Source organism: Celeribacter sp. ULVN23_4 (assembly GCF_054788345.1).
Genome location: NZ_JBTVYO010000007.1, coordinates 112,321 through 167,749, shown reverse-complemented (window position 1 = coordinate 167,749; position 55,429 = coordinate 112,321). Strand labels below are relative to the sequence as shown.

The 55,429-nt window shown below is 59.5% G+C and carries 57 protein-coding genes and 1 other RNA gene (2 of these 58 running past the window's edge); 26 read left to right on the top strand and 32 right to left on the bottom strand.

Annotated elements, in window-relative coordinates:
• On the bottom strand, positions 1-137 hold the 5' portion of the coding sequence (locus tag ACYBHZ_RS15350; protein WP_460275156.1) for a YfdX family protein. 529 nt of this gene lie to the left of the window's left edge; 137 of the gene's 666 nt are visible here — the first part of the coding sequence; it begins with the start codon at positions 135-137; its stop codon lies off the left edge, out of view.
• A gap of 324 nt (positions 138-461) precedes the next feature.
• Positions 462-1,355 carry an oxygen-dependent coproporphyrinogen oxidase gene (hemF, locus tag ACYBHZ_RS15345; RefSeq protein ID WP_460275155.1) on the bottom strand — a complete coding sequence of 298 codons (894 nt, stop codon included), beginning with the start codon at positions 1,353-1,355 and terminating at the stop codon, positions 462-464.
• A 119-nt stretch (positions 1,356-1,474) separates the two neighbouring features.
• Here hemF and ACYBHZ_RS15340 point away from each other — a divergent pair, with 119 nt between their 5' ends.
• On the top strand, positions 1,475-1,849 hold the full coding sequence (locus ACYBHZ_RS15340; protein WP_460275154.1) for a hypothetical protein: 375 nt from the start codon (positions 1,475-1,477) through the stop codon (positions 1,847-1,849).
• 8 nt (positions 1,850-1,857) lie between these two features.
• On the opposite strand, the gene ACYBHZ_RS15335 is transcribed toward ACYBHZ_RS15340, so the two are convergent.
• From ACYBHZ_RS15335 to clpS, 3 genes are read right to left on the bottom strand one after another with little or no spacing between them, the layout of a single operon-like run.
• Positions 1,858-2,670: an SDR family NAD(P)-dependent oxidoreductase gene (locus ACYBHZ_RS15335; protein WP_460275153.1), complete on the bottom strand. Its 813-nt coding sequence runs from the start codon at positions 2,668-2,670 to the stop codon at positions 1,858-1,860.
• A gap of 37 nt (positions 2,671-2,707) precedes the next feature.
• Entirely contained in the window at positions 2,708-3,700 is a 993-nt protein-coding gene (locus tag ACYBHZ_RS15330) for a methyltransferase (protein ID WP_460275152.1), read from the bottom strand.
• A 24-nt stretch (positions 3,701-3,724) separates the two neighbouring features.
• Entirely contained in the window at positions 3,725-4,051 is a 327-nt protein-coding gene (gene clpS / locus ACYBHZ_RS15325) for an ATP-dependent Clp protease adapter ClpS (protein WP_460275227.1), read from the bottom strand.
• A 140-nt stretch (positions 4,052-4,191) separates the two neighbouring features.
• Between clpS and ACYBHZ_RS15320 the strand changes: the two genes are divergently transcribed.
• Both ACYBHZ_RS15320 and ACYBHZ_RS15315 read left to right on the top strand, forming a co-directional pair.
• Positions 4,192-4,890 carry an HAD family hydrolase gene (locus ACYBHZ_RS15320; protein ID WP_460275151.1) on the top strand — a complete coding sequence of 233 codons (699 nt, stop codon included), beginning with the start codon at positions 4,192-4,194 and terminating at the stop codon, positions 4,888-4,890.
• Between the two features lie 186 nt (positions 4,891-5,076).
• Positions 5,077-6,660, top strand: coding sequence for a D-alanyl-D-alanine carboxypeptidase family protein (locus tag ACYBHZ_RS15315; RefSeq protein WP_460275150.1), 1,584 nt, complete (start codon positions 5,077-5,079; stop codon positions 6,658-6,660).
• Between the two features lie 79 nt (positions 6,661-6,739).
• Here the strand turns inward: ACYBHZ_RS15315 and ACYBHZ_RS15310 are convergent, their stop codons facing one another.
• The 5 genes from ACYBHZ_RS15310 to ACYBHZ_RS15290 all read right to left on the bottom strand — a co-directional run bounded on the left by ACYBHZ_RS15310 (position 6,740) and on the right by ACYBHZ_RS15290 (position 13,144).
• On the bottom strand, positions 6,740-8,347 hold the full coding sequence (locus tag ACYBHZ_RS15310; RefSeq protein WP_460275149.1) for an ABC transporter ATP-binding protein: 1,608 nt from the start codon (positions 8,345-8,347) through the stop codon (positions 6,740-6,742).
• The gene (locus ACYBHZ_RS15305; RefSeq protein WP_460275148.1) at positions 8,344-9,450 is read right to left on the bottom strand and encodes an ABC transporter permease; all 1,107 of its coding nucleotides are present in this window, start codon (positions 9,448-9,450) and stop codon (positions 8,344-8,346) included. The genes ACYBHZ_RS15310 and ACYBHZ_RS15305 overlap by 4 nt, the downstream gene beginning before the upstream one ends.
• Positions 9,447-10,541: a microcin C ABC transporter permease YejB gene (locus ACYBHZ_RS15300; protein ID WP_460275147.1), complete on the bottom strand. Its 1,095-nt coding sequence runs from the start codon at positions 10,539-10,541 to the stop codon at positions 9,447-9,449. Before ACYBHZ_RS15300 ends, ACYBHZ_RS15305 begins: the two co-directional genes overlap by 4 nt.
• 23 nt (positions 10,542-10,564) lie before the next feature.
• Complete coding sequence (locus tag ACYBHZ_RS15295; protein ID WP_460275145.1) at positions 10,565-12,427, bottom strand: extracellular solute-binding protein; 1,863 nt, start codon at positions 12,425-12,427, stop codon at positions 10,565-10,567.
• A 198-nt stretch (positions 12,428-12,625) separates the two neighbouring features.
• A complete protein-coding gene (locus ACYBHZ_RS15290; RefSeq protein WP_460275144.1) occupies positions 12,626-13,144 on the bottom strand; it encodes a c-type cytochrome in 519 nt (172 codons plus the stop codon).
• 123 nt (positions 13,145-13,267) lie between these two features.
• Between ACYBHZ_RS15290 and ACYBHZ_RS15285 the strand changes: the two genes are divergently transcribed.
• Entirely contained in the window at positions 13,268-14,098 is an 831-nt protein-coding gene (locus ACYBHZ_RS15285; RefSeq protein ID WP_460275143.1) for a prephenate dehydratase, read from the top strand.
• Between the two features lie 52 nt (positions 14,099-14,150).
• Here the strand turns inward: ACYBHZ_RS15285 and ACYBHZ_RS15280 are convergent, their stop codons facing one another.
• Both ACYBHZ_RS15280 and nudC read right to left on the bottom strand, forming a co-directional pair.
• On the bottom strand, positions 14,151-14,624 hold the full coding sequence (locus ACYBHZ_RS15280; RefSeq protein ID WP_460275142.1) for an SRPBCC family protein: 474 nt from the start codon (positions 14,622-14,624) through the stop codon (positions 14,151-14,153).
• 50 nt (positions 14,625-14,674) lie between these two features.
• Positions 14,675-15,598 carry an NAD(+) diphosphatase gene (nudC, locus tag ACYBHZ_RS15275; RefSeq protein WP_460275140.1) on the bottom strand — a complete coding sequence of 308 codons (924 nt, stop codon included), beginning with the start codon at positions 15,596-15,598 and terminating at the stop codon, positions 14,675-14,677.
• A 286-nt stretch (positions 15,599-15,884) separates the two neighbouring features.
• Here nudC and ACYBHZ_RS15270 point away from each other — a divergent pair, with 286 nt between their 5' ends.
• The 4 genes from ACYBHZ_RS15270 (at position 15,885) to ACYBHZ_RS15255 (ending at position 20,817) form a co-directional block, all read left to right on the top strand.
• A complete protein-coding gene (locus tag ACYBHZ_RS15270) occupies positions 15,885-17,861 on the top strand; it encodes a bifunctional 2',3'-cyclic-nucleotide 2'-phosphodiesterase/3'-nucleotidase (RefSeq protein WP_460275138.1) in 1,977 nt (658 codons plus the stop codon).
• A 305-nt stretch (positions 17,862-18,166) separates the two neighbouring features.
• Complete coding sequence (locus ACYBHZ_RS15265) at positions 18,167-19,174, top strand: ABC transporter substrate-binding protein (RefSeq protein ID WP_460275136.1); 1,008 nt, start codon at positions 18,167-18,169, stop codon at positions 19,172-19,174.
• 84 nt (positions 19,175-19,258) lie between these two features.
• Positions 19,259-20,053 (top strand): ABC transporter ATP-binding protein, encoded by a 795-nt coding sequence (locus ACYBHZ_RS15260; RefSeq protein ID WP_460275134.1) that lies wholly within the window; start codon positions 19,259-19,261, stop codon positions 20,051-20,053.
• Positions 20,053-20,817: an ABC transporter permease gene (locus ACYBHZ_RS15255; RefSeq protein ID WP_460275133.1), complete on the top strand. Its 765-nt coding sequence runs from the start codon at positions 20,053-20,055 to the stop codon at positions 20,815-20,817. Before ACYBHZ_RS15260 ends, ACYBHZ_RS15255 begins: the two co-directional genes overlap by 1 nt.
• A 97-nt stretch (positions 20,818-20,914) precedes the next feature.
• Here the strand turns inward: ACYBHZ_RS15255 and ACYBHZ_RS15250 are convergent, their stop codons facing one another.
• Entirely contained in the window at positions 20,915-21,571 is a 657-nt protein-coding gene (locus ACYBHZ_RS15250; protein ID WP_460275132.1) for a peroxiredoxin, read from the bottom strand.
• Between the two features lie 144 nt (positions 21,572-21,715).
• Between ACYBHZ_RS15250 and ACYBHZ_RS15245 the strand changes: the two genes are divergently transcribed.
• The 6 genes from ACYBHZ_RS15245 to recR all read left to right on the top strand — a co-directional run bounded on the left by ACYBHZ_RS15245 (position 21,716) and on the right by recR (position 26,923).
• Entirely contained in the window at positions 21,716-22,621 is a 906-nt protein-coding gene (locus ACYBHZ_RS15245) for a LysR substrate-binding domain-containing protein (protein WP_460275131.1), read from the top strand.
• A 47-nt stretch (positions 22,622-22,668) separates the two neighbouring features.
• Positions 22,669-22,765, top strand: an RNA gene (gene ffs / locus ACYBHZ_RS15240) — signal recognition particle sRNA small type.
• A gap of 105 nt (positions 22,766-22,870) precedes the next feature.
• The gene (gene rsgA / locus ACYBHZ_RS15235; protein WP_460275130.1) at positions 22,871-23,914 is read left to right on the top strand and encodes a ribosome small subunit-dependent GTPase A; all 1,044 of its coding nucleotides are present in this window, start codon (positions 22,871-22,873) and stop codon (positions 23,912-23,914) included.
• Positions 23,915-24,180: 266 nt separating this feature from the next.
• Positions 24,181-25,944, top strand: coding sequence for a DNA polymerase III subunit gamma/tau (locus ACYBHZ_RS15230; RefSeq protein WP_460275129.1), 1,764 nt, complete (start codon positions 24,181-24,183; stop codon positions 25,942-25,944).
• Positions 25,945-25,976: 32 nt separating this feature from the next.
• Positions 25,977-26,321: a YbaB/EbfC family nucleoid-associated protein gene (locus ACYBHZ_RS15225; RefSeq protein WP_460275128.1), complete on the top strand. Its 345-nt coding sequence runs from the start codon at positions 25,977-25,979 to the stop codon at positions 26,319-26,321.
• Positions 26,322-26,329: 8 nt separating this feature from the next.
• A complete protein-coding gene (gene recR, locus ACYBHZ_RS15220) occupies positions 26,330-26,923 on the top strand; it encodes a recombination mediator RecR (RefSeq protein ID WP_460275127.1) in 594 nt (197 codons plus the stop codon).
• 75 nt (positions 26,924-26,998) lie between these two features.
• On the opposite strand, the gene ACYBHZ_RS15215 is transcribed toward recR, so the two are convergent.
• Positions 26,999-27,733, bottom strand: a complete 735-nt coding sequence (locus tag ACYBHZ_RS15215) for a DUF1013 domain-containing protein (protein ID WP_460275126.1) — start codon at positions 27,731-27,733, stop codon at positions 26,999-27,001.
• 141 nt (positions 27,734-27,874) lie between these two features.
• Between ACYBHZ_RS15215 and ACYBHZ_RS15210 the strand changes: the two genes are divergently transcribed.
• Positions 27,875-28,516, top strand: a complete 642-nt coding sequence (locus ACYBHZ_RS15210) for a ribonuclease T2 family protein (RefSeq protein ID WP_460275125.1) — start codon at positions 27,875-27,877, stop codon at positions 28,514-28,516.
• A gap of 53 nt (positions 28,517-28,569) precedes the next feature.
• On the opposite strand, the gene ACYBHZ_RS15205 is transcribed toward ACYBHZ_RS15210, so the two are convergent.
• Positions 28,570-29,550 carry an NAD(P)H-quinone oxidoreductase gene (locus ACYBHZ_RS15205; RefSeq protein WP_460275226.1) on the bottom strand — a complete coding sequence of 327 codons (981 nt, stop codon included), beginning with the start codon at positions 29,548-29,550 and terminating at the stop codon, positions 28,570-28,572.
• A 14-nt stretch (positions 29,551-29,564) separates the two neighbouring features.
• On the bottom strand, positions 29,565-30,299 hold the full coding sequence (locus ACYBHZ_RS15200) for a COQ9 family protein (protein WP_460275124.1): 735 nt from the start codon (positions 30,297-30,299) through the stop codon (positions 29,565-29,567).
• Positions 30,300-30,421: 122 nt separating this feature from the next.
• Between ACYBHZ_RS15200 and rpsU the strand changes: the two genes are divergently transcribed.
• A complete protein-coding gene (rpsU, locus tag ACYBHZ_RS15195) occupies positions 30,422-30,628 on the top strand; it encodes a 30S ribosomal protein S21 (protein ID WP_066602373.1) in 207 nt (68 codons plus the stop codon).
• A 167-nt stretch (positions 30,629-30,795) separates the two neighbouring features.
• Here the strand turns inward: rpsU and ACYBHZ_RS15190 are convergent, their stop codons facing one another.
• From ACYBHZ_RS15190 to mscL, 6 genes are all read right to left on the bottom strand, one after another.
• Positions 30,796-32,886 carry a DEAD/DEAH box helicase gene (locus tag ACYBHZ_RS15190; RefSeq protein WP_460275123.1) on the bottom strand — a complete coding sequence of 697 codons (2,091 nt, stop codon included), beginning with the start codon at positions 32,884-32,886 and terminating at the stop codon, positions 30,796-30,798.
• A 233-nt stretch (positions 32,887-33,119) separates the two neighbouring features.
• The gene (locus tag ACYBHZ_RS15185) at positions 33,120-33,488 is read right to left on the bottom strand and encodes a DUF779 domain-containing protein (protein WP_460275122.1); all 369 of its coding nucleotides are present in this window, start codon (positions 33,486-33,488) and stop codon (positions 33,120-33,122) included.
• 160 nt (positions 33,489-33,648) lie between these two features.
• On the bottom strand, positions 33,649-35,169 hold the full coding sequence (adh, locus tag ACYBHZ_RS15180; protein WP_460275121.1) for an aldehyde dehydrogenase: 1,521 nt from the start codon (positions 35,167-35,169) through the stop codon (positions 33,649-33,651).
• 138 nt (positions 35,170-35,307) lie between these two features.
• A complete protein-coding gene (locus ACYBHZ_RS15175) occupies positions 35,308-36,264 on the bottom strand; it encodes a GAF domain-containing protein (RefSeq protein WP_460275120.1) in 957 nt (318 codons plus the stop codon).
• 84 nt (positions 36,265-36,348) lie between these two features.
• On the bottom strand, positions 36,349-36,804 hold the full coding sequence (locus ACYBHZ_RS15170; protein ID WP_460275224.1) for an Lrp/AsnC family transcriptional regulator: 456 nt from the start codon (positions 36,802-36,804) through the stop codon (positions 36,349-36,351).
• A gap of 181 nt (positions 36,805-36,985) precedes the next feature.
• Positions 36,986-37,420, bottom strand: coding sequence for a large conductance mechanosensitive channel protein MscL (gene mscL / locus ACYBHZ_RS15165; protein WP_460275119.1), 435 nt, complete (start codon positions 37,418-37,420; stop codon positions 36,986-36,988).
• A 155-nt stretch (positions 37,421-37,575) separates the two neighbouring features.
• On the opposite strand from mscL, the gene ACYBHZ_RS15160 reads away from it, so the two are divergent.
• The 3 genes from ACYBHZ_RS15160 (at position 37,576) to ACYBHZ_RS15150 (ending at position 41,309) form a co-directional block, all read left to right on the top strand.
• On the top strand, positions 37,576-38,274 hold the full coding sequence (locus tag ACYBHZ_RS15160; RefSeq protein WP_460275118.1) for a glutathione S-transferase N-terminal domain-containing protein: 699 nt from the start codon (positions 37,576-37,578) through the stop codon (positions 38,272-38,274).
• 66 nt (positions 38,275-38,340) lie between these two features.
• Positions 38,341-39,819, top strand: coding sequence for an ArnT family glycosyltransferase (locus tag ACYBHZ_RS15155; RefSeq protein WP_460275117.1), 1,479 nt, complete (start codon positions 38,341-38,343; stop codon positions 39,817-39,819).
• The gene (locus tag ACYBHZ_RS15150) at positions 39,816-41,309 is read left to right on the top strand and encodes an ArnT family glycosyltransferase (RefSeq protein ID WP_460275116.1); all 1,494 of its coding nucleotides are present in this window, start codon (positions 39,816-39,818) and stop codon (positions 41,307-41,309) included. Before ACYBHZ_RS15155 ends, ACYBHZ_RS15150 begins: the two co-directional genes overlap by 4 nt.
• Before the next feature lie 33 nt (positions 41,310-41,342).
• On the opposite strand, the gene pheT is transcribed toward ACYBHZ_RS15150, so the two are convergent.
• The 3 genes from pheT to pheS all read right to left on the bottom strand — a co-directional run bounded on the left by pheT (position 41,343) and on the right by pheS (position 45,613).
• Complete coding sequence (gene pheT / locus ACYBHZ_RS15145; protein WP_460275115.1) at positions 41,343-43,736, bottom strand: phenylalanine--tRNA ligase subunit beta; 2,394 nt, start codon at positions 43,734-43,736, stop codon at positions 41,343-41,345.
• 80 nt (positions 43,737-43,816) lie between these two features.
• Entirely contained in the window at positions 43,817-44,344 is a 528-nt protein-coding gene (locus ACYBHZ_RS15140) for a DUF4760 domain-containing protein (RefSeq protein WP_460275114.1), read from the bottom strand.
• Between the two features lie 198 nt (positions 44,345-44,542).
• Positions 44,543-45,613 (bottom strand): phenylalanine--tRNA ligase subunit alpha, encoded by a 1,071-nt coding sequence (pheS, locus tag ACYBHZ_RS15135; protein ID WP_460275113.1) that lies wholly within the window; start codon positions 45,611-45,613, stop codon positions 44,543-44,545.
• A gap of 163 nt (positions 45,614-45,776) precedes the next feature.
• Here pheS and ACYBHZ_RS15130 point away from each other — a divergent pair, with 163 nt between their 5' ends.
• A complete protein-coding gene (locus ACYBHZ_RS15130) occupies positions 45,777-46,844 on the top strand; it encodes a calcium-binding protein (protein ID WP_460275112.1) in 1,068 nt (355 codons plus the stop codon).
• A 90-nt stretch (positions 46,845-46,934) separates the two neighbouring features.
• Here ACYBHZ_RS15130 and rplT read toward each other — a convergent pair whose 3' ends face one another.
• From rplT to pyk, 4 genes are all read right to left on the bottom strand, one after another.
• On the bottom strand, positions 46,935-47,297 hold the full coding sequence (gene rplT / locus ACYBHZ_RS15125) for a 50S ribosomal protein L20 (protein ID WP_460275111.1): 363 nt from the start codon (positions 47,295-47,297) through the stop codon (positions 46,935-46,937).
• 16 nt (positions 47,298-47,313) lie between these two features.
• Positions 47,314-47,514, bottom strand: a complete 201-nt coding sequence (gene rpmI / locus ACYBHZ_RS15120) for a 50S ribosomal protein L35 (protein WP_009572394.1) — start codon at positions 47,512-47,514, stop codon at positions 47,314-47,316.
• A 125-nt stretch (positions 47,515-47,639) separates the two neighbouring features.
• Positions 47,640-47,864, bottom strand: coding sequence for a hypothetical protein (locus tag ACYBHZ_RS15115; RefSeq protein WP_460275110.1), 225 nt, complete (start codon positions 47,862-47,864; stop codon positions 47,640-47,642).
• Positions 47,865-47,882: 18 nt separating this feature from the next.
• A complete protein-coding gene (gene pyk / locus ACYBHZ_RS15110; protein ID WP_460275109.1) occupies positions 47,883-49,331 on the bottom strand; it encodes a pyruvate kinase in 1,449 nt (482 codons plus the stop codon).
• A 138-nt stretch (positions 49,332-49,469) separates the two neighbouring features.
• Between pyk and ACYBHZ_RS15105 the strand changes: the two genes are divergently transcribed.
• From ACYBHZ_RS15105 to ACYBHZ_RS15085, 5 genes are read left to right on the top strand one after another with little or no spacing between them, the layout of a single operon-like run.
• Positions 49,470-50,243, top strand: coding sequence for an N-formylglutamate amidohydrolase (locus ACYBHZ_RS15105; RefSeq protein WP_460275108.1), 774 nt, complete (start codon positions 49,470-49,472; stop codon positions 50,241-50,243).
• Between the two features lie 3 nt (positions 50,244-50,246).
• Entirely contained in the window at positions 50,247-50,591 is a 345-nt protein-coding gene (locus ACYBHZ_RS15100; protein ID WP_460275107.1) for a 5-carboxymethyl-2-hydroxymuconate Delta-isomerase, read from the top strand.
• Between the two features lie 3 nt (positions 50,592-50,594).
• Entirely contained in the window at positions 50,595-50,924 is a 330-nt protein-coding gene (locus ACYBHZ_RS15095; protein WP_460275106.1) for a DUF1244 domain-containing protein, read from the top strand.
• Entirely contained in the window at positions 50,921-51,550 is a 630-nt protein-coding gene (locus ACYBHZ_RS15090; RefSeq protein WP_460275105.1) for a DUF5671 domain-containing protein, read from the top strand. Before ACYBHZ_RS15095 ends, ACYBHZ_RS15090 begins: the two co-directional genes overlap by 4 nt.
• A complete protein-coding gene (locus tag ACYBHZ_RS15085) occupies positions 51,540-51,935 on the top strand; it encodes a hypothetical protein (protein WP_460275104.1) in 396 nt (131 codons plus the stop codon). The genes ACYBHZ_RS15090 and ACYBHZ_RS15085 overlap by 11 nt, the downstream gene beginning before the upstream one ends.
• Positions 51,936-52,007: 72 nt before the next feature.
• Here the strand turns inward: ACYBHZ_RS15085 and ACYBHZ_RS15080 are convergent, their stop codons facing one another.
• The 3 genes from ACYBHZ_RS15080 to dgcN are packed head-to-tail and all read right to left on the bottom strand — an operon-like array spanning position 52,008 to position 54,887.
• Entirely contained in the window at positions 52,008-52,868 is an 861-nt protein-coding gene (locus ACYBHZ_RS15080) for a D-amino-acid transaminase (RefSeq protein ID WP_460275103.1), read from the bottom strand.
• Positions 52,869-52,888: 20 nt separating this feature from the next.
• On the bottom strand, positions 52,889-53,857 hold the full coding sequence (gene dgcA, locus ACYBHZ_RS15075; RefSeq protein WP_460275102.1) for an N-acetyl-D-Glu racemase DgcA: 969 nt from the start codon (positions 53,855-53,857) through the stop codon (positions 52,889-52,891).
• Positions 53,858-53,885: 28 nt separating this feature from the next.
• Complete coding sequence (gene dgcN, locus ACYBHZ_RS15070) at positions 53,886-54,887, bottom strand: N-acetyltransferase DgcN (protein ID WP_460275101.1); 1,002 nt, start codon at positions 54,885-54,887, stop codon at positions 53,886-53,888.
• 282 nt (positions 54,888-55,169) lie between these two features.
• On the opposite strand from dgcN, the gene ACYBHZ_RS15065 reads away from it, so the two are divergent.
• Positions 55,170-55,429 carry the 5' end (the start) of an L-malyl-CoA/beta-methylmalyl-CoA lyase gene (locus tag ACYBHZ_RS15065; protein WP_460275100.1) on the top strand. The gene runs 700 nt beyond the window's last position, so 260 of the gene's 960 nt are visible here — the first part of the coding sequence; it begins with the start codon at positions 55,170-55,172; its stop codon lies off the right edge, out of view.

Here is a 55,429-nt window from a genome sequence, read left to right as displayed (position 1 = left end):
TTGTCCTGCGTTGCCGTGTCGGTTGCATTTGCGGCCGCAGGCGTCGAGGCGCTCTGCTCTGCAAAGGCCGCAACGGCGGGAGAAAGGGCCAGCATGCTGACAAGACCAAGTCCAACGAGTTTCGTTTGAGTTTTCATGACGCGGTTCCTTTTGATGTCATAATCTCAGGCGTTTTCCGTCTGATGAACATCACGTGGGCACCGCATCCACAGGGGACAACCACATCAACCGTTTGAATAGTATCAAAAAAATCTAACGCTCAAGAACTCAATTGTGAGCCTGCGTGTTCTCATTCCCACCCAGAGCGCCCGGCATGCGGGGAAAGCCCTACACAGGAAGGGACACGAGAGCTTCAGGCCAACGTGAGGCAAAAATACAAACGCCGCGCCATGGCGAAACACATGGCGCGGCGATAGCAGCCGAAATTTTCGTGAATCCGAGCGAAGCGATTGCTCTCGGCGTCACACCCATTTCGCCATGGGCGGCAGCGACATCAGAACCGCATCCGGATTGTGGCCCGTCTCCAACCCGAATTTCGTGCCCCGGTCATAGACCAGATTGTATTCGGCATAGAGACCGCGATGGACGAGCTGGGCGTCTTTATCTGCCTCATCCCACGGCGTAGTGCGCCGCTTTTCCGTCACGCCGAGGAAGGCCGGAAGGAACGCGCGCCCCACGTCCTGCGTGAAGGCGAAATCCTTTTCCCAGTCGCCAGTGTTGAGATCATCGTAGAAAATCCCGCCGACACCGCGCGCCCGGCCCCGGTGCGGAATAAAGAAATACTCATCCGCCCAAGCTTTGAAGCGCGGATAATATCCCGGATCATGGCGATCACAGTGCTCTTTCTGCACCGCATGGAAGGCCGCCGTGTCCTCGTCATATTCGATACAGGGATTCAGATCGGAACCGCCGCCGAACCACCAGCCATGCGGGGTCCAGAACATGCGCGTGTTCATATGAACGGCGGGCGTATGCGGGTTCTGCATATGCGCGACCAGAGAAATGCCGGAGGCCCAGAAACGCGGATCGTCCTTCATCTCCGGGAAACCCTTGCGCGCCGCCATGGCGTTTTGCGCCCGCTCACCCAGCGTCCCGTACACCGTGGAAATGTTGACGCCGATTTTCTCAAACACCCGGCCACCCCGCATCACGGACATGAGACCGCCGCCCGCATCCGATCCGTCCTCGGAACTGCGCGAGGTTTCTGTTACCTCGAAACGCCCCGCAGGCTGGCTGGCGAAGGGGCCGGTCTCCTGCGTGTCTTCCAGAGCCTCGAAAGCTGAGACGATCTGATTGCGCAGTTCGCGGAACCACGCGCTCGCCCGAGCTTTCTCATCTGTCATGTTCTCGCGCATCGGCATCCTCCTGATCACGGTCCGCAGAGGTAACAGCATGAGCGCACCGGGGGCAAGCGCCCTTCCCCTGCGACGGAAAAAGGCTATGCTGTCGTGTATATGGGGAAAGGAGATTTCCGATGCGTTGGCTTATTGCTTTGGCGGTTCTGCCGCTACTTGCCGCCTGTTCCGAACAACAAATGTGCATCTCCCGTGCGACCAAGGATTTGCGTCAGGTTCAGAGCTTTATCAAAGAGGCCGAAGGCAATCTCGACCGCGGCTATGCTTTGGTCGAAAAAGAATACATCGATTATGACATCAAGCGGTGCGGCGAGAATAAAGACGGAAAGCCGATTTTCTGCCGGGTGCCGGATGTCCAGACGCGGAAGGTTCCGAAGGCGATCGATTTGGATGCCGAAGCCGCAAAACTGGCCGCTCTTCAAAAGAAAGAAGCCCAGCTTCAGATCGAGGCCGATGCGGCCATTGATGCCTGCAAGGTCCAATACCCGGAATAAGCACCTGATCAGTGGGTGGGCGCCAGCACCGGATCGACCAGAGTGCGCCCCCCATCGACGGTCAGGATTTGACCGGTCATGAAGCCCGAGCCCTCAGAAACGAGGTATTGCACGGTTTCGGCAACATCCGTTGCCGGAGCAACCCGTCCCATCGGCGTCTTCGCGATGATCTCGCCGCGATAGTCGGGGTTATCAGAGAGCATATCCTTGAGGCTTGAACTCATGACGGAGCCAAAAGCCACCGCATTCACGCGGATGCGGTGTGGTGCCAGAGCCACCGCCATCGCCCGCGTCATCTGATCCACCGCGCCCGAGGAAATCGAAAACGCCAGAAGCTCCGGCTGACAGCGCCGCGCCGCAATCGAGGACAGGTTCACGATGGAACCAACGGGCGCTGTGTCATCTTCGTTTTTCTCGGCATTCTTGATCATCCATTTCGCGACCTGCTGGATCAGGCGCAGCGAGGTCATGAGGTTCTGCTCCAGAAGCTGAGACACATTATCGCCTTCGACCAGAAGCGGATCGCTGATCGCCACCTGACGCGAGGCGTTCACAAGAATATCCACGCCGTCAAAGGCATCAATCGTCGCCGACAGAAGATTGGCGATGGTCAGCTTTTCCCGGAGATCCCCGGCGAAATAGGCAATTTGCGGATCATCTCCGCCCGCCAGATCGCCATATTCGGCAACAAGACTGGCCTCGTCCATATCGGCACACATCACCCGAGCGCCTTGCGACACGAAATGGCGTGCAATCGCGAGACCAACCCCATTGGCCGCCCCGGTGACGATGGCGGTCTTGCCTTCGATAGAAAAGCTCATGCTGGCTCCTGTCTATTTGGTCAGCCCCTAAACGGGTTTAGGCGGTCCGCGCCGCTTTGCGAAGAGGTTTCGCGGCATGAAGCAATTTGAAACCGCCCGTGACGCCAATCTCGGCATAGCTGCTGAAACAGGCGGCAAGCGTCGCCTCGTAAGGCAATTGCCGGTTCGCGACAAGCCATAGCTCGCCATGAGGTGCGAGCATCCTTGCGGCCGCTTCGATGAACGCCTGCCCCAGCGCAGGATCAGCGGCGCGGGAAGTATGAAACGGCGGGTTCATGATCACCGCATCCAGCGGCGATGGTGGCACAAAGCGTGTCGCGTCTTGCCAATGGAAATGCGCGCGCGGATCATCAAGGTTATCCTTAGCACAGGCGAGCGAGGCCGCTTCGGCTTCGACCACATGCAGGTCTTTCACCCCCTCGCGGGACAGGATCGCACGAGACAGATAACCCCACCCCGCCCCGAGATCGGCAATACGAGCCGGAAGTTTTTCCGGCAGCGCCTCGGCCAGTGCGGCGGAGGCCTTGTCGATCCGGTCCACGGAAAACACGCCCAGACGCGTGGTGAAACCGTCGATCACATGCAGCGGGCCGGGGTCGGCCCAGTCGGAGAAGGTCTCCGCCAGATCGCCCGAGGAAAACGCCACGGCCTTGCCATGCGCCTTGGAGACGACCTGCTCCACGCCCACACGCTTTTTCAAATCTTTCAAAATGCTGTCGATACCGTCGGTCTTTTGGCCATCGACGATCACCCGTTTCGCCCGGCTCACCGCATCCGCGACCAGCGCCCGTGCCTCGGCTTTCGAGCGAGGCACCATGACCACGGCAAGATCGAACGGGCCTTCGGCTTTCGGTGTGACCTTGAAGCCCCGCGCCTCAAGCGCATCGGCGGCAGGTTTGAAGCCCTGAACGATCTCAACCCGCGCCGCCCCCAAAGCGGACAGATCGACATCCGCGGCCGGTCGATAGACGACAACGGCGTCAACCGGCTCAAGCCCGGCGAGGATCAGAGGAAGGCGTGCGGACAGCATGGCGCGCAAGAACAGGCGAAGCGCCTATTCCTTTTCCATCGTGCATTGCAGCGGGTGTTGATGACGGCGGGCGAATTCCATCACCTGCTGCACCTTGGTCTCCGCGATCTCGAAAGGAAACACGCCAACAACGGCCAATCCCTTCTTGTGTACGGTCAACATGATCTCCGTCGCTTGCGAATGACCGATGCCGAAAAAGCGTTCGAGCACCAGAACGACGAATTCCATCGGCGTATAATCGTCGTTCAACAACAAGACTTTATAGAGCGGCGGACGTTTGGTTTTCGGCTTGGTTTTGAGCGCAAGTCCGACATCGCCGTCGTCATCCGAACGGTCGTCATTGTCTGCCATCATCTGAGGCGCGAGGATCACTCTGTCGTCTCCGCTTTATCTTAGGTCTGCATCTTCACGGGATCTGTCGCCGATATATAGCCTCTTTTACGCATGAATAAAGGGGGTTATGCCGGAACGGGTAAAGGAGCGTCGTTCATATGCCCGAAAAAATCGCCACCATCGCCTTCGATGCCGACGACACGCTGTGGGAAAACGAACAGTTTTTCCGCATCACCCAGGACAGATTCGCAGAGCTTCTGGCTGACTTCACAGACCCGGATCACCTCGCCGAGCGGCTCCTTGACGCCGAACGCAAGAACCTTGGTCACTACGGGTTTGGCATCAAGGGCTTTGTCCTGACGATGATCGAAACCGCGATTGAAGTGACCGAAGAACGCGTCCCCGCCTCCGTGATTTCCGAATTGATCGCGGCGGGGCAGGACATGTTGCGCCACCCGATTCATCTGCTCGATGGGGTTGAGGAAACGGTCGGCACGCTTGCCGAAGACTACGAAATTCTACTGGTGACCAAAGGCGATCTGCTCGATCAGGAACGCAAGCTGGCGCAGTCAGGGCTGGGCGATCTGTTCGACGGGGTCGAGGTCGTTTCAGCGAAAACGCCTGCGGTCTACAGTAGCATTTTTGCCCGTCACGACATCACCCCCGAACGCGCCATGATGGTCGGGAACTCCATGAAATCAGATGTTTTGCCCCCGATTGAGGCCGGTGCTTGGGGTGTCTATGTGCCGCACAACATCACATGGGCAATCGAACATGCGGAAGCTCCTGAGGGCCATCCCCGCTATCGCACGCTGGAAACGCTTAAAAACTTACCAGCGCTCATCACGTCTCTCTGAACCACAGCTCAACCATATTGCTGATTTGGTGGATTGAACCATACGGGACACCAAATCTGGCGTTGTATCTCTGCACGCCTTGAAAACCCTTGAAAATTGGTTGTTTTCTAGACGCAAAGCCTGTGTTACCGTCTTCATCAAAGACAAGTCGGGCGACATGATCCGGCAGAACGAGGCAGATTTATCATGAAGAGCAACGTGCAGGCACGGGGTATATCTCGTGTCGTTTCAGGACGCATTATCCCCCTCCTTCTGATCGTCTTCGCGATGATGATCGCGATGTCGACCCGCGCCATGGCCGCCGAATATGCCGCCCTGGTGATGGATGCCCGCAACGGCAAGGTGCTTCACGCCACCAACGCCGACACGCGGCTGCACCCGGCCTCTCTCACCAAGATGATGACGCTCTACATCGCCTTCCAGGCGATTGAGCATGGCGAGATTTCCCTCGATGATGAGGTGACGATCTCCCGCAACGCCGCCGCTGAGCCGCCGTCGAAACTGGGCCTTCACCCCGGTCAGAAAATCAAACTGCGCTACCTGATCCGCGCCGCCGCCGTCAAATCTGCCAATGACGCCGCGACCGCCATCGGTGAAGCCATCGAAGGCTCCGAGGCCTCCTTTGCCCGGCGCATGAACCGCACCGCCAAGCAACTTGGCATGTCGCGCACCACGTTCAAGAACGCCAACGGTCTCACCGAATCCGGACACCTCTCGACCGCGCGGGACATGACCGTCCTCGGGCGACACCTGTTTTATGACTATCCGGAATATTACAACCTGTTCTCCCGCCTGACGGCAGATGCCGGGGTTCGCACGGTCGCGCACAGCAACCGGCGCTTCCTGACATCCTATGAAGGCGCCGACGGGATCAAAACCGGGTATACCTCGGCTTCCGGCTTTAACCTCGTCGCCTCCGCGCGTCACGGCAATGAACGCATCATCACGACCGTTTTCGGTGGCCGCAGTTCCGCCTCTCGGAACGAGAAAGTGTCTGAGCTGATGGATCTGGGTTTCAAACGCGCCCCAAGCAATGTCGCCGTGAACAAACCCCAAAAACCGCCTTACCTTGGCAAGGTCGGTGGCGACACCGTCATGGTCGCAGCCAATCAGGAAGCACCTGCGACGGCTTCGAAAATCATTCGTGTCAGCACGAATATGAAATCAAGCCTCATTCCGAAGCCGCGCCCGATGAAATCCCTGCCGCCGGAAACCGAAGAGCTTCTGGTGGCCGCATCTGATGACGTGATGGACGCGCTCGCTCAGGCCGAGCAAGACGCCGCTCTCTTGGCTGCAGCTCAGGACGCGACCGCCGAAGCGAGCACCATCCTGACGGAAACAGCGCGCGCTCAAACCAATACCACCCTCGTGCCCTCGATTGCGCCGCTGCCGCGTCCAGCAACGCTTCAGCTGGCCTCAATCGAGCAAACCTCTGCTGTATCGGCGACAACTGCGGTTGCGACCGCAACGGCCGTCTCTGCAGAACCGGCGGTGAGCGCACCCGAAGTGGTCACGCGCCTGTCGACCTCCGGCAACCGGTACTGGGGGATCAACATCGGCACCTATGGCTCCGAATATGAGGCCCGCAAGAGCCTGCTCAGAACCGCTCTGACCGAAGTGGAAATGCTCGACGGCGCGCTGCGCAAAGTTGTGCGCAGCAAACGGGGCTATGATGCGAATTTCCTTGGGATGACCGAAGAGATGGCCGCGATGACCTGCCGCCGCCTCGAAGCGCGTGGCACGGATTGCAATACGATCGGGCCGTCCTGAGGCCTTGGCCCACCCCCAGACATCAAAAAAGGCGACCTTCACCGGTCGCCTTTTTCTTTGAGCTTTTGGCAGGGGAGGATCAGACTCCCGCCCCCTCCTCGACCTTGAGATCGAGCGCCGCGCGCACAAGCGCGCGGGTGTAGGCCTCTTTCGGCGTCTCAAAAATCTCTTCCGCCGTGCCCATCTCGACCACATCGCCGCGCTTCATCACCAGCACCTGATGCGAGAGCGCGCGCACCACGCGCAGGTCATGCGAGATGAACAGGTACGCCAGCTTATGCGTCGATTGCAGCTTGCGCAGAAGCTCCACGATCTGCACCTGCACCGTCATGTCCAGCGCCGATGTCGGTTCGTCCAGCACCACCAGACGCGGCTTGAGGATCATTGCGCGGGCGATGGCGATCCGCTGACGCTGACCGCCGGAGAATTCATGCGGGTAGCGATGGCGGGTGTCGGGATCGAGCCCGACCTCGCGCATGATGTCGATCACCGCCTGCTCTTTCGAGGCGTAGCCTTCGACATGGTGCACGCCAAGCCCTTCGGCGATGATCTGCTCCACGGTCATACGCGGCGACAAAGACCCGTAAGGATCTTGAAACACAATCTGCATATCGGCCCGCAGCGGTTGAAGTCGTTTGTTCGACCAGCCCTGCACATCCTGCCCGAGCACGACCACCGGCCCCTCGGAGGAGATCAGCCGCATCATAGCGAGCGCCAGCGTGGTTTTCCCGGACCCGGATTCGCCGACAATGCCCACCGTCTCGCCCTCGCGCACGGTAAAGCTTGCGGCATTCACCGCTTTCACATGGCCCACCGTCTTGCGCAGAAAACCGCGCTGGATCGGGAACCAGATGCGCAGGTCTTTGGTCTCGGCGACGACCTCCGCCCCTTCCGGCACCGGAACGGGATGCCCGGTCGCCTCGGCAGCCAAAAGCATCTGCGTGTAGGGATGTTGCGGATTGGCGAAAATCTCATCGGCCCGACCGGCCTCAACGATCTCGCCATTCTTCATGACACAGACCCGATCTGCGATCTTGCGCACGATGTTCAGATCATGGGTTATAAAGAGCATCGACATGCCGAGGCTTTGTTTCAGCTCCGCCAGAAGCTCCAAAATCTGCGCCTGAATCGTCACATCGAGCGCCGTGGTCGGCTCGTCCGCGACCAAAAGCTCCGGCTTGTTGGCCAGCGCCATCGCAATCATCACCCGTTGCCGCTGCCCGCCCGACAATTGGTGCGGATAGTCTTTCAAACGGGTTTCCGGGTCATGAATACCGACCTGATCCAACAGCTCAATCACCCGCGCCCGTGCAGGCTCTCCGGTCATCCCGTGGTGGATCAGCAGCACTTCGGCGAGCTGTTTCTCCAGCGTGTGAAGCGGGTTCAGCGATGTCATCGGTTCTTGGAAAATGAAACTGATGTCATTGCCGCGCAACTTGCGCAGCTCTTTCTCCGACGCGCCGACAAGCTCCTGCCCCTGATAGGTGATCGAGCCTTGTGTGACGGCCGTATCGGGCAACAGGTCCACGCAAGACAGCGCCGTCACCGATTTGCCGGAACCGGATTCTCCCACAAGCGCGACCGTCTCGCCCTTCTCAATGGCGAAGCTGACGCCTTTGACCGCCTCCACCGTCTTGCCGTCCTGACGGAACCCGACGCGCAGGTCTTTGTACTCCAAAAGGCTCATCGGAAGGTCTTCCTCGGGTCAAACGCATCGCGCACGCCTTCGAAAATGAAGACCAGCAGCGACAGCATGATGGCATAGGTGAAAAACGCGGTGAAACCGAGCCACGGCGCCTGAAGGTTCTGTTTCGCCTGAAGCGTCATCTCGCCCAGAGACGGGTAAGAGGACGGCAGACCGAAGCCCAGAAAATCAAGCGAAGCCAACGTGCCGATATTGCCGGTCACGATGAAGGGCAACATGGTCAACGTCGCGACCATCGCATTCGGCAGCATGTGGCGGAACATGATCGTCCAGTTGCCAACCCCGAGCGCCCGCGCCGCACGGATATATTCAAAGTTCCGCGCCCGCAGGAATTCGGCTCGCACCACACCGACAAGCGCGGTCCAGCCAAAGAGGATCGTCACCGCGACCAAAAGCCAGAAACTTCGCCCCAGAATGGCGAACAGAATGATGATCACATAGAGCGAAGGCATGGCGCCCCAAATCTCCAGCACACGCTGGAAAATAAGGTCGGTGCGCCCGCCGAAATAACCTTGGATCGCGCCCGCGATGATGCCGACGATGGAAGAAGCGATCGACACGATCAGCGTGAAGAACACCGACAGGCGGAAGCCGTAGATCACCCGCGCGACGACATCGCGTTTGGTGTCATCCGTGCCGAGCCAGTTCTGCGAAGTCGGCGGAGAAGGCGCGGCCCCCGGCCCTTCGACCTGCGTGTTGAACGAGTAGCGGATCGGCGGCCAGATCATCCAGCCCTTCTCGATCTTCTCGCCGTTGATTTCGCCGTCTTTCGCGTCCTCGATGTAGGCTTCGGGATCGTCAAAACAGTCCACAAGACCGCCCGTCTCGATCAGACATTGCACTTCCGGATAGCGATAAACCGCCTCGGTGCGGAAATCGCCGCCGAACTCGGTCTCCGGGTAGAACTTGAAAATCGGCATGTAATAGCTGCCGCGATACTGCACGAGGATCGGTTTGTCGTTCGCCAGAAACTCCGCGAACAGCGACAGGCCGAAGAGGATCGAAAATAGGATCAGCGACCAATAGGCACGACGGTTGGCGCGGAAGTTGCGCCAGCGCCGCCGGTTGAGTTCGGACATCTTCATGTGTCCCTCCGCTCGAAGTCGATGCGCGGATCGACGAAGACATACATCAGATCCGACAGGATGCCGATGATGAGGCCGATGAGGCCAAAGAAGAACAGCGTGCCGAAGATCACCGGATAATCGCGCGCCAAGGCGGCCTCATAGCCCATGCGCCCAAGCCCATCGAGGGAGAACAAGGTCTCGATGATCACCGAGCCACCGAAGAACACACCAAGAAACAGCCCCGGAAAGCCTGCAATCACGATCATCATGGCGTTGCGGAAGACATGGCCGTAGAGCACGCGGTGCTCCGGCAGCCCCTTGGCCTTGGCGGTCACCACGTATTGCTTGCGGATTTCATCAAGGAAGGAGTTCTTGGTCAAAAGCGTCAGCGTCGCGAAGGAGGAGATCACCGAAGCCAGAACCGGCAGGGCGATGTGCCAGAAGTAATCCGCAATCTTGCCCGGAATGGACATTTGCGACCAATCCGGCGAGGTCAGGCCTCTGAGCGGGAAAATCTGGAAATAGGAGCCACCCGCGAACAGCACCAAAAGCATGATCGCGAAGAGAAAGCCGGGGATCGCATAGGCGGCGATGATGATGCCGGAGGTCCAAGTGTCAAAGCGCGAGCCGTCTTTCACGGCCTTACGGATGCCAAGCGGGATCGAGATCAGATAGGAGATCAGCGTCGCCCAAAGCCCGAGAGAGATCGACACCGGGAGCTTGTCCCAGACCATATCGAGCACCTTCTCGGATTTGAAATAGCTCTCGCCGAAATCAAAGCGGACATAGTTCCACATCATGCTGAGAAAGCGCTGCAGCGGCGGTTTGTCGAGACCGAACTGGCGTTCCAGATCAGCAATGAATTCGGGCGGCAGCCCGCGCGCGCCGACATAATCGGAGGTGTTCCCGATACTGTCGTCCAGCACGACATCGACGTCACCGCCCGCGCCGCTGATGTTGGAGAAGACATCGCCCTCCCCCTGAATTTGCGCCAGCACCTGCTCCACAGGACCACCGGGCACAAATTGCGTCAGGGCGAAGTTCACGATCATGATGCCGATCAGCGTCGGCACGATCAGCAGCAGACGCCTGAGAATATAGGCTCCCATCGGATGTCAGTCCTTTTCCCGGATCACTTGATCGCCCCGGCGTCGCGTAGCGCGGCCGCCTTGTCGGCGTTGTACCACCAGAAATCAAGATACCCGAGGTCATAGGGCGGCATCTGATCGACGGGCGGGTGCTCATACATGTCGTAGTAAGCCACCCAATGCTTGTCGAGATACCATGCCGGAACGATGAAATAGTCGTGACGCATCACCCGGTCGATCGCCCGCACCCCGGCGGCCATCTCTTCGTAGGTTTTCGCACCGATCACCATGTCGATCAGCTTGTCCGCCGCCTCGGAGGAATAGCCCGCCGGGTTGAAAATATCATTCACCCCGTCGGACCCGTAGCGTTGGCCAAGGCCCTGCCCCTCTTCGAGACCGTTGTTATAGCCATCATAGATGATGTCATAATCAAAGCTCTGGGTCCGGGCCTGATACTGGCTCGGATCGACCCGGTTGTAGGTCGCCGTCACGCCCAGCGCGGTGAGGTTTTCCACATAGGGGATCAGAATACGGTCGAAGGTCGGGGTGGAGCTGAGGAATTCGATCTCAAGCGCCTTGCCATCCTTGTCGCGCAGCTTGCCGTCATCGCCGGGCGTGTAACCCGCCTCAGCCATCAGCGCGAGCGCCTTGCGCATGTTGCGGCGGTCGAGGGATTTTTCGCCGGAGGTGTGCGGCAGAACCGCCTCTTCGGTGAAAATCTCCGGAGGCAACAGATCGCGCACCTCGTCGAGCATCTCAAGCTCGCGCCCTTCGGGCAGCCCCGTGGCCTTGAGCTGGTCATTTTCCCAGAAGCTCTCGCGCTGCGCGAACAGCCCGTATTGCAGCGTCTCGTTGGTCCAGGTGAAGTTGTACATCAGCCCGAGCGCCTTGCGCAGATTGACGTCCTGCAACTTCTCACGCCGCAGGTTGAACACGAACCCGGTCGCCGCAGGCAGAGACCCGTCGGGAAGTTCCGCCTTCACGACATAGCCCTTGTCGAGCGCCGGGAAATCATAGCCTGTCGCCCAGTTCAGCGAAGAGTTCTCCAGACGGAAGGTGATCTCGCCGGATTTGAACGCCTCGAACGCGGCAATCGTATCGCCGAAATAGAGCACCTTGATCTTATCAAAGTTCTCCGTTCCCACCTTGATAGGAAGATCCTTGCCCCAATAGTCGGGATTGCGAGAGTATTCGACCCATTCCCCCGCCTTATAGGCCGAGAACACGTAGGGCCCGGTGCCCGGCGAAATCTCATAGCGCTTTTCATCAAGACGCGCGCCCGTCTCGTCGTACCATTTCTTCTGGAACGCGGGGACCGAGCCGGCCTGCGCGATCATGCCTTTCTTCGGCATATCCGGGTTGAAGGTGAACTTGATCGTGTAATCGTCGATCACCTCCACCTCGGGGATCATCATCTTCACCGCCGTGCGGTACGAAGGCGTGCCCTGCTCCAGCAGCAGATTGAAGGAGAAGGCGATATCCTCCGCCGTCATGGGCGAACCGTCGGAGAAGGTCACGTCATGGCGCAGGTGAAAGATCACCCAATCCTGAGACCCCGGGTATTCCAGCGTCTCACACAACAGACAATAAGACCCGAGCGGATCGTCCGACGTGCTCGTCATGATGCGCTCATAGCCGATGGAGGAAAACGCCGCCGGGGTTCCCGAGAGCGTGGCATAGGGGTTCATGCTGTCGAAAGTGCCGACCCCGCCCAGAACGATCTCTCCGCCTTTCGGCGCATCCGGATTGACGTAATCAAGATGATCGAAGGGTTTCTCATATTTGACTTCGCCCCAATCGGAGAACCATGACGAAGTCGTCGTGTCCTCCGCCGAAGCCCCGCTGCTTCCCAAGGCAAGAATGGCCAGAACGGGAAGGGATTTCAAAAAGGCGGGGCGTGCTGTCATGGTCGTCCTCCGGGTGCGTTGCGCGTCGGGCTTGTATGCTCTCCGTGACGGTAATGTGCGGGGGCGCTGACATGCAAGTTACATACGCTCGAAATTGCGTGATCTCCGGGCGAGGCCATAAGAAAACCCCCAGCGGCAAGACCGATGGGGGCTCATTTGCATCGCATGCAGGCGATGCGCCAAAATATCGCAGGCGGATCAGCCGGAAATCGACTGGAGATAGGCGATGATATTGGCGCGGTCCGTGTCTTTCTTCAGACCGGCGAAGGACATCTTGTTGCCCGGAATCGCGTCTTTCGGGCTGGTCAGATAGACGTTGAGCGCCTCGGCGTCCCAGACACCGCCATGTGCGCCCATCGCATCGGAATAGGAGAAATCACCAACGGCAGCCACATCACGCCCGAACACACCGTCGAGGTGCGGGCCGGTGCTGTTGGAACCATCCACTTTGTGGCAGGCCTTACACTTGGCGAACACTTTTTCACCCTTGGCCGGGTCAGCAGACGCCAGCAGATCGTCGAAGCTCACTTCAACCACCTCTTCTGCGGCAGCGTCGTCCTCTCCGGTCGAGATGACATAAGCCTGAACGACTTCGCCATCATGGCTTTCGGATTTCATGGTGTAGATAGACGTCGCGGCCCAGTTTCCGAGAAGGAAGATCAGGAAGGTGCCAAGGACACCACCGGCGGTCTTAACAAGGGTCATAGTGTTGAACATAATGCGTCCCGTTCATAGAGGTTCGTCGCGCGATATCTAGCCGCTTCCCCTGATTCATTTCAAGGTATAAGACCGAAACCGACAGATGTTAGCGCGAATGAGACGCAGGAAAAGGGATAAAGTATGACCGGCAAGATCGCATTTCAGGGAGAACTCGGTTCTTATTCCCATCAGGCCTGTGTCGATGCCCGACCGGAATACGAGCCCCTACCCTGCCCGACATTCGAGGACGCAATGGAAGCCGTCCGCTCCGGCGTTGCCGATCTCGGCATGATCGCCATTGAGAACTCGACCTATGGCCGGGTTCAGGACGTCTACCACCTGTTGCCGGAGTCCGGCCTGCACATCATCGGTGAGACCTTTGTCCGGGTGCACGTGAACCTGCTTGGCCTGCCCGGCACCAAAACCGAAGACATCAAACAAGCCCGTGCCATGTCCGTGCTTTTGGGTCAGGTGCGCGGATTCGTCCGTGATCACGATCTGAAAACCGTGAGCTGGTCCGACAACGCCGCCGCCGCGCGCTCCGTCAAAGAGGAAAACGATCCGAGCATTGGGGCGTTCGCCTCCGAGCTTGCGGGCGAAATTCTCGGCCTCGACGTGCTTGAGCGTCACATCGAAGACCACAAGCTCAACACGACCCGCTTCCTCATCATGGCGCGCCAGCCCGATTACACCCGCCGCTCGGACAAGATGGTCACCGCTTTCATGTTCCGCGTCCGCAACATCCCCGCCGCGCTGTACAAAGCTCTCGGCGGCTTTGCGACCAACGGCGTGAACATGACCAAACTGGAAAGCTACATGGTCGATGGCGTCTTCACCGCGACGCAGTTCTACGCCGATATCGAAGGCCATCCGGAAGACCGCAATGTGCAACTGGCACTCGACGAGCTGGGCTATTTCACAGAGATGGTGAAAATTCTCGGCGTCTACCCCGCCGACCCGCGCCGATCCTGACAAACTCTCGCGCGGGGATGTTCCCGCGCAGGCAACACAACAGGCGCTCCGGTCAGAATTTCGGGGCGCCCTGATACTGTTCTGACAGGTTCTCGCAATAACCGGTGATCCGCTTCTCGAACCGCTTTTGAAGCGTCCCTTTGGCGAATTTCACCGATTGCACCAAAATCCGCGCCGACAGGGTTTTCGGACGCACATCATAGCCAAACGTAAGACGCGTGCGCTGCTGCGACAGCGGCACCAGATCAACGGTCAACAGCATGTGCAACCCGCCCGAGACGGCATGCGCACCAAGGGAATTCGGGCTGTCAAAATCGGAAATCTCGGCTTCGAGATCACGCAGTTTCCCCCGAAACGGCACTTTGAGCGTCCATGCCGCACCCAGTCCACGCGGCTGTTCCTCACGTCGGCGCGCGACTTGAATGCCGCGGCGCATCGCTTGCCGTTCCATACCTTGGAAATCCGTGATCCGGTCGAAAACAAAAGCCGCTGGGGCTTCTATATCCTGACGGGTCGAAAATTTCATGCCTGCTTACCTGCTACTTACCCGATGAGCCCTCGGGAAATGTTATTTCGTCATTCCCAAGCGTCTGCAAGCCACTTGCTGAGCAGATCATGCGCCACCGCGCCTTTTCTGGCTGCCGTGATCTCGGGGTGACGCCCCGCCATCGCCAAAGCCACCTCTTCACGCCGGAACCAACGCGCGTCTTCGATCTCGACCGGATCAATGGTGATCTCCGTGCTCAGCGCCGTCGCCCGACAACCGAACATCAAAGACGCCGGGAAGGGCCAAGGCTGGCTTGTGACATAGCTCACCTCGCCGACCCGCACGCCCGCTTCCTCAAACACTTCGCGGCGGACGGCGGCCTCGATCGGCTCACCGGGCTCAACAAACCCGGCGAGCAGGGAGAACATCCCCTGAGGCCAAGCGGGATTGCGCCCCAAAAGCACCTCATTGCCCCGCGTGACCAGCATGATCACCACCGGGTCCGTGCGCGGATAATGCTCTGCTCCACAGGCAAGACAATCGCGCTGCCAGCCACTCTTGCTCAGTTGCGTCTTCTCGCCGCAGGTCGCGCAGAACCCGTGCCGGCGGTGCCAATCGAACAAGGCCCGGCCTGTCGCCGCCAGTTCCGCTTCCAAGGGCGTGAGCCGTGTCATCACCGCGCGCAAATCATAAAACCGAACGCCCGGCAAAGCCTCTAGCGCCAGTCCTTCCTGCGACCACGGGGACGGGGCTTCGCCCTCAGGCGGCGACAGGAAACCTAGGTCACGAGCAAAAACCGGACGTTCATCCGGCAAAAGCCCAAGGAAAATATCCGTGCCGCCCGGAAGGCTGTCATCCACAGCGTCAAACAGGCAAAGCCGGTCATCGCGCATCGCCAGATTGCCGCGCCAAAGCGGGATGATCTTCGCGTCCGGCCCTGCCGGGCGGTCGTCGCGCAGATGGGCAGCCCGATTCAGCGTTCCGCCGGAGAGTGTAACACATGTCTGTTTCATACCGCAGACATAGGAGGCTTGTGGAACAAGAACCAGCCTCGGCAAACCTCTCCCAAGATTTCATCGCGCCCCTGTGTCCCCCCTGCCGACATGCGTCAGCTAGGATCAAAAGATTCGCCCCGGCAAGGACCAGAGCAATCAACTCTGGGGTGAATTTTCGCGCAAATTGCCAATTCAAATCGGTTTGCACAGAGGAAAGGCCTTGGTAAGTTCTTCCTTGTCACACCTTTGTCTTGTGACAGATGAATGGTCGCGCCAACCTGCTTCAGCATAAAGGAGATACAGGATGGATCATTCTACCAAAGACATAAATCGCCGCGGCTTTCTGTCCGGCACAATTGCAGGTACTGCCTTGATTGCTCTTCACCCCTTTTCCGCGCGCGCCAGCACCAATCAGGCGCATTTGCGGATCATGGAAACCACGGATTTGCACGTCCATGTCTTTCCCTATGACTACTACGCCGACAAACCCGTAGACACCGTTGGCCTCGCCCGCACCGCCGCGCATATCGCGGACGTTCGTGCGGAGGCGACCAACGCCATGCTGCTCGACAACGGCGATTTTCTACAGGGCAACCCGATGGGCGACTACATCGCCTATGAGCGCGGCATGAAAGAGGGGGACATGCACCCCGTCATCACCGCGATGAACACGCTGGGCTTTGATGCCTCGACACTCGGCAACCACGAATTCAACTACGGCATCGACTTTCTGATGAAGGCGCTGGCGGGTGCGCATTACCCGGTGATTTCCGCCAACGTCGTCAAGGAAATGGGCGCCGCGCCACGCGATGACGTCACCCTTCTGCCGCCTTATGTGATCCTCGACCGCGACGTCACGGATGGCGCTGGTGAAAAACATGCGATCAAGATCGGCCTCATCGGCTTCGTGCCGCCGCAGATCATGATGTGGGACCGCAAGAACCTCGAAGGCAGCGTCAACGCCCGCGACATCGTCGAAACCGCCCGCGCCTATGTGCCTGAGATGAAAGAGAAAGGCGCGGATATCATTATTGCGCTGAACCACTCCGGCATCGGCTCTGCCGATCACACCGAAGGCATGGAAAACGCTTCCGTTCCGCTCGCAGAAATCGACGGTATCGACGCGCTCCTGACCGGCCATTCCCACCTTGTCTTCCCCTCGCCGACCTATGACGGCTATGCGGCGGTGGACAGCAAGAACGGCCTGATCCACGGAAAACCCGCCGTGATGGGCGGCTATTGGGGCTCGCACCTCGGGGTCATGGACCTTCTTCTGGAAAAAGAGGGCGGCGCATGGCGTGTCGTCACCAGCGCGGTGGAAACCCGTCCGATTTCGCGCCGCGAGGAAGATCGCTCGATCACACCGCTGGTTGAAAGTGTCGAACCGGTGCTGGCCTCCGTGCAGGACATTCACGATCAGACGCTCGCTTACGTGCGCCGCGCCGTCGGCAAAACCGCCGCGCCGCTGCACTCCTATTTCGCGCTCGTCGCAGATGATCCGTCCGTGCAAATCGTCTCCAACGCCCAGCTTTGGTATATTGGCGAGATGATGAAAGGCACCGAGCACGAAGGCCTGCCGATCCTCTCCGCCGCAGCGCCGTTCAAAGCCGGGGGACGTGGTGGTCCCGAGTATTACACCGATGTTGCTCCGGGTGATGTCGCGATCAAGAACGTGGCCGATCTCTATCTCTACCCGAACACGATCCGCGCCGTGCGCATCAATGGCGATCAGCTCAAAGGCTGGCTGGAACGCTCTGCGGGCATGTTCAATCAGGTCGAGAAAGGCGCGAAAGACGCGCTCCTGCTGAACCCGGATTTCGCCTCCTACAACTTCGACGTGATCGACGGCGTGACCTACCAGATCGACATTTCGCAGCCTTCGCGCTTCGATTCCGATGGCGGCGTGCTCGACGCCTCTGCCTCCCGGATCGTCAATCTGAGCTTCAACGGCGCACCTGTGACCGACGATATGGAATTCATTGTCGCCACCAACAACTACCGCGCTGGCGGCGGCGGCACCTTCCCCGGTGCGGATGGTTCCACCGTGATTTTCGAAGGTCCGGACACCAACCGCGACATCATCGTGCGCTACATTGTCGATCAGGGCACGATCAACCCGACCGCCGACAACAACTGGTCCCTGGCACCTCTGGGCGACACCACCGTGTTGTTTGAAACCGGTCCGGCGGCCCGCACGCACCTTGCCGATCTCGAAGGGCTGACCATCGAAGACGCGGGCGAAGGCGCAGACGGATTCGCCCAGTTCCGCATCACACTCTAAACCTTGCCTAAAGCGTTTCGACTTTAACTTGATCTATCACATAAAGTCGAAACGCCCGCTCCGCTTGGACGTTGCACCGCGTTTCTGCTCAAACCCTGATTCAGGTTTAAGTCGAAACGCTTTAAGGTTACCAAACGCGACCATCCCTCGGGTGGCCGCGTTTTTTGTTTACCAAATGGGCAAAAATGGCATATCTCGCCCGTTTTTTAATCATTCATCACGATTGTATACAAAATTGTGAACTCGAAACTCGCTGTAGGATCGCCCCCGCGCCATGCTACGCCGGAACGACATAGGGGAGTTTCATGTTCAACAAATCCATCATCACCATGGCCGCCTTCGCCCTCACCGCGACCGCAGCCTATGCCGAGACCGCGATGCCCTTCGCGCTCGACTGGAAATTCGAAGGCCCTGCCGCCCCGTATTTCACCGCCCTTGAGAAGGGCTACTTCACCGACGCCGAGCTGAGCGTGGAAATCTCTGCCGGCCAAGGCTCGCTCGACGCGATCCCGAAAGTGGCCACCGGCGCTTTCCCGGTCGGCATGGCCGATATCAACAGCCTCGTGAAATTCCTCGACCAGAACCCCGGCGCGCCCGTCATCGGCATGATGATGGTCTATGACGCCCCGGCCTTTGCCGTGGTTGGCCGCAAATCGCTTGGCATTGAGGCTCCGAAAGACCTCGAAGGCAAAGTGCTCGGCGCTCCGCCGCCCGATGGCGCGTGGGCCCAGTTCCCGATCTTCGCCGCCGAGAACGATCTCGACATGTCGAAAATCAAGGTCGAGCCGGTCGGCTTTCCGACCCGTGAGCCGATGCTCGCCGAAGGTAAAGTCGATGCCGTCACCGGCTTCAACTTCTCCTCCTACCTGAACCTCGTGCGTCTCGGTGTGCCGGAAGACGATATTTCGACGATCATGATGTCGGATTACGGCGTGAACCTTTATGGTAACGTGTTGATCGTAAACACCGACTTCGCCACCGAGAACCCGGACGCCGTCAAAGGCTTCGTCGAGGCTGTACTGCACGGCTGGAAAGACGCCATGGCCGATCCGAAGGCTGCCGTCGAATACATGATCAAGTACAACCCGGCCTCCGATCTCGATCTGGAAACCCGTCGTCTTGAACTGGCCCTCGATGGCAACGTCTACACCGACTATGTCGCCGAGAACGGCATGGGCGGCATCGACGCAGAGCGCTTCGCAGGCTCTCTTGAGCAGCTCAAGATGGTCTACGAATTCAAGGCCGAGCCGGACGCGAGCCTCTATTTCACGGAAGATTACCTCCCCGCCGCTGACGCGCGCATGCTGAAGTAATCTCCACCGAGACACCTTGGCGGGCGCGGGACCAATCTGGCTCGCGCCCGTTTTCATGCGGGCCTCTGGCAAGACCGGACAAAAATGACAAATCTCATAGACATCAAAGGCGTAACCCACGCCTACAAAACCGACAACGGCCCCCTCCCCGTTCTCGACGATCTCAACATCTCCGTGCCCGAGGGCGAATTTTGCGCCGTCGTCGGCCCGTCGGGGTGTGGCAAATCCACCCTGACGAAACTCGTCGCGGGGCTGATGAAGCCCGATCAGGGCGAAGTTTGGCTGCACGGTGAAAAAGTCACCAGCCCACGTTCGACCGTGGGCATGGCCTTCCAGAACCCTGTGATGCTGGAATGGCGGACGATTCTGCAAAACGTGCTTTTGCCGTTGGAGATCGTGCCGAACAAGATGAGCAAACGCGAAAAAGAGGAACGTGGGCGCGAGCTTTTGGCGCTTGTCGGCCTTGAGGGTTTTGAGGACAAACGTCCGTCTGAGCTGTCCGGCGGCATGCGCCAACGCGCCTCCCTGTGCCGCGCCATCGTCCACAAGCCCGACGTCTTGATCATGGACGAACCTTTCGGCGCGCTCGACGCCTTCACCCGCGAAGACCTTTGGCAGACCATGCACGCGCTCCGCGCCGAAGAACCCTTCACCGGCGTCCTGATCACTCACGATCTGCGCGAAAGTGTTTACCTCGCTGACGAGGTGGTCGTGCTCTCCGGTCGCCCCGCGACGACACAGCATGTCGAGAACGTCAAACTCGACGGGCGCACCGATCTTGAGGTGATCTACACCCCCGAAGCGACCGAGATTCTGCATCGTCTGCGCCATCAGATCGAGATCGCGCAGGGCCGTGCCAAAGGCGAGGAGGCGGCATAATGAAAACCTTCCGCAAAATCGCCACGCCGACCATCGCCATCCTCATCTTCCTCGCGTTCTGGGAGTTCATCGTCTGGGTCAACCAATGGCCGAACTACAAGATGGCCTCCCCCTCCGACCTGATCCCGGCCTATGCGAAATACTGGAACCTCTTCCTGATCTACGGGTGGCAGACACTCTGGCGCACGGTCGTCGGGCTTTTGGTCGCCGTGGTCGTCGGCACGCTGATCGGCATGATCATGGGCTTCTCGCGCACCATGCGGGACGCTCTGTATCCGCTTCTCGTGGGTTTCAATGCCATTCCCAAAGCCACGGTCGTGCCTGTTCTGGCGCTGATCCTGATCGGGCATCATGATCTGAACACCGTGCTGATCGCCTTCATGATCTCGTTTTTCCCGATCTCCGTAGCCGTTTCCATTGGCTTGTCGACTTTGGAGCCGGAATATCGCGACATTCTGCGCTCGCTCGGGGCGTCGAAATGGACGATTTTCTGGAAGATCGCCCTCCCGAAAACCCTACCGGAATTCTTCGGCGCGCTGAAAGTCGCGGTGACGCTCGCTTTCATCGGCACCAACCTGATGGAAATCGTGGAACCGCACGGCAAGGGGCTTGGCCATCTTTTTGACAGCGGCAAGATCAATGCGGACTATCCGCTGATGTTCGCAGTTCTGATCGCTTTGGCCTTCCTCGGCATCCTGCTCTACTACATCGTGGTGGCGCTGGAGAAAATCTTTGCCGGTTGGGCTGAGAGGCCACAGGGGTAATGAGCGGAACGCCCGCAGGGGTAAGCCCGGAGAAATAAGGAAAAGGGGCGCCAATCTGGCGCCCCTTCGCTTTTGTGCGTGGGTCTTGGTTTTATGATCAGAGCTGACGCGTGGAGAAATACCAATCCACGACATTCTGCCCTTCCGGCGCTTCGGCGAGTTTCGCCTGCGCAGCCGCAGCGGTCGGCGGCGTCGGCACAATCACCGCATCCCCCGGCTTCCAGTTTTCCGGCATTGCACATTTATTCTCATCGGCGGCTTGCAGTGCCACCACGAGGCGATGGATCTCGTCCACAGAGCGGCCCGCGTTCATCGGATAGTAAACCATGGCGCGCAGAATGCCGTTCGGATCAATGATGAACGTCGCCCGCACTGCAGCCGTGTCGGATGCCCCCGGCTGGATCATGCCATAGGCGTTGGCGACTTTCATCGAGAGGTCAGCGATGATCGGGAACTTGATCTCGACGCCCCAGTTTTCCTTGATGTTGAGCATCCAGGCGATGTGAGAATAATGGCTGTCGATGGAGAGGCCCAACAGCTCCACGCCCATGGCGTTGAACTCATCCTGTTTGCCCGCAAAGCCGATGAACTCCGTGGTGCACACAGGCGTGAAATCGGCCGGGTGGGAGAACAGGATCAGCCATTTGCCTTTGTAATCGTCGAGCGTTTTCACCCCGTCGGTGGTCAGCGCTTCAAAGGCCGGGGCAGGTTTGTTCAGTTGCGGGCCAGTTACGGTTTCGATTTGATCTGTCATATTTCAATCCTTTGTATTCTCAGTGTTTCTCTTTGATGTCTGTCGTTCCGGGCGCTGCTGCCCTGTCGATGAGAAAGAGATACCCCTTGCAGATCGATTGCTGAAACGAATAAAAAAGATCATAATAATTGAGGAATTCGATTAATGATCCTACCCACCCTGCGCCAGCTTCGCTTCCTCACCGCCCTCGCGGACGAGCTGCATTTCGGCCGCGCCGCCGAGACGTGTTTCGTCACGCAATCGACCCTCTCCACCGGCCTCAAGGAGCTTGAAGACATCCTTGGCGCCCCCGTGGCCGAGCGCACCAAGCGCTCTGTGTTGATGACCCCGCTTGGCGAAGAAATCGCCGCCCGCGCCCGCGTGATGCTGGCCGAAGCGCAGGACATGGTGGAACTGGTGCAAAGCCAGTCCGGCGCGCTCCGCGGCACGATGAAGCTTGGTACCATTCCGACGGTCGGCCCCTTCCTCTTCCCCCGCCTCTTACCGCGTCTACGGGACAGCTACCCGGACCTGCGGCTCTATATGCGCGAGGAGTTGACCGAACACCTGATCGCCGGACTGCGCGCCGGGAGGCTCGATGTGATCCTGATCGCGCTGCCGTTTGAGACCGGCGATCTGGAGATGGAAAGCCTGTTCGAAGATGACTATCAACTCGCCACCGCGCCGGGCCATCGGCTGATTTCAGACCGCCCCATTGGCGGGCCGGATCTCGATGACGAAACGCTGCTCCTGCTCGAACGCGGCCATTGCCTCCAGCGACATGCACTCTCGGCCTTCCCTGAAAGCCACGCAAAACAGGACGAAACTTTCGCCGCCACCTCGCTGCCGACTTTGGTCGCCATGGTGGAGGAAGGGTTAGGCATAACGCTCCTGCCTCAGCTTGCAATCGATGCGGGCGTGACGCGGAACACCGACATCCAACTGACGTCGCTCTTTGGGACCAACCCCCGTGAAGTCGTGCTCGCCTGGCGCAAAAGCTCGGCCCGGAGCGATGATTTCCGCCTGCTCGCCGGCCTTCTGCGCGAAGAACGCGCACGGCTTGGCCATTGAACTGCCCCCTCTTGCGAATCCGGACTGTCCCCCTTATGTAACGCCGTGAGAGGTTGGCGCGGGCGAGCGCCTCGCCAACCCGGTCAGGTCCGGAAGGAAGCAGCCGTAACGAGCCCCGCTTGGGTCGTTGTCCAGCCTCTCACCCTTTTCCCCACTAAGATGCAACAGCGGCGCAGGCAATTGCCTTTGCCCCTTGTTCTTGTGCAGTCGCCCGGCAATATAGGCAAAACTTTCTGACAGCGTGGCGCGATGCACCCGACCCTTTCCGATCTGGGCTGGTCCCAGTTTTTCAACGGCCAACTCGATATCGGCGAAATCGAGACCCTGACCCCCGTGCGCCTTTCCGAGGTCCGCCGTCGCTCCGTCGTGGCGCTCACCCCTGCGCTGGAGCGTCAGGAGATCGCTCTAACCGGCGATCATGTCGCGACCGACATGGCCGTGGGAGATTTCGCCCTCACCGATGGCGAACGCCTCATCCGGGTTCTGGACCGCAAAACGGTGATCTCCCGCAAAGCCGCCGGCGTCGCCGCGCAGGCGCAACTCATCGCCGCCAATATCGACACGCTGTTCATCACCACCTCCTGCAATCAGGACTTCAACGAAGCCCGCCTCGAACGCTATCTCGCCATCGCCATTGAGGCAGAGGCCACGCCTGTGATCGTCATCACCAAGGCCGACAAGCCCGAGGACATGCCCGCCGAGACCTATGAGGATCGCGCCAAGGCGCTCTACGAGGGCGCCGAGGTTCTGCTGATCAATGCCAAGTCGCCCGAGGATATCGACCGTCTTGAGCGTTATTGCGGCACGGGACAAACCATCGCGCTGGTCGGCTCGTCGGGTGTGGGCAAATCCACCATCGCGCGCGGCCTTACGGGCGAGGACATCGAGGTCGGAGACATTCGCGAAGACGACGCCAAGGGCCGCCACACAACGACCTCGCGCTCCATGCACCGGATGCACGCGGGCGGCTGGCTGATCGACACGCCGGGCATGCGCGAACTCGCCCTGCATGATGCGTCCGAGGGCATCGCCACCCTGTTCGAGGACATCACTGATCTCGCGACCGAGTGTAAATTCTCCGACTGCCAGCACCGAACCGAACCCGGCTGTGCCGTGCGCGCCGCTGTTGAGCGCGGCGAACTGGACACTGAGCGTTTGGAGCGTTGGCGCAAACTGGTGGACGAAGACACGCGCAACTCGGAAACCATCGCGGAATCGCGAGAGCGGGGCCGGAAGTTCTCCAAGATGGTCAAATCCGTCAAGAAAGCCAAAAGCGCCAAACGCGGGGAGTAAGCCAAGCAATCGCCTGCCCGGGGGATGGTGATCCGAGGACTGTTCTGCGCGATTTATCTTTGCCAACTCCGGGCATGATCAGCACTGCGCGCAAACCCCAGCCAATCACCAGCCCGCGGGACGGGCAGGTGATCGCGCGGCGGCCTAGGGCCTTGTTTCCGCGCGAGCCAAATAAGAGGCTAATAGATCGAGCCTTCTCAACAGATCGAGGTTGCGGGGCGACGCGCCCGCCCTTACCTTAACGGCCAACCAAGGAGGCTCCTCGCATGACCGACACCAACACCGGCTACAAGGTACTGGCGCGCAAATACCGCCCGGAAACCTTTGCCGATCTGATCGGTCAGGACGCCATGGTCCGCACCCTCAAAAACGCCTTCGCTGCCGACCGCATCGCGCAGGCTTTCATCATGACGGGTATTCGCGGCACCGGCAAAACCACCACCGCGCGGATCATCGCCAAAGGCATGAACTGTATCGGCCCCGACGGCACCAGCGGGCCGACGACCGAACCCTGCGGCGTTTGCGAGCATTGCGTCGCGATTTCCGAGGGCCGCCATGTCGATGTGATGGAGATGGACGCCGCCTCGCGCACCGGGGTCAACGACATCCGCGAGATCATCGACTCGGTGCATTACCGTGCGGCGTCGGCGCGCTACAAAATCTACATCATCGACGAGGTGCACATGCTCTCGACGAGTGCGTTCAACGCGCTCCTCAAAACCCTCGAAGAGCCGCCTTCACACGTCAAATTCATCTTCGCCACCACCGAGATTCGCAAAGTCCCGGTGACGGTTCTGTCGCGTTGTCAGCGTTTTGACCTCCGCCGGATCGAGCCGGAAGCGATGATGAACCACCTCGCCTCGATTGCGGGCAAGGAAGGTTCTGAAGTTGCCCAAGACGCCCTCGCCCTCATCACCCGCGCCGCCGAGGGCTCCGTGCGCGATGCGCTCTCGCTTCTCGATCAGGCCATTTCCCATGGCGCAGGAGAGACCACCGTCGATCAGGTCCGCGCCATGCTGGGCCTCGCCGACCGGGGCCGTGTGCTTGATCTCTTCGACATGATCATGTCCGGCGACGCCGCCAGCGCGCTTGAGGAACTGGGCGGGCAATACGCCGACGGGGCAGACCCGCTCGCCGTGCTGCGTGATCTCGCCGAAATCACCCATTGGGTCTCCGTGATCAAAATCACCCCCAATGCCGCAGACGACCCGACCATCGGCCCCGACGAACGCGCCCGTGGCCTCGCCATGGCCGACAAGCTGCCGATGCGGGTTCTCTCGCGCATGTGGCAGATGCTTTTGAAAGCGATCGAAGAAGTTTCCGCTGCGCCCAACGCCATGATGGCGTCTGAAATGGCGATCATCCGGCTCACGCATGTCGCCGATCTGCCGATGCCCGAAGACCTCGTGCGCAAGCTCACCGAACAAAACCCACCGCCCCGCCCGCCTTCGGGTCCGGCTGGCGGCGGCGCGCCTGCCGGGGGCGGCTCTGTGAATGCTCAAGGCAGCACCATGGCCCCACGCGGCCCGGTGCATGGGCCGACGATGTCCTCCGGGGCGGCTACAGCCCCGGCGCAAGCGCCCGATCTGGCCCTGTCCCGTTATGTCAGCTTTCAGTCCCTCGTCGATCTCGTCGGCGAACACCGCGATATGAAGCTCAAGATCGACATGGAAACCCATGTGCGGATCGCCAATTACCGCCCCGGCTTTATCGAATTCGAACCGGCGGGCGACGCGCCTGCGGATCTCGCTCAGCGTCTGCAAAGCCGTCTTCACGCCTTCACGGGCCATCGCTGGGGCGTGACCATCGCCAAAGCGCCGGACGGCACGCAGACCATCCGGGAAGTGGACGAGGCCGCAGACCGCGCACTTCGGGCCAAGGCCATGGAACACCCGATGGTCGCCAAAGTGTTCGAACTGTTTCCCGGTGCGGAAATTACCAAGGTGCGCACCCCCGAGGTGATCGCACAGGAAGCCGCGCTCGATGCGCTGCAAGAAGTTGAAGATGAATGGGACCCGTTCGACGAATGAACGGCCCGGCCAGAGAAATTCAGGAGTAACAGATGTTCAAAGGCCTCGGTGGTCTCGGCGATATGGCCGGGATGATGAAAAAAGCGCAGCAAATGCAAAAGGACATGGCCGAGCTTCAGGAAAAGCTCGAAACCGTGACCGTGACCGGCGAATCCGGCGCGGGTCTGGTGAAAGCCACGGCGACCGCCAAAGGCCAGCTCACCGGCCTCGACATCGATCCGTCGATCTTCCAACCCGATGAAAAGGAAGTCGTCGAAGATTTGATCCTCGCCGCCATCAAAGACGCGCAGGCGAAGGCCGCTGACAAGGCAGAGAGTGAAATGAAAGCTCTGACCGAAGGCCTCGGCCTTCCTGCCGACTTCAAGATGCCGTTCTAAGACGGGTCATGAGCGGCCAACAGGACATCGAAGATCTTATTGATCTCATGGCGCGCCTGCCCGGCCTCGGGCCGCGGTCCGCGCGCCGTGCCGTCCTGCATCTGATCAAGAAACGCGGGCGGCTGATGCAGCCGCTTGCCCAATCCATGCAGCAAGTCGCCGACAATGCCCGTGAATGCGTGCGTTGCGGCAATATCGGCACCGGCGATCTCTGTGACATCTGCGCGGACGAGCGCCGCGCCAATGGCGAGATTTGCGTGGTCGAAGACGTCTCTGATCTTTGGGCGATGGAACGCGCGAGCGTGTTCAAAGGCCGCTATCACGTTCTGGGCGGCACGCTGTCTGCGCTCGATGGGGTTGGCCCCGAAGACCTGCGCATCCCGGCGCTTGTCACCCGTGTGAGCGACGAACAGGTGCGCGAAGTGATCCTTGCCCTCGGCGCCACCGTCGATGGCCAGACCACCGCGCATTACATCGCCGATGAGCTTTCCGGGCGCTGCACCGTCAGTTCTCTGGCCCAAGGCGTGCCCGTTGGGGGCGAATTGGATTACCTCGACGACGGGACGATCACCGCCGCCCTGACGGCCCGCAAAAGCCTCTGACCGTTTCACCCACCGCTAAAACGCAAAAACCCGGAGCCTTGGCCCCGGGTTTTGTCATTTCGTCTAACGCGAGGATTATTCGTCCTCGTCGTCGTCCTTGCTGTCCGGCAGGTTGAAAAAGCTGTCGGCATCCGGCAGATCGGCTTCTTTTTCGTCCTCGTCCTCGCCCGAAAGCGAGAAGGTTTCGAGGCCGGAGATTGCGGTCGGGATCTTCGGTTCCGCATCCATCTCCAGCGAATCTTCCGTGGACAGCAGCTTGCGGCGCTCGTCGTCAGTCATGTTGGCATCGCGATTTTTCGCGGCTTTCTGAACGGCGGCATCCAGCTCGGACTGTTTACACAGGCCCAGAGCAACCGGATCGATCGGCTGCATGTTCGCGATGTTCCAGTGGGTGCGTTCGCGGATCGACTGGATCGTCGGCTTGGTGGTGCCCACGAGTTTCGCGATCTGGCCGTCGGACAGCTCCGGGTGGAATTTCACCAGCCAGAGGATCGAATTCGGACGGTCCTGACGCTTGGACAGCGGCGTGTAGCGCGGACCACGGCGTTTCTCTTCGCCCTGAGCGGCTGCGTTGAACTTCAGTTTCAGCTTCTGCAGCGGGTTTTCTTCCGCCGATTTGATCTCTTCGGCGGTCAGCTGGTTGTTGGCGATCGGATCGAACCCGCGCACGCCACCAGCAACCTCACCGTCAGCAATGCCCTGCACCTCAAGCTCGTGCAAACCGCAGAAATCAGCGATCTGTTTGAAGCTCAGCGTGGTGTTATCGACCAGCCAAACGGCGGTGGCTTTCGCCATAATCGGTTTTGCCATGGGTCACACTCCTTAAAAATGCGGCTCTCCCCGGATACAACTTTCCCGTCGCCTGAAATGGCTTTCCCCGTCGGGGATGGTTCTCGTTGTCGGGGAACTTGGCCGCTGTATAGTGCGGATCGCAATCAGAGGAAAGAGAAAATGCGTCAACGGATCGTGACCGCCCTTGCCTGCTTGGGTTTACTGACCGCCACTCCCGGATTCGCCGAGGGCGAAACGGCGGGCGATTTCGATTATTACGTCCTCTCGCTCTCCTGGTCCCCCACCTGGTGCGCCCTTGAAGGCGAGGCCCGCAACTCTCCGCAATGCGATGGCAACTTCGGCTGGGTGCTTCATGGCCTCTGGCCGCAATACGAGACCGGCTGGCCCTCCTATTGCAACACCTCCGCCCATGATCCCTCGAAACGCGAGACGGCGGCGATGGCCGATATCATGGGCACCTCCGGCGCGGCTTGGTATCAATGGAAGAAACACGGCCGCTGCTCAGGTCTCTCCTCGCAGGACTTCCTCGCCCTCTCCCGCGACGCCTACAACAGCATCACCCGCCCGGACGTGTTCCGCAAACTCGACAAAGACGTGAAACTCCCCGCTTCGGTCATCGAGAAGGCCTTTTTGCAGGCCAATCCCGGCCTGGAGCCCAATGAGATCACCGTGACCTGCAAATCCTCGCGCATTCAGGAGGTCCGCATCTGCCTGACGCCCGATCTGGAACCGCGCAAATGCGGGGCCGACACGATCCGGGACTGCACGTTGGACGATGCGCTTTTGGAGGCCATCGACTGAGTATTTGAAGCAGCAAAGGAAACAGGGCCCCGTCTCCTTTGCTGCCAAAATACTCAAATCGCCAAGACGATCTTGCCGATATGCGCGCCGCTTTCCATATGCGCATGGGCCTTCCCGGCCTCTTCCAACGCGAAGGTGCTGTCCATCACCGGACCGACCTGCCCCGCCTCAATCAGCGGCCAAACCTTTGCCAAAAGCGCCTCGGCGATCTTCGCCTTGGCCTCATCGGATTGCGGGCGGAGCGTCGATCCCGTCACGGTCAGACGCCGCATCATGATCTGGACAAAGTTCACCTCCGCCTTGGAGCCTTGCAAAAAGGCGATATTCACAAGCCGCCCTTCTATGGCGAGCGCTTTGATATTGCGAGGGATATAAGAGCCGCCGACCATATCGAGAATGAGGTTCATACCGCCCTCGGCCTTCGCCACCTCGACGAAATCATCCGTGCGGTAGTTGATCGCGCGCTCGGCCCCAAGCCCTTCGCAGGCTTTGCATTTCTCGTCTGATCCCGCCGTCGCGAACACCCGCGCGCCAAAGCTGCGCGCCAGTTGGATCGCCGTCGTGCCAATCCCCGAGGAGCCGCCATGCACAAGGAAACGCTCCCCCGCCGTCAGCCCCCCGCGCATGAACACGTTCGACCAGACGGTGAAAAAGGTTTCCGGCAAACAGGCCGCCTCTTTCAAAGACACCCCCTTCGGCACCGGAAGCGCATGGGCCGCAGGCGTTGCGACATATTCCGCATAGCCGCCGCCGGGCAGCAGAGCGCAGACCTCATCGCCCACAACCCAATCGGACACCGATGCGCCCACGGCAACTACTTCGCCCGCGCCCTCAAGGCCGGGTAGATCGGAGGCGCCGGGCGGCGGGTTGTAAAGCCCTGCGCGTTGCAGCGCATCGGGACGGTTCACCCCAGCATAGGCCAGTTTGATCACGATCTCGTCGGCTTTCGGTTTGGGCAGCGGACGAGAGCAGAGTTTCAGAACATCGGGCCCACCCGGCTCGGAAATCTCAACGGCGCGCATGGTCTCCGGCAGGCTCGCAACGGCGCTCATTGCGTCACCTCCGAACCGTCGGCCTGCGCCTCGGGCGTTGCCTCAGACCGTGTCCCCGGAACATCATCGCGTCGCGCCCCGGCGGGGGCTTTCACCATCGAGAGGACCGCGTTGGGCAGGGCAAACATCGCGGACAGCGCCTTGTTCTCCCGCACGCTCGCTTTGACCTTCTCGATCTGCATCACATCGTCGATCCGACGGTCGATAAAGGCTTTCGTATCTACGAAACCTTCGCTGTCATCGCCAAGCCAGAACAGGACGACAGAGGCGAAGACGCCCGACAAAGTCGCGCGCTTGCTGTACCAGTTCACATCCTCGGAGGTATCCCCGAGCGCCGTCCAGATCGCATCCGCCGTTTCCCAGACAAGCTTCGTCCCCTCGGGCGCAAGATGCGGCAGGGAGAACAGCGACATCCCCCGGCGCACCACCTCGCGGTCCACCGCCTGCAACCGAAGCCAGATGGCATGGGCGATCTTGTCGCGGAATCGCATCTCGGACATATCGGCATGGGCCAGCGCCTCGACCATCTCCCGGTCGCCACGTTTGTGATACGCCACCGCCAGATCGGCCGATCCGCGCGGTGCGGCCACCTTGGCCAAGGCCTCCGGCACATCCGAATCAGCCAAAGCCGCCTTGAAGGTTTCCGGCCCCCAACCGTCGAAAACCACATGGATCAGCGCTGCATCGAGCAATTTTTCACGGGTCGGATCAGGATAAGCGGTCACTGGCATGTCTTTGTCCTCTGTTAGAAGCGGGCGGGCCCACCGGCATAGTAGACAAGCTAGAGTGTCTTTGCTATACGGCCACCTCCTGCAAATTTTGCAAATCTAACTTAGGAAGGTGGTGACACCACATGCAGGTTAGCGTTCGTGATAACAACGTCGATCAGGCACTCCGTGCTCTGAAGAAAAAACTTCAACGTGAAGGCGTTTTCCGTGAAATGAAGCTCAAGCAACATTTCGAGAAGCCGTCCGTGAAGAAAGCGCGCGAGAAGGCCGAGGCCATCCGCCGTGCCCGCAAGCTGGCTCGTAAAAAAGCTCAGCGCGAGGGTATGCTCTAAGAGAGCAAGTTCGACGCTTCGAACGGTCTTGCGGAACACTTCGTGTGATGTGAGACATTAAAAGAATACAACCCCCGGCAGCTCTACGCTCCGGGGGTTTGTTTTTGTCTTCTGTTCTGACTGAAAATCAGGCCCGCTTACATACTGATCGAGCCGACCCGGGGCGATTAGCCCCGGCGGCGCGGCAGGGCGTCACCGCCCTTACGTTGCGGTTTGGCTTTGCCCTTCGGCTTGGCGGTTTTGCCTTTCGGCGCACCAGAAGGTTTGCCAGTCCCCTTGCCCTTCGACCAAGTCTCAGAACCCGATTTCGGCTTGCCCGCATATCGACCGGCTGGTTTCGGCCCATCCGACGATGTGCCCGACGCATGTCCGACGTTTTGCCGACGCTTTGCCGACGGCTTATCAGCGCCCTTTTCCGCACCAAAGCTGCCACCTTTGCGATGCGGCTTTTTCGGTTTCGCGGGGGCATGGACGGCATCGTCCCGCTCCTTGCGCGCAGGCTTTTCAAACTTCGGCTTATCGTATTTGGGCTTGTCGAACTTCGGCTTGCGCTCACGCGGTGCACGCTCGCTCAGATACTCTTCTGCAGAGCCATTGCCGCGCGGCTTGTCAAAGCGCGGTTTGTCTTTGGACGGGAAGGCTTTATGCGGGCGCCCGGCCGGGCTGCGCCGACCGCCTTGCATTTCCGGCTCCTTATCGAGCGCCGTGACTTTGATCCCGTCTTCAAGCTCACCGCCCGCCCCAAGACGGTCGAGGAAGCCAGAAACAGCAGCTTCCTGCAGTTCCACGAAGGTCTCCGTGTCCTGCATACGGATTTTACCGATTTGAGTTTTCTCAAGATTTCCGGCCCGGCACAGCAGCGGCAACAGCCAACGCGGTTCCGCATTGCCATCGCGACCGACCGACAAGGACACCCATTTCGACGGCCCGAAAGCCGCACGCACGTCTTGCGGACGTTTCGCGGTATGGACGTTCAATTCCTCCGGCGCGGAGAGGCCAGCCCGGTAAAGACGCAGACAGGCGGCCGCGACTTGCTCGGCAGAGAACTTCTCAAGAAGCTTCGCCGCAAAGGCTTGATCCTCCTCGGAAAGTTCGCGCTCCCAAGACGAGTCCTCAATCAGGCGGCTTTCATCGAGGGCGAGGATTTCTTCCGCCGTCGGCGCATGAATCCATTCCGCCTCGATCTTCGCCCAACGCAGAAGTCGCGAGGCTTTTTTCGAGATGTTATCCGGCGCGATCAGGGCCGAAATGCCTTTGCGCCCGGCACGCCCGGTCCGGCCAGAGCGGTGCAACAAGCCTTCGGTATTCGTCGGCAAATCCGCATGGATCACAAGCTCAAGGTTCGGCAGGTCGATGCCGCGCGCAGCCACATCGGTGGCCACACAGACGCGCGCACGCCCGTCCCGCAGCGCCTGCAGCGCATGGCTGCGCTCATCCTGCGACAGCTCACCCGACAGGCTCACCACGGCAAAGCCGCGGTTGGCAAAACGAGCGGTCAAACGGGCCACGGCGGCGCGGGTGTTGGCGAAAACGATCGAGGTCTGGCTGTCGTGATAGCGCAGCAGGTTGATGATCGCGTGCTCAGCATCGCGCGGCGCACATTGCACCACCTGATAGGTGATGTCGCTGTGCTGTTCGCGGTCGCTGATGGTCGTGACGCGCACGGCATCATTTTGATACGTCTTGGCAATCTCGGCGATGGATTTGGACACCGTGGCCGAGAACAGAAGCGTGCGACGCTCTTCCGGCGCTTCGCCGAGCATGAATTCGAGATCTTCGCGGAAGCCGAGATCAAGCATCTCATCCGCCTCGTCGAGCACAATGGCGCGGATCTCAGAGAGGTCCAACGCGCCCCGCGTGATGTGATCGCGCAAACGCCCCGGCGTACCGACAACGATATGCGCACCGCGCTCAAGGCTCCGACGCTCATCGCGCGCGTCCATACCGCCGATACAGGTCGAAATCCGTGCGCCCGTCTTGCCGTAGAGCCAACCCAGCTCACGCGCGACCTGCATCGCAAGTTCGCGGGTCGGGGCAACGACGAGAGCCAGCGGGCTGCCGGCATGTTCGAAACGCTCAGCCTCTCCCAAAAGCGTCGGCGCAATCGCGAGACCAAAGCCCACGGTTTTGCCCGAGCCCGTCTGGGCCGACACCAAAAGATCCGCCTCCGCAAGCTCGGGGGCGGTGACGGCGGTTTGCACGTCGGTCAAAGTGTCGAACCCGCGCTCAGCGAGGGCGTCAGAAAGAGGCGTCAGCATCAGGGGAAAAATCCGTTATGGCGCCAAACCTAGGCGCAAGATAGCGTCGTTTAGCGGGTTTGAACGCCAGAGTCTACAGGCACGCGCGAGCCGAACCACTCGATCCGGCCTATTCTTTGAGGTTTTTCGCCGAAGACGGGTCCGAATGGCCCATCGACGAGCGTTTTCGATGGGGCGTTAAGGTTAATCAGATTAAGGTTAACGCGAGGAGAAAGGCGAATGGCCCGTCAGGGTCAGACCTCAGAGGCCTCAAGCTCAGCCCATTCCTCATCGGTGAACACCCGCGCTTTCGACAGGAAACAGCGCCCACGCCCAGTGTCCAAGGAAAAGCCCGCGCCATGCCCCTGCCCTGCATCAAGGATCAGCTGGCTGTGCTTCCAAATTTCAAAAAGAGAGGGGGAAATCCAGACCTCCGCCCCGGCAATCTCGCCGAGTTTGATGTCGCGCGAACCGATGAGATAATCGCCCTGCCGCAAACACATCGGCGCGGAGCCGTCACAGCAGCCGCCGGATTGCACGAACACGACGGGGCCATGTTCTTCGATGATCTCAGACAGGAGATCAAGGGCAGCATCGGTCGCAACAACGCGTTCAATGGCCATAATACATCTCCCGTTTTCAAAGAGAGCCTACGCACTCGCCTTCGTGGCAGGACAGAGGGCGCATCTTCTCTGCGGTCTCATTTCAAGGATGAAAGTGCGGGGCACACGCGGACCCAAAGGGGGGGAGGAGGTACACGCGCGTGCCCCGCGAGGGGTAAGCTTAGAAGAAACCAAGCTTATTCGGGTTGTAGGAAACCAGCATGTTTTTGGTCTGCTGGTAGTGATCGAGCATCATCTTGTGGGTCTCGCGACCGATGCCCGACTGTTTGTAGCCGCCAAAGGCAGCGTGGGCCGGGTAGGCGTGGTAGTTGTTCACCCAAACACGACCGGCCTGAATGTGGCGACCGAAGCGGTAGCAGGTGTTCATATCGCGCGACCACACACCGGCGCCGAGGCCGTACATGGTGTCATTGGCGATATGCAGCGCTTCTTCTTCGTCCTTGAAGGTCGTGACAGAGACAACCGGGCCGAAGATTTCCTCTTGGAACACACGCATTTTGTTGTGGCCTTTGAGGATCGTCGGCTGGACATAGTAGCCACCAGACAGCTCACCGTCGAAACGGGCCGCATCGCCCCCCACCAGAACTTCGGCGCCTTCTTCGCGACCGATGGTCAGATAGGACAGGATTTTTTCCTGCTGCTCGGAACTGGCCTGAGCGCCGACCATGGTATTGATGTCGCGCGGGTCGCCCTGTTTGATCGCTTTCACGCGGGCGATACAACGCTCGATGAACTCGTCGTAGATGTCTTCCTGAATGAGCGCGCGGGACGGGCAGGTGCAGACCTCGCCTTGGTTGAAGGCAAAGAGCACGAAACCTTCGACGGCCTTATCGAGGAAGGCGTCATCTTCTCGCATTACGTCGGAGAAGAAGATGTTCGGCGATTTACCACCAAGTTCCAACGTCACCGGAATGAGGTTCTCGGTGGCGTATTGCATGATCATGCGGCCGGTTTGGGTCGAGCCGGTGAAAGCGATCTTCGCGATGCGCGACGAGCGTGCAAGCGGAGCGCCCACTTCGGCACCGTAGCCGTTGACGATGTTAAGCGTGCCTGCCGGAAGCAGGTCAGCGATCAGTTCCATCATCACCATGATCGCAGCCGGGGTCTGTTCCGCCGGTTTCAGCACGATACAGTTGCCCGCCGCGAGCGCCGGAGCAAGCTTCCATGCCGCCATCAGGATGGAGAAGTTCCACGGGATGATCTGGCCCACGACGCCGAGCGGCTCGTGGTAGTGATAGGCCACCGTATCCGCATCGATCTCGGACATCGTGCCCTCCTGGCTGCGCAGCACACCCGCGAAGTAGCGGAAGTGGTCGGCAGACAGCGGAATGTCAGCGGCCATGGTTTCACGGATCGGTTTGCCGTTGTCCCAGGTCTCCGCCGTAGCGATGATCTCAAGATTTTCGTCGATACGGTCCGCAATTTTCAGCAGGATGTTGGCACGCTCTGCCGGGCTGGTCGCACCCCATGCGTCTTTCGCGGCATGGGCGGCGTCGAGAGCCAATTCGACATCAGCGGCATCGGAGCGGGCGACTTCACAGACTTTCTCACCCGTGATCGGGGTCGTGTTGTCGAAGTATTTGCCATTCACAGGCGGGGTGAACTTGCCGCCGATGAAGTTGTCATAGCGGGATTTGAAAGGGGAAGCGTACTGTGCGCTTGCCTCTGCCTGAACGTTCATTGAGTTCCTCCTCAGTTCTGCGTGACGTCCTCCACGTCACGATATGAGAAGGAGTGTGAACGCTACCTTAACTGTTGAGCAATCCCCGCCCACAGACGCCGCAGCGCGGAAATGTCTCACCTCTGAGACAGGTTCCGATCAGTTTGCACCATTCTCCCCGAGGCCAAGGCGTTTCATCCGGCGATAGAGCGTCGCCCGCCCGATCCCGAGCTCCCGCGCCGCCGCCGACAGATTCCCTCCGGCCCGTGCAATCGCACGTTTGAGCGCGGCCCGTTCGGCGCGCTCCAGAGCGGAGGCGGAATCGTCACGTCCAAGAATGTCGGAGGCCGGGCGCGGCGCGATCTGCGCCTCGAAGCCCAGCCCATAGGCTTTGCGCGCCGCACGGGTCGCGCCGATGATGAGATCGTCCTGATCGACGGCCAAAAGCACCGCCCCTTCGGGGCGCTCTTCCGGTGCGGCAATGATCCGAGCTTTGGGGAAAGCGGCACGGAAGGCTTCGGTCTCGATCTGTTTCGCGGTTTGCGTCACGACGCCTGCGATCAGACGGGCATAGGCCTCGGTCTGATCGGCACGGCAGGACGAGACATCAAGCGCCGCGATCAATTCGCCGTCCGGGCCAAAGATCGGCGCATCCATGCAGGACATCACCGTGTTGCGACTCATGAAGTGTTCGTCGCGATGAATGATCAGGGCGCGCGCCTCGGTGAGACAGGTGCCGATCCCGTTGGTGCCTTCGGCCTCTTCCGACCAATCGGCCCCCGTCCAAAGCCCCCAAGCCTTGAACGTCTCTGCATCCCCGTCTTTCGAGCGCTGATCCAACACCACACCATCGCGATCCGTCATCAGAACGGAACAGCCGGTATTGCCGACCATCTGGAACAGTTGATCGAGTTTCGGCGCGGCGAGCCCCATGAAACCTTCAAGCCGCGCGCGGCGTTCCGCAACCTCGGCCTCGGTAAACCGGCGCGGCCCCGGATTGCGTCCCGGATCAAGCCCATGCTTTTGCAAAGAGCGCCGCCAACTGGCCGTCAGACGCGTGCCGACAGAGCCCGATTCGACCGTGGAAATGATGTGTTCACTGTGACTTGTGCGCATAGTCACCGCCTCCTCCCAAACGCGGCTTGCTTCAGGCTTACCATGGGTCAGACAAATTCTCCAAATCTCGTACGCGTGACCGGCTCAAACAGGCAAAGCCGTGGTCTTGAAGACGGTGCGCATGGCAAACGACGACTGCATGGTCTGCACCCCGGGCAGACGCACCAATTGACGGTGCACCTCGGCGAAATGATCGGTATCAGCGGCCACCACCTTGAGGATGTAATCCGCTTTCCCGGCCATCAGATGACATTCGAGAACGTCCGGCATGTTCTTCACCGCCTTCTCGAAGGCGGCGAGAATGTCATCGGCCTGACTGCTCAGTGTGACATCGACGAACACCGTGGTGCGCCGATCAAGGGCGCGCGGGTCAAGCAGGGCGACGTAATCTTTGATGATGCCTTCCGCCTCAAGCCGCTGTACGCGGCGGTGACAGGCAGAGCTCGACACATTCGCTTCTTGCGCCAGATCCGCATTCGAAATCCGGCCACGACGTTGAAGAATGCGCAGGATGCGGCGGTCTGTTTCGTCAAGCTTGATCATCGCAGTGCTTTCTCCCGGCCAGAGCTTCATGAGCGCGACAATCTTCCATGATTTCTTTTCGGGGACAAGCGCGTCGGAAATCGCCCGCCGGACCGTAATATAAATGTGTCCCCTGTGGTGCCCTGCACCGCAGAAAGGCCCGCTGTCTCCCGGCAGCGGGCCTTAACAATCTCTGAGCTTACTTCTTCAGAGCGTCGCGAATTTCGAGCAGCACATCGAGCTCGCTCGGACCTTTCGGTTCCTCCGGTGCCGGAGCAGCCTCTTCTTCCTTCTCGGCTGCGTCTTTCACCTTGTTCACGAATTTGACGAGCATAAAGACAACGGCTGCGATGATCAGGAAGTTGATCACGGCCATGATGAAGGCGCCATAGGCAAAGATGGAAGCCCCCGCTTCGCGCGCCGCTTCCAAGGAGGTGCCCGGAGCGACATCGCCCGAGATGACCAAGAACCGGTTGGTGAAGTCGAGACCACCGGTGAAAATCCCGATGATCGGGTTGATCAGGTCGGCGACCATGGATTTGACGATGGCGGTGAAGGCCGCGCCGACGATGATACCCACGGCCATGTCCATGACATTGCCCTTGGCGATAAACGCCTTGAATTCTTTAAGCATTTCTATGTTCCACTTCTGTCCCAAATGATACCACAGCCCGCGACCCGTGGCGCATGCACATTGCTTACCACAATGCCGCACATGCGAAATGGTTTTTTTCCGAGCCGAACGACATAGGTTTGAGGCAATTCAATCCCTCAACGCATGGATATGTTATGGCTGTTCTCGACCACCCGATCACCGCACGCTGGCCCGCCCAGTCCCCTGAAAAGCTGCAACTCTATTCCTACCCGACCCCCAATGGCGTCAAAATCTCTGTCGCCCTCGAAGAGATGGGCATCGACTATGAGGCGCATCTTGTCACGCTCGCAGATGCCGATGTGAAAAGCCCCGAATTCCTGAGCCTCAACCCAAACAACAAGATCCCCGCGATCATCGATCCGAATGGCCCAGACGGGTCGCAGATCGAACTGTTCGAATCCGGCGCGATCCTGATCTATCTCGCCGAGAAATCCGGGAAGTTCCTCTCGAAAGACCCGAAAACCCGTTATGAAACGATCCAATGGCTGATGTTCCAAATGGGGGGCCTCGGCCCAATGTTCGGCCAGCTTGGGTTCTTCTACAAATTCGCTGGCGCGAAAATGGAAGATCCGACCCCGCGCGAGCGTTACATCAACGAATCCAAACGCCTGCTGAACGTGCTGGAACAACGTCTGGAAGGGCGCGACTGGATCATGGGCGACTATTCCATCGCCGACATGGCGATTGCTCCTTGGCTCAACGGCCTCGCCTTCTACGGCGCGCTTGAAGTCTTGAGCTATCACGATCTGAAAAACGTACCGGCATATGTTGCACGCTTCTACGCACGTCCGGCGGTCGAGAAGGCAAAAAACATGCCCCCGGTCCCCGCATAACGGCATGGACCCGGCCTGTGTCACCAGATAGCATAGCCCTAACCAAATTCTCAGGCAGAGCATGCGATGACACAGGCCATTCCCGGACAGCCCGGCTCATCTGATGCCGGCTCCGATGCCCGCATCACCCGATACTTTTTCCTCGCGATCACCGGCTACTACATCCTACAGATTGTCCAACGCCTATTGATGGGCGGCGGGCTTGAAGGCGATGACGGCGAGATGCTGATGATGACGCCCGGTTTGCAATGGGGCTACGGCCCGCAGCTTCCGTTCTACAACTGGCTGCAAGTGGGCGTCTTCGCGGTGTTCGGCAAAACGCTTTTCGGCATCACATTGCTCAAACATGTCATGCTCTGGGCGACCTTCGCCCTGCTCTTCGTCGGGCTTCGCGCATGGCTCCCCGCCAAACAGGCCGCTGTCGCGACACTGTCGATGTTCCTGATCCCCGACATCGCTTGGGAGGCAGAACGGATCACCACCCATTCCAATGCCATGCTTGCCGCCATTTCCGGCACGTTTGCCGCCTTCCTCTGGGTGGTCCGCACCGGGCGCTGGCGGGACTGGATCCTGCTCGGCCTTGCGGTCGGGATCGGCGGGATTTCCAAGTACAACTACTGGTCCATTCCCATCGCGCTGTTTCTGGTGGCGTTGACCTTCCCCGAAACGCGTCAGGCGATGCGCAGCCGCCGTGCCCTGATCGTGCCCGTGATCGCGGTGATTTTCTGCGTCGGTCCGTATGTTTGGATGCAGGAAAATGCCCGCCTCGCGATGGCCTCGGCGCATAAGTTCAAACTGGATCGCGGCCCGACCGAGCTTATCCCCCAAGGGGTCATCGAATATCTCGGCGGCCTTGTCGCACTGTTGCTGCTGCCGATGATCGTCGCGGGCCTCATGCATCTTTTCTCGCGCAAAGCGCCGCGGCCTGAAACCTCTGCCCCTTGGCTCGTGCCGCTGCTGCTCCGCATCGCGATTTTGAGCATGGGTGTCGGACTGGCCGTCGTTTGGATGTCCGGCGCGGGCAATGTCACCACACGCTGGCTGCTGCCCATCGTCATTCCCCTCGTCATCGCGATCTACATGGCGCTCGCGAACCGCGTGAGCCGCAAGGCGGTCATCGCTTTCAATTGCTCAGTGGCCCTGCTCGCCGTCGGTATCTTCGCGGGACTAGCGCATGACCGCTACAAGGATGGTGCGCGCCGCGATTACGACTTCGAAGGTCTGGCGCAGGCAATCGAAGCCATGGACCTGCCTTCTGATACGGTGGTCGTCAGCGGCTTCTACCTTGGCGGCAACCTCGCTTTGCTGCGGCCAGATTGGGAGTGGGACATCGCCTCGACACTTCCGACGGCGATGCGCGGCATAGAGACACCCCATGTCCTGATCGTCAGCCGCTATGACGAAGACCTGATCAAACGTGCCCAATTTGTCGGCTGGAGCGGCGCGGACAGCGCGACCTACGCTCCACGCGAAACCATAGACCTCCCGGCGAACCACAGCGATGCCTCGCTTCGGGTCTATTATCGTTTCGGACAAACCCAGTGAAGACCGCAGGACATGGCAACAGCGCGAGTAAGCCGGAGGTAACGCAGGACCGCCTCTTTCTAAGCGTGATTTTCGGCTACTTCGCGATCCAGACCCTCGTGCGCACGGTGCTCGGCGGATCGTTCGAAGTGGACGAGGCAGAGATGATGGCTCTGGCCCGCGACTTTCGCCTTGGCTACGGGCCACAGCTGCCCCTCTACAACTGGCTTCAGGCCGCCTCTTTCCATCTCTTCGGCTTCAACACCTTTGCGCTGACCGTCACGAAGAACGCTTTGCTTTGCCTGACCTATGCGGGCGTCTATCTCGGGCTGCGGCAGAAACTGCCCGTCCGACTGTCGCTCTTGGGCACGATGGGGCTTTTGCTGTTGCCGAACCTGTCATGGGAAGGACAACGGGCCGGGTCGCATTCCATTGCGATGTATGCTGCGATGGCGTGGTGCCTCTATGTCCTGATGCGCCTTTGGAAAGCGCCGCAGTTTTGGCATTGGATCGCGCTCGGCCTCATCCTCGGCGCGGGCGGATTGGCAAAATACAACTTCTGGCTTTTCCCCGTCTCGCTGTTCTTTGCCACATTCCTCCATCCACAGATGCGCGCCGCCCTGTGGCGCCGGGAACTCGCGATTACCCTCGCCATTGCGGCCGTTCTGGTGGCACTCCCCTATGCATGGGTGCTGTCTCACATCGATGAGGCGCTCGCCTCCACCAGCAAGTTCTACCACACGTCGCACAAATCCTCCCTGTCGCCTCGCGCTCAGGGCATCAGCGAGTTCTTCACGCAAGGCGGCGTGGCGATGCTTCTGCCCCTCCTGACGGCCCTGTTCGCTTGGCTACCCGCCCGCCGCGCGCTCAAAAGCGTCTCCGATGATCTGGGCATCGGTGCGTGGCTCATGATTGCGGGCGCATTTGGCCTTTTGCTGTCACTGGCTGGCGTCATCGTCTCCGGCAGTAGCGACGTGCAGGCCCGCTGGCTTCTTCCGGCCCTCATGCCGCTCTCCATCGGGCTTATGCTTCGCGCTGGCACTGCGATCTCTCCGCGTGCGGCGCGCAATGTCCTGCGGTTCTGCGCCCTGCTCGCCATCCTCCTGATCGCCGCCATGGCCGATATTCGGCTCCGTGGTGCGGGATCGGATTCCCTGCGCGTTGATCTCCTAGCGGACGAAATCGAAACACAATGCGGCACCGAAGCCCCCGTCGCGTTCGATGCGATGGGCTATTATTTCCTTGGCAACCTGAAATTCCACCGTCCCGACTGGATCACCCCTTCGACGCTTGCAAACCCCGAAGTGCCGGACGGGCTACCCTGTTTCGTGGTCGTGAACACGGATGAACCAAAGCGCGTCAGCGCTCTCATCGAGAAATATGGCCTCTCTGAGCGGGTTCTCGGCACGCCCGAGGTTCGGACCGCGACCCTGCCCTATCGTTTCGAAGACCCCGACGTCACCGAAGACGTGTCCTACATCATCGTGAAACTAAAAAACGGCGCCCAATAGGCGCCGTTTCTCAAATCTTCTCAAAGCCAGACCTTAGCCGCGGAGCACACCGCCGGTGGATTTTTCCACTTTGGCGATGATCTTTTGCGACAGCGCTTCGATGTCTTTCTCTTTCAGCGTCCCTTCGGTCGGCTGAATGCGCACGGTGATCGCCAGCGATTTTTTGTCCTCGCCCAGCGAGCCGCCGATGAACTCGTCAAAAATGCGCACATCTTCGATCAGCGCCTTGTCGGCACCACCCGCCGCGTTCACCACGTCGAGCGACCGCACGTCCTTGTCAACGACAAAGGCAAAGTCACGCTCGACGGCTTGCAGATCGTTGGTGAAGAACGCCGAACGTGCGATCTTGTTGCCCCGTGGCATCGGAGCCTCTTCCAGATAGACGGTAAAGGCCACAGCCGTGCCTTTGACGCCCATCTCTTTGAGAACCTTCGGGTGCAGCTCACCGAACTCGGCCAGAACCTTTTTCGGACCGAGGCAGATTTTGCCCGACCGGCCCGGATGGAACCACTTTGAGGCGTCGCGCAGAATTTGCGCTTTGGCGGGCGCGCCGATGGCGGCCAAAACGGCCTCCGCATCGGCTTTCGCGTCATAGAGATCGTAGACACGACGCTCGCCATGCACGTCCTTCGCCCCCGTCGCACCAACGCGCAGACCGGAGATTTGCGCGCGCTGCTCGCCCGGCTCGCCGCCGAAGAAGGCCGGGCCGCACTCGAACAGGTTCAGGTCAGAGAAGCCGCGCGCTTGGTTGCGCGTCGCCGCCGCCAGAAGACCGGGCAAAAGGTCCGGGCGCATGTGGCTCATCTCGGACGAGATCGGGTTTTCCAGACGCACCGCGTCCGAACCACCGCCGAACAACTCGGCGGATTTCTGGTCGATAAAGCTGTAGGTCACGCATTCATTGAACCCAAGCCCCGCCGCCTGATGGCGCGCTTTGCTTTCGCGCACCTGCATCGGGGTCAGGATTTGCTTGGCCACACCCGTCGGGCGTTTCATCGGCTTCGGTTCCAGATGGGTCAGGCTCTCGACACGGGCGACCTCTTCCACAAGATCGGCCTCGCCCAACACGTCCGGACGCCAGCTCGGCACCTGCGCCATATCGCCGTCCATGACAAAGCCAAGGCTCTCAAGGATCGCGACCTGACGCTCTGCCGGAATGGTCATGCCGACCAGCGACTGCACCCGATCGGTGTCGAGGTGATAGGCGCGAGACACATCCGGCACTTCACCGGCGACGACAACCTCAGAGGCCTCGCCCCCGCACAGCTCAAGGATCATCGCCGTTGCATCGTCAAGCGCCTGCAGGTTGTAGGCCGGGTCGATGCCGCGCTCATTCCGGTAGCGCGCATCCGAATTGATCTTCAGCGCACGACCACCTTTTGCGATGTCCAGCATGTTCCAGAACGCCGCCTCGACGAACACATCCGTGGTCTCATCGGAACAGCCGGTCTCTTCACCGCCCATGATGCCGCCGATGCTCTCGACCTTGCCACCAGAGAAGATGCACATCGCGCCTTCGGGCATTTTGTAGGTCTTCTCATCGAGCGCCAGCAACTCCTCGCCGCCTTTCGCGCGGTCGATCACCAGACCGTCTTTCACCGTCGCCGCATCGAACACGTGCAGCGGGCGGTTGCGGTCATAGGTGAAGAAGTTGGTGACATCGACCAGAATGGAAATCGGGCGCAGGCCAATCGCGGTCAGACGATCCTGCAACCATTTCGGCGAGGGGCCGTTTTTCACGCCTTTGATCAGACGACCGCCAAACACATGACAACCGTCTTTCGCGGCCTCCGTAATCTCCACCGAGATCGGGTTCGGGAATTTCGCCTCGACCGTTTCCACCTTGAGCGGTTTCAACGTGCCAAGACCCCGCGCCGCGAGATCGCGGGCGATGCCGTGGACACCAAGCGCATCCGGCCGGTTCGGGGTGATGGCGATCTCGATCACCGGATCGACCTTCGCCGGATCGTGCTTCGCCAGCCAGTCGGCGAACTCCATGCCGACCTCGCCGTCTTCCAGCTCGATGATGCCGTTGTGCTCGTCCGACAGCTCCAGCTCGCGCTCAGACGCCATCATGCCATGGCTCTCGACGCCGCGGATTTTGCCGACGGAAATGGTGATGTCGAGGCCGGGGATATACATGCCGGGTTTGGCCAAAACGGCGGTGATCCCCGCGCGGGCATTGGGCGCGCCACAGACGATCTGGGTCATGCCCTCATCAGATTCGACCTGACAGACCCGAAGCTTGTCGGCGTCGGGGTGCTGCACGGCCTCTTTGACCTTCACGAGCTTAAAGCCCTTAAGCTTGTCGCGCGGGTTCTCGACGCCTTCGACCTCAAGCCCGAGATCGGTCAGCGCGTAAAGGATGTCATCGAGGGAGGCCTCGGTTTCCAGATGCTCTTTGAGCCAGGAGAGTGTGAATTTCATAGCAGCACGTCCGTCTATAGCTTGGCTGCTTTCTACCTAAGGATCAACGAGGGTGAAACCGTCTTTTTAACGACACTTTCCTATCGCTTCTCCCATTTGACTGCCAACAGCTCAAAACGATCATAAAGACTTGGAACCTTATGTTTCTCTCTCAGAGAATTAATCGCATCCTTAGAAAGCTCATAATCTTTTAAAAGCGACGACCTAAACCATTTGAGGTAAAGGTCTTCGTCCAAAATATCTTCCTCAATGCCAATTGCAATCATCTCGTAGTCATTCAGAACACTTCTAATCGTCGCAATTTGAGGCGATGCAGCGTGATCTTCCGAAGTCCAAAACGCCAAGCCTGGCGGTGTATTTTTCAGAACATTAAATTCATTACGCGCCTTAAGGTAGTCAGAATCCCACTCATTGCGTGACAACAAGTCCAGAGTTGCCCTACGTCTGGCAATGCGCCGTTGTTCTTTTATGTTTGTTCGCGCGACAAAGAACGCAACAGTTGCAGAAATAAGTACGGCCCCAGCTGAAAACAGGGGGCCGTACTTACTGATAAAAGTTTGAGGATGTGACACCTCCTGAAGCAGGAGTGTCAGAGTCTCATTATCCACCCCAACCCTCACGAGCAGGCGCAAAAATGACGAATAGCTTCATGGCATTCCCCTTTTTATGTTGAAAATCATACTGTTGGCATGAATTTCTTTGTGTTGCTTACAGTAAATATGTGTCTTTTACCCCTTTAGGTCAAGACAATACACATCAAGCGTACTGGCGAAATTGTTATCAAACCTTTAACTACGCATCCTTTTTCACCCGTGAATCCCCCCCGCCAGCGTCGGCGTGCCAAGCGCACTAAACCCATAGTGACGCAGCCAGCGCAGGTCAGAGTCAAAGAAGGCCCTCAAATCCGGGATGCCGTATTTCAGCATTGCCAGACGGTCGATCCCCATGCCAAAAGCAAAGCCTTGCCACTCTTTCGGGTCGATGCCGCCGGCGGTCAGGACTTTGGGGTGCATCATGCCGGAGCCCAGGACTTCGAGCCAATCGTCGCCTTCGCCCACGGTCACGGTGCCGTTTTCCCATTTGCACTGCACGTCCACCTCGGCGGAGGGTTCCGTGAAGGGAAAATGCGAGGCGCGGAAGCGGGTTTTGACCTTGGTGCCGAAAAACGCGGTGTAGAACTCTTCGAGCACCCATTTCAGGTTCGCCATGGAGATGTCTTTGTCGATGGCCATGCCTTCGACCTGGTGGAACATCGGCGTGTGGGTCTGGTCGTAGTCGGAACGGTACACACGGCCCGGCGCGATGATGCGGATCGGTGCGCCTTGGGCAATCATCGAGCGGATTTGCACCGGCGAGGTGTGGGTGCGCAGCACGTTCGGCGCACGTTCGTCGCCCTCGGCGCGGTGCATGTAGAAGGTGTCATGCTCTTGGCGCGCCGGGTGGTTCGGCGCGATGTTGAGCGCGTCGAAGTTGTGGAAATCGTCTTCGATCTGCGGGCCTTCGGCCACGGCAAACCCGAGATCGGCGAAGATCGCGTAAATCTCTTCGGAGACGCGGGAGATCGGGTGAATAGTCCCTTGCGGACGCTGACGGCCCGGAAGGGTCACATCGAGCCATTCTTCGGCGAGGCGCGCATCCAAAGCGGCGTCTTCCAGAGCGACCTTTTTGGCGGCCAGCGCGGAGTTGATCTCGTCCTTCAAGGCATTGAGTTTCGGCCCCATGACCTGACGCTCTTCCGGGCTCATCTTGCCCAGTTCACGCATCTTGAGCGCCACTTCGCCCTTTTTGCCAACCGCTTGCAGACGAATGTCTTCCAGCGTCGCCTCGTCCCCAGCCTGCAAGATCGCGGTGAGGTATTTGTTCTTCAGATCGTCCATCGTCCGGCCTTTGCGAAAATCTCTTGGCCCCGGACTTATCGCGAGTCCTTCCGTGAGACAAGCCACGTGGGAAAAACGGCAAAAATGTGGCGCAAAAAGCTGGTGTTTTGAGAAGGCACCGGTACGATCTTTGTATTGTTTTGTATGATTTTGGGGGCAAACGATGCTTGGGATAATTTTGCTGTCGACCGCCAGCTGGGTTGCGATCGGATCACTGACCGGGCTGATCGACTGGTCGGATGACGAAAAGGTTCAGGACGACATCGATGAGGCAGGGATTGAGGACAATCTCGACACGCTCGATGACACGGAGATCGTCGCATTGGAAACCGCCTTTGAGGATGACCCTGTGCTGGCCCAGGGTACGGTTGAGAATGAAGAAGACCTTCTCGTCCCCTATGAGGACACAGACTGGTCCTATAACGAAGGCACAGAGGGCGACGACTTCATCGCGATGCCGGACGATTTGGAAGCAGGCGAATCCGATATGGTATCCGGGAATGGGGGCGATGACGTGATCCTCGGCTCCGATGGTGAAGCTTGGGATGTGCTGTTCGGTGACGAGGGCGATGACACGATTTTCGGGCGTGGCGGTTTTGACCAGATTTTCGGCGATGACGGCGACGACACGCTGTCGGGCGGCGAAGGCGGCGATTTGATCGTCGCGGGCGACGGATCAGACGTGGTCTATGGCGGCGCGGGCGACGACAATATTTTCGACGGCAATTATATTCTGGATGACGCTGACGAGACCGGCAACGATGTGATCAGCGCTGGCGACGGAGACGATGGCATTCTGCTTGAGGACGGGATCAACCTTGTGTCTCTGGGGGAGGGCGAAGACAATCTTATGCTCTACGGCGAGAGTGGCGAAAGCGTTGCCGCCGTTGTCACCGATTTCGATCCGGAGGAAGATGGGCTTCTGCTCGGCGTGTACGCCCCGGATTACGAGATGCCCGAGGATGTGAGCGGCATTGAACTTGAGTATAGCGCAACAGAGATTGAAACCTCTCTGGGCATGGGCACTTTGATCCAGCCGGTGGTGGACGAGGACATGGCCACAGAACTCGGAGAGGACATCACCTCAACCTATGTTTTCCTGCTGGGTGTGACGCTCGAAGACTTGGAGGGATCAGACATCCGTGTCGTGCTGCAAAGCGATGACAGCACGCGCTTTGGCACAGGCAGCATTTGGAATGTCTCTGATGAAATGGGCGCAACTTGGCTTTGACCAGAGCGTGATCGACCAAGATCGGCACAGACCGAGCAACAAAAAAGGCCGCCCCAAAAGGCGGCCTTTTCGAATTCCAAAGCTTGGCGATTAAGCCAGAGCAGCCTTCGCCTTTTCGACGATGGCACCAAACGCTTCCGGCTCGTTGATGGCGAGGTCGGAGAGAACCTTACGGTCCACTTCGATACCAGCCAGCGCGAGGCCGTTGATGAATTTGGAGTAGGTCAGCGCTTCGTCATGCGAACGCACGGCAGCGTTGATACGCTGGATCCACAGGGCGCGGAAGTTACGCTTGCGGGCCTTACGGTCGCGGGTCGCGTACTGGTTCGCCTTGTCGACAGCCTGAGTTGCGGTGCGGAAGTTCCGGGAACGGGCGCCGTAGTAACCTTTGGCGGCCTTCAGAACTTTCTTGTGACGGGCGTGGGTAACGGTACCACCTTTGGTGCGGGACATGTGTCTCTCTCCCCTATTAGCGGTTGTACGGCATGTAGGACTTCACGATCTTCGCATCGGGTGCGGAGAGCGTGGTCGTGCCACGTGCGTCACGGATAAATTTCGTGGTGCGTTTGATCATGCCGTGGCGTTTGCCGGCCTGACCCGCTTTGACCTTGCCAGTGGCGGTCATTTTGAAGCGCTTCTTGGCGCTCGACTTCGTCTTCATCTTAGGCATTTCCATCTCCTTTATGGGGTGGTTATCAACGCGACTCGGCATGCCATACCGCCGGACGCGTCCCATGAAGGGCTGCCATTACAGCCGATGTGGCCGCTTTGCAAGTGTTGTGATGTGGGTTCCCCCTAAAAAAACCGCCCAAGCACACGGATGACTGCGTCCGGGAGATCGGCAAAGCTATAGCCGCCGGGATTGAGCACCAGCGCCAGAACCACCATCCCCCCGCCGATCACTGCCAGAAGGGCGGCGAGACGGGGGAACCGCTCTTCCGAATAGGCGCTGATCGCCATGGGCAGGGCCAGACAGCAGAACAGCGACCCCAAAACAAGAAGAAGATCGGTGTCGTCCATCTCGCCCCACCCGCCAGCTTATTCCGGGTCGGTGTTGAAGATCAGACGCTCTTCACAGGGCGCGACCCGCAGAATGTTCGTGGAGCCCGGCTGGTTGAACGGGATGCCCGCAATCACCACGATCTTGTCCGCTTCGGTCGCGAAACCAGAGGTGCGCGCGGCGCGGGCCGCATTGACCACGGCCATCTTGAAGCGCTCGACCTCACCGGTCATCACACAATGCATGCCCCAATAGAGACAAAGCTTGCGCGCGGTGTTGCGGCGCGACGTCATGGCGATGATCGGCACATGCGGACGTTCGCGTGCGGTGAGCGCAGCGGTGGTGCCGCTCTCGGAATAGCACACGACCGCTTTGACATCGGTGGTTTCCGCGATCTCACGGGCGGCTGACACGATAGCGTCCGCCACGGTTTCCTTGCTGATGCCGGAGCGCGAGGCGTCGAGCACATCGCGGTAGACCGTATCGTTTTCCACTTCGATCGCCACGTTGTTCATCGTGGTCACGGCCTCGATCGGGTAGTTGCCCGCCGCAGATTCGGCCGACAGCATGATGGCGTCGGCACCCTCGTAAATGGCGGTCGCCACGTCGGACACTTCGGCGCGGGTCGGCATCGGGCTTTCGATCATGCTCTCAAGCATCTGGGTCGCCACGATCACCGGCTTGGCAGCCGCACGGCAGCGACGCGTCAGGCGTTTCTGGATCGGCGGCACAGCCTGTACCGGCAGTTCGACGCCCAGATCGCCACGGGCAACCATGATGCCGTCGGACACGGCGAGAATCTCTTCGAACGCATCCACAGCGGAAGGCTTCTCGATCTTCGCCAGAACGGAGGCGCGACCTTTCACAAGCTCCTTGGCTTCCAGCATGTCTTCCGGGCGCTGCACAAAAGACAGAGCCACCCAGTCCACACCGAGCTCACAGACGAACTCAAGATCCTTGCGATCTTTCGGAGACAGTGCGGCCAGCGGCAGCACCACATCCGGCACGTTCACACCCTTGCGGTTGGAAATCGTGCCGCCGACGATGACGACGCAATTGGCGTAATCCTCGCCACAGTCTTCCACCTGGAGGCGGATTTTGCCGTCATTGACCAGAAGCGACGCGCCCGGTTTCAGGGCAGCGAAAATCTCGGGGTGCGGCAGCTGTACCCGGTCGCCATTGCCCGGCGCATCGTCGAGATCGAGGCGGAACTTGTCGCCCTCTTCGAGATCATGCGCCTCGTGGGCGAATTTTCCGACCCGCAATTTCGGCCCCTGCAAATCGGCGAGAATCGCGATCGGGCGGCCAAGATCGGTTTCGATCTTGCGGATGATGGAGTGGCGGGCACGGATTTCCTCGTGATCGCCATGGCTCATGTTCAAACGGAACACATCGGCGCCTGCCTCGGACAGAGCGCGAATAGTGTCGTAATCATTGGAGGACGGGCCCAAAGTGGCCACGATTTTTACATTCCGAAGGCGTCTCATAACGGCCTGATGTCCTTTCGGTCTTTTGATGTTTTACGGTGGGCCACCTTTTCTATGACGCAAAGAAGGCTTCGGCACAACTGGCCCTGCCCGCTCAAAGCGCGTATTGGAGCCATGACAGCAAAAGGTGACGCGAAAATGACCGACAAGGCCCCTTTTCACATCGAAGGCAGCGACCGACCGGGACGCTGGCTCATCACATGTGACCATGCCACGAACCGGGTTCCTCCGGAGATCGGTCCCGATCTCGGCATCAGCGCAGAAGATATGGCGCGCCATATCGCCTATGACGTCGGAGCGCTGGGGGTCAGCCGTGAATTGGGGCGCCTTCTCGATAGTCCGATGATTCACACGGATTTTTCGCGCCTCGTGATCGACCCGAACCGTGGCGAAGATGACCCGACGCTGGTGATGAAACTCTACGACGGAACGATCATTCCGCAGAACCGGCACGCCGATGCCGCAGAGGTAGAGCGTCGCCTCGCCCTGTTCCACCGCCCCTATCACGACGCCTATGCCGCTCTCTGCGCACGGCGGGACGATGTGGCAATCTGCGCCATGCACAGCTTTACCCCGCAACTGAAAAACCGCCCGCGCCGGCCGTGGCAAATCGGCATTCTCTCCGCCTATGACAAACGCCTGACCGATCCGTTCATCAAAGCGCTCGAATCCTCTGCCGCCCTCAAAGCCGAGGCCGAGAAGATCGGTGAGCGCCTCGTGATCGGCGACAATGAACCTTATGACGGCCACCTGCCCGGCGATGCCATCGACCACCACGCCCTGCATCATGGCCGCCTCAACCTGCTGATCGAAATCCGCTCCGATCTGATCGAAACGCCGGAGCAGCAAGCCCATTGGGCACAGCTCCTTGCCCCCATTCTTCAAGACACACTGACAAAGACAGGATTGTAACCCATGCCCCATGTCGTCATCGACTTCGCCGAAGGTCTCGAACAGAGCCATGATATGTCGCAGCTTTGCGAAACCGTGTTCGAAAGCCTGATTTTGGACGTTGAGATCAACGCCCCCGCCCTCAAGGTCCGCGCCCGCCCGCAGCCGTTTTTCAAGATCGGCACCGCGCCAGCGACCTTTGCCCATGCCACGCTCTATCTGCTCGAAGGCCGGGAAGACGAGACAAAAGCGCGCTTGTCCGATATCGTTCTCAAAGCGATGGATCAGATCATGCCGACGGTCGGCAGCCTGTCCGTCGATGTGCGAGACATGAACAAGACGGCCTATGCCAAACGCGTGAAAGGGTGAGACATGCAGGAGATTGACGCAAAGACCATGACGGAGATCGAGGCCGCCGCCTTTCGGACCCTGCGCGATCACCTAATGAACAAACGCCCCGATGTGCAGAACATCGACATGATGAACCTCGCGGGCTTTTGCCGCAATTGCCTGTCCCGCTGGGTTCAGGAAGCGGCAAATGAGCGCGGCATCGAGATGTCAAAGGAAGAGGCCCGCGAGCTTTACTACGGCATGCCCTATGACGACTGGAAATCGCAAAACCAGACCGAGGCCGACGCGGGCAAACAGAAGGCTTTCGAAAAAGCCTTCGCCGAGAATGTCGGCACGGAGGGGCAAAAATGAAGCCCACCGATCAGCTCGCACACTTCGTCCGCGACGCCCTGATCGCAGGCCGCAGTCGCGAAGACATCGCGAGCGCGCTTTCAGAGGCGGGCTGGGCCCGAACCGAGGTCGAAGACGCGCTTGCGACATGGGCCGACAGCTCGTTTTCCCCGCCGATCCCCCGCCCGCGCCCGTATGTTTCCGCGAAAGAGGCGTTTTTCTACGCGCTGATGTTCGTGGCACTTGGCATGACCGCGTGGCACATCGTCGATCTTGGATTTGATCTCATCCAACGCTGGTTCTCAGATTCGGAGCGCGCCTATTGGGGAAGCCGCTCGATCCGCTGGTCGATCTCTGCGCTCATCGTCTTCTTCCCTCTGTTCATGATCATGCAACGTGCAGAGGCCCGCAGCCTTGCGCGCGATCCAAGCCGGAAACGCTCCGCCGTGCGCAAATGGTTCGGCTATATCGCCCTCTTCTTCGCTTCGATCGCCCTTCTGGGGGATATTCTTGGCGCGATCTATGCACTGTTGAACGGCGATCTGACCACGCAATTCATCGCGGAACTGGCCCTAGTCGCCGCCGTCTCCGGCACGGTGTTCGGCTATTTCCATGCCGCCATGAAGGATGCCGAGGATGACGGATAAGCTCTGGCCACAACTGGCACTTGGCCTGCTCGCCGTCGGCGGGATTGTCGTTGGCTTGCTCGTTGTCGGCGGCCCGGAAACGGCCCGCATGGAAAAGCGTGACGCCCTGAGATTGCGCGAGTTGCAGGATTTGAATCATCACGTCATCTGTCTCGCCAGAGCGCAGGGGAACGACAGCCTTCCCGAAAGTCTGGACGCGACAAAGCTCTGCCCCACCCCGCTCCGCGACGACGCTTTGCTTTTGAGCGAAGGCTATGTCTATGAGCCGCTGGACGAGAGCAACTTCCAGCTTTGCGCCACCTTCGAGGATATCGACAGATTGCGCGATCAGGTCGCGCGCATGGCGGTTGATGCAAAAGGCTGCGTCCACGGCAAGATCAACTGATCACTAGGACAATCGCCACAACAAAAAAGGCCCGCTTTTCAGCGGGCCTTTCGCATACCAATGTCACGCGCCTCACTCAGCGAGTTTCATCGCCTCTTCGAGGTAAATCTCACGCAGGCGCTTGGAGACCGGACCCGGCGTGCCGTCGCCCAGCGTCGCGCCGTCGATCTCTACGATCGGTTGCACGAAAGCGGTCGCGGAGGTGGAGAAAGCCTCATCGGCGCTCTGTGCTTCCTCGATGGTGAAGAGACGCTCTTCGATCTGCATCTGGGCCTCGGCGGCAAAGCGCAGAACGGCTGCACGGGTGATGCCAGCGAGCAGTTTGTTCGACAGTTGACGGGTGATGATCTTGCCGTCCTTGACGATATAGGCGTTGTTCGAGCTGCCTTCGGTCACATAGCCGTCTTCCACGAACCATGCGTCATCGCAGCCGACCTTGTGAGCGGCCATTTTCGCCATGGAAGCGCCAAGCAGCTGCACGGTTTTGATGTCGCGGCGGGCCCAACGCATTTCCTCGATGGAAATGACTTTATAGCCCTTGTCGGCAGAGGCGGAGCTGCGCAGTTGCTTCTTCTGGGTGAAGAGCACCAGAGTCGGTTTCACCTTCTCCGGATCCGGGTAGTCGAACGCCCGGTCGTCATCGGCGCCGCGGGAGATTTGCAGGTACACGCCACCTTCGTCGATGTCGTTCACTTCGACGAGTTTGCGGTGGATGTCGCGCAGCTCATCCATCGTCACCGGAGAGGCCATGTCGAGCTCTTTCAGCGAGCGTTCGAGACGATTCTTGTGGCCTTCGAAATCGATCAGCTTGCCATCGAGCACCGAGGTCACCTCATAGACGGCATCGCCCATCAGGAACCCGCGGTCGAAAATCGACACTTTGGCTTCGGTTTCCGGCAGGTATTCGCCGTTCACATAGACGGTGCGGGTCATTTCATTCTCCTTAAATGACATCAGCCCCAGAGGGCGCGCGCCGGCGGGTGCACCCCGTCTGCGTCGTATTTCAAAGGTTCGGCACGGTCTTCTGCCAAAAGCAAAGGTCCGTCAAGGTCCACCACGCGCGCGCCCTGCGCGACCAAGGTCGCCGGAGCCATGGCGAGCGAGGTGCCGACCATACAGCCAACCATGATGCCATAGCCTTCAGCTCGCGCGGCCTTGCGCAGTTCAATGGCCTCGGTGAGCCCGCCGGTTTTGTCGAGCTTGATGTTGATCACATCATATTTACCCTTGAGATCCGGCAGGCTCGCCCGGTCGTGACAGGATTCATCGGCGCAGACCGGAAGGGGTCTCTCAATCTCCGCCAGCATGTCGTCCTGCCCGGCAGGCAAGGGTTGTTCCACGAGTTTCACGCCAAGACGCACAAGATGCGGGGCGAGATCGGCATAGACCTCCGCCGTCCAGCCTTCATTCGCGTCAACGATGATATCGGACTTCGGCGCGCCACGACGCACCGCTTCGAGCCGCGCCATATCGTCGGCGGTGCCGAGTTTGATTTTGAGCAACGGGCGATGCGCATGTTTGGCCGCCGATGCTTGCATCTCTTCCGGGGAGGCCAGAGACAGCGTGTAGGCGGTGACCATCGGGATCGGGGCAGGCAGCTCCATCATTTCCCAGACCCGTTTCCCGCTCCGTTTGGCCTCAAGATCCCAAAGCGCACAGTCCACCGCATTGCGCGCCGCACCCGGCTCAAGAGCCTCTTGCAGCGTCGCACGCGTGATGTCTTCAGGGAGGGCCTCAATCTGCGCCGTCACACTGTCGAGGCTTTCGCCGTAGCGTGCGTAAGGCACGCACTCGCCCCAGCCTTCGACAGCCCCGTCAGTGGCGCGCACCGTGACCACTTTGGCCTCCGTGCGCGATCCGCGGGAAATGGTGAAGACTTCCGCGAGACGAAAGCTTTCTTGTGTGACGGTCAATTTGGTCATGAGGCCCTCCGAATGCTCGTTGCCGATCTTAAAGCGCGGCCAGAGCGTCGGCCAGACGATCAGCCCCCTGACGGAACGGATCGATCGTCGGCAGACCCATTTCTTCCTCGACCTGAGCGAGATAGGCCAGAGCCTCCTCTTCGGACAGGTGCTGGGTGTTGATCGAAATACCAACGACCTTACACTCCGGGTTCGCCACTTTCGCAAGGTTCAGAGCGGTATCACGGAGCGCTTCGAGCGACGGAAGTGTGAACCCCGGCAGACCGCGCATATGTTCGCGGGTCGGTTCGTGGCAAAGCACCAGAGCGTCCGGCTGACCGCCGTGCACCAGCGCCATGGTCACGCCGGAATAGGACACGTGGAACAGGCTGCCCTGACCTTCGATCAGATCCCAGTGATCCGGCTCGTTGTCCGGGGTGAGGTATTCGATGGACCCCGCCATAAAGTCAGCGATCACGGCATCGAGCGGCACGCCGCCACCGGTGATCAGGATGCCGGTTTGGCCTGTGGCGCGGAAGGTGGATTTCATGCCTTTAGCACGCATGGATTTGTCCATGGCCAGCGCGGTGTACATTTTGCCCACGGAGCAATCGGTGCCAACGGCGAGGCACCGTTTACCGGTGCGTTTCACACCGTTTGCGATCGGATATTTGACGGACGGAATACGCACGTCATGCAGCGTCCGGCCAAAGGTCTTGGCGACGGCGACGAGGTCTTCTTCTTCGCGCAGAAGGTTGTGCAGGCCGGAGGCAATGTCGAAGCCAGCTTCAAGCGCGTCGATCAGGACTTTTTTCCAAGCCGGGGAGATCACACCACCACGGTTGGCAACGCCGATCACCAACGTCTTGGCGCCAGCGGCTTTAGCGGTTTCCAGATCCATGTCCGGCAGTTTCATGTCGGCTTTACAGCCGGCCATACGAAGCTGACCCATGGCGAATTCAGGACGCCAGTCCTTGATGCCTTGCGCCACTTTCGCAGCGAGTTGGTCAGGGGCGTCGCCCAGGAAGAGAAGATACGGTGTTTCGATCATGATGCAGCACTCCGGTTGCGTTTGACCCAGAGTGACCGAGATTCGCTGCAAAGTGCTTCGGAAATTGCGTCAGGGAAGCTGACAGAACGGGAAAATATCCCGAATATAATGCAAAACATGGGACATAAATTGCTGTGATTATGAAACAAGCAGTTTGAAAACTCAATTTGACGGCATCATTCGGGATATGCCGCAGACGCAAAATCACCCTTGCGAATGAGAAAGCAAGATAATAACAATGCATGCGATATTTTCGAAACATCATTGCCGAGAGGAGCGTCAATGTCCTTCCGTCTACAACCCGCCCCCGCTGAGCGCCCGAACCGTTGCCAATTGTTTGGCCCCGGCTCGAACACCAAGCTGTTCCCGAAAATGGCAGCCTCGGCCGCGGATGTGATCAATCTCGATCTCGAAGATTCGGTGGCCCCGTCGGACAAAGACGCCGCCCGCGCCAATATCATCGAGGCGATCAACACGATTGACTGGGGCAAGAAAACGCTCTCCGTACGGATCAACTCGCTGGACACGCCTTATTGGTATCG

Bases quoted from the DNA above. Each gene is read 5' to 3' on its own strand.
- ACYBHZ_RS15300 (WP_460275147.1), bottom strand. From the start codon at position 10,541: ATGGGAGCCTATATTCTCAGGCGTCTGCTGCTGATCGTGCCGACGCTG.
- ACYBHZ_RS15210 (WP_460275125.1), top strand. From the start codon at position 27,875: ATGCGTCAACGGATCGTGACCGCCCTTGCCTGCTTGGGTTTACTGACC.
- dgcA (WP_460275102.1), bottom strand. From the start codon at position 53,857: ATGACCAAATTGACCGTCACACAAGAAAGCTTTCGTCTCGCGGAAGTC.
- ACYBHZ_RS15200 (WP_460275124.1), bottom strand. From the start codon at position 30,299: ATGCCAGTGACCGCTTATCCTGATCCGACCCGTGAAAAATTGCTCGAT.
- ACYBHZ_RS15155 (WP_460275117.1), top strand. From the start codon at position 38,341: ATGACACAGGCCATTCCCGGACAGCCCGGCTCATCTGATGCCGGCTCC.
- ACYBHZ_RS15315 (WP_460275150.1), top strand. From the start codon at position 5,077: ATGAAGAGCAACGTGCAGGCACGGGGTATATCTCGTGTCGTTTCAGGA.
- ACYBHZ_RS15215 (WP_460275126.1), bottom strand. From the start codon at position 27,733: ATGGCAAAACCGATTATGGCGAAAGCCACCGCCGTTTGGCTGGTCGAT.
- ACYBHZ_RS15100 (WP_460275107.1), top strand. From the start codon at position 50,247: ATGCCCCATGTCGTCATCGACTTCGCCGAAGGTCTCGAACAGAGCCAT.
- ACYBHZ_RS15230 (WP_460275129.1), top strand. From the start codon at position 24,181: ATGACCGACACCAACACCGGCTACAAGGTACTGGCGCGCAAATACCGC.
- ACYBHZ_RS15340 (WP_460275154.1), top strand. From the start codon at position 1,475: ATGCGTTGGCTTATTGCTTTGGCGGTTCTGCCGCTACTTGCCGCCTGT.
- ACYBHZ_RS15260 (WP_460275134.1), top strand. From the start codon at position 19,259: ATGACAAATCTCATAGACATCAAAGGCGTAACCCACGCCTACAAAACC.
- ACYBHZ_RS15335 (WP_460275153.1), bottom strand. From the start codon at position 2,670: ATGAGCTTTTCTATCGAAGGCAAGACCGCCATCGTCACCGGGGCGGCC.
- ACYBHZ_RS15255 (WP_460275133.1), top strand. From the start codon at position 20,053: ATGAAAACCTTCCGCAAAATCGCCACGCCGACCATCGCCATCCTCATC.
- ACYBHZ_RS15190 (WP_460275123.1), bottom strand. From the start codon at position 32,886: ATGCTGACGCCTCTTTCTGACGCCCTCGCTGAGCGCGGGTTCGACACT.
- ACYBHZ_RS15245 (WP_460275131.1), top strand. From the start codon at position 21,716: ATGATCCTACCCACCCTGCGCCAGCTTCGCTTCCTCACCGCCCTCGCG.
- ACYBHZ_RS15160 (WP_460275118.1), top strand. From the start codon at position 37,576: ATGGCTGTTCTCGACCACCCGATCACCGCACGCTGGCCCGCCCAGTCC.
- ACYBHZ_RS15265 (WP_460275136.1), top strand. From the start codon at position 18,167: ATGTTCAACAAATCCATCATCACCATGGCCGCCTTCGCCCTCACCGCG.
- ACYBHZ_RS15330 (WP_460275152.1), bottom strand. From the start codon at position 3,700: ATGCTGTCCGCACGCCTTCCTCTGATCCTCGCCGGGCTTGAGCCGGTT.
- dgcN (WP_460275101.1), bottom strand. From the start codon at position 54,887: ATGATCGAAACACCGTATCTTCTCTTCCTGGGCGACGCCCCTGACCAA.
- ACYBHZ_RS15285 (WP_460275143.1), top strand. From the start codon at position 13,268: ATGACCGGCAAGATCGCATTTCAGGGAGAACTCGGTTCTTATTCCCAT.
- ACYBHZ_RS15290 (WP_460275144.1), bottom strand. From the start codon at position 13,144: ATGTTCAACACTATGACCCTTGTTAAGACCGCCGGTGGTGTCCTTGGC.
- ACYBHZ_RS15085 (WP_460275104.1), top strand. From the start codon at position 51,540: ATGACGGATAAGCTCTGGCCACAACTGGCACTTGGCCTGCTCGCCGTC.
- ACYBHZ_RS15305 (WP_460275148.1), bottom strand. From the start codon at position 9,450: ATGAAGATGTCCGAACTCAACCGGCGGCGCTGGCGCAACTTCCGCGCC.
- pheS (WP_460275113.1), bottom strand. From the start codon at position 45,613: ATGGACGATCTGAAGAACAAATACCTCACCGCGATCTTGCAGGCTGGG.
- rpmI (WP_009572394.1), bottom strand. From the start codon at position 47,514: ATGCCTAAGATGAAGACGAAGTCGAGCGCCAAGAAGCGCTTCAAAATG.
- recR (WP_460275127.1), top strand. From the start codon at position 26,330: ATGAGCGGCCAACAGGACATCGAAGATCTTATTGATCTCATGGCGCGC.
- rsgA (WP_460275130.1), top strand. From the start codon at position 22,871: ATGCACCCGACCCTTTCCGATCTGGGCTGGTCCCAGTTTTTCAACGGC.
- adh (WP_460275121.1), bottom strand. From the start codon at position 35,169: ATGAACGTTCAGGCAGAGGCAAGCGCACAGTACGCTTCCCCTTTCAAA.
- pyk (WP_460275109.1), bottom strand. From the start codon at position 49,331: ATGAGACGCCTTCGGAATGTAAAAATCGTGGCCACTTTGGGCCCGTCC.
- ACYBHZ_RS15310 (WP_460275149.1), bottom strand. From the start codon at position 8,347: ATGAGCCTTTTGGAGTACAAAGACCTGCGCGTCGGGTTCCGTCAGGAC.
- ACYBHZ_RS15080 (WP_460275103.1), bottom strand. From the start codon at position 52,868: ATGACCCGCACCGTCTATGTGAACGGCGAATACCTGCCGGAAACCGAA.
- ACYBHZ_RS15090 (WP_460275105.1), top strand. From the start codon at position 50,921: ATGAAGCCCACCGATCAGCTCGCACACTTCGTCCGCGACGCCCTGATC.
- clpS (WP_460275227.1), bottom strand. From the start codon at position 4,051: ATGGCAGACAATGACGACCGTTCGGATGACGACGGCGATGTCGGACTT.
- ACYBHZ_RS15270 (WP_460275138.1), top strand. From the start codon at position 15,885: ATGGATCATTCTACCAAAGACATAAATCGCCGCGGCTTTCTGTCCGGC.
- mscL (WP_460275119.1), bottom strand. From the start codon at position 37,420: ATGCTTAAAGAATTCAAGGCGTTTATCGCCAAGGGCAATGTCATGGAC.
- hemF (WP_460275155.1), bottom strand. From the start codon at position 1,355: ATGCGCGAGAACATGACAGATGAGAAAGCTCGGGCGAGCGCGTGGTTC.
- ACYBHZ_RS15280 (WP_460275142.1), bottom strand. From the start codon at position 14,624: ATGAAATTTTCGACCCGTCAGGATATAGAAGCCCCAGCGGCTTTTGTT.
- ACYBHZ_RS15225 (WP_460275128.1), top strand. From the start codon at position 25,977: ATGTTCAAAGGCCTCGGTGGTCTCGGCGATATGGCCGGGATGATGAAA.
- ACYBHZ_RS15105 (WP_460275108.1), top strand. From the start codon at position 49,470: ATGACCGACAAGGCCCCTTTTCACATCGAAGGCAGCGACCGACCGGGA.
- ACYBHZ_RS15320 (WP_460275151.1), top strand. From the start codon at position 4,192: ATGCCCGAAAAAATCGCCACCATCGCCTTCGATGCCGACGACACGCTG.
- ACYBHZ_RS15175 (WP_460275120.1), bottom strand. From the start codon at position 36,264: ATGCGCACAAGTCACAGTGAACACATCATTTCCACGGTCGAATCGGGC.
- pheT (WP_460275115.1), bottom strand. From the start codon at position 43,736: ATGAAATTCACACTCTCCTGGCTCAAAGAGCATCTGGAAACCGAGGCC.
- ACYBHZ_RS15185 (WP_460275122.1), bottom strand. From the start codon at position 33,488: ATGGCCATTGAACGCGTTGTTGCGACCGATGCTGCCCTTGATCTCCTG.
- ACYBHZ_RS15130 (WP_460275112.1), top strand. From the start codon at position 45,777: ATGCTTGGGATAATTTTGCTGTCGACCGCCAGCTGGGTTGCGATCGGA.
- rpsU (WP_066602373.1), top strand. From the start codon at position 30,422: ATGCAGGTTAGCGTTCGTGATAACAACGTCGATCAGGCACTCCGTGCT.
- ACYBHZ_RS15295 (WP_460275145.1), bottom strand. From the start codon at position 12,427: ATGACAGCACGCCCCGCCTTTTTGAAATCCCTTCCCGTTCTGGCCATT.
- nudC (WP_460275140.1), bottom strand. From the start codon at position 15,598: ATGAAACAGACATGTGTTACACTCTCCGGCGGAACGCTGAATCGGGCT.
- ACYBHZ_RS15250 (WP_460275132.1), bottom strand. From the start codon at position 21,571: ATGACAGATCAAATCGAAACCGTAACTGGCCCGCAACTGAACAAACCT.
- ACYBHZ_RS15115 (WP_460275110.1), bottom strand. From the start codon at position 47,864: ATGGACGACACCGATCTTCTTCTTGTTTTGGGGTCGCTGTTCTGCTGT.
- rplT (WP_460275111.1), bottom strand. From the start codon at position 47,297: ATGTCCCGCACCAAAGGTGGTACCGTTACCCACGCCCGTCACAAGAAA.
- ACYBHZ_RS15095 (WP_460275106.1), top strand. From the start codon at position 50,595: ATGCAGGAGATTGACGCAAAGACCATGACGGAGATCGAGGCCGCCGCC.